Origin of the sequence: Kitasatospora sp. NBC_00374 (assembly GCF_041434935.1) — a bacterium.
In the GTDB taxonomy this organism is placed as follows: domain Bacteria; phylum Actinomycetota; class Actinomycetes; order Streptomycetales; family Streptomycetaceae; genus Kitasatospora.
The window spans coordinates 2,583,632-2,639,380 of sequence record NZ_CP107964.1 but is presented as its reverse complement, the minus strand read 5'-3'; the positions used below and the strand labels follow the sequence as shown (position 1 = coordinate 2,639,380).

54 protein-coding genes and 3 riboswitches (2 of these 57 only partly in view) are annotated in these 55,749 nt (G+C 72.6%); of the genes, 33 read left to right on the top strand and 21 right to left on the bottom strand.

The features are described from left to right. Nucleotides 1-153 carry the end of a carbohydrate kinase family protein gene (locus OG871_RS11800; protein ID WP_371496651.1) on the top strand. Its footprint begins 822 nt before the window's first position, so 153 of the gene's 975 nt are visible here — the last part of the coding sequence; its start codon lies off the left edge, out of view; the stop codon is at nt 151-153. Nucleotides 154-159: 6 nt separating this feature from the next. Here the strand turns inward: OG871_RS11800 and OG871_RS11795 are convergent, their stop codons facing one another. Continuing rightward, nucleotides 160-1,545 (bottom strand): cysteine desulfurase/sulfurtransferase TusA family protein, encoded by a 1,386-nt coding sequence (locus tag OG871_RS11795; RefSeq protein WP_371496649.1) that lies wholly within the window; start codon nt 1,543-1,545, stop codon nt 160-162. Nucleotides 1,546-1,928: 383 nt separating this feature from the next. Here OG871_RS11795 and coxB point away from each other — a divergent pair, with 383 nt between their 5' ends. The 4 genes from coxB to OG871_RS11775 all read left to right on the top strand — a co-directional run bounded on the left by coxB (nt 1,929) and on the right by OG871_RS11775 (nt 6,397). After that, nucleotides 1,929-2,783, top strand: coding sequence for a cytochrome c oxidase subunit II (gene coxB, locus OG871_RS11790; protein ID WP_371496648.1), 855 nt, complete (start codon nt 1,929-1,931; stop codon nt 2,781-2,783). Further along, nucleotides 2,780-4,558 (top strand): cytochrome c oxidase subunit I, encoded by a 1,779-nt coding sequence (gene ctaD / locus OG871_RS11785; RefSeq protein WP_371496646.1) that lies wholly within the window; start codon nt 2,780-2,782, stop codon nt 4,556-4,558. Before coxB ends, ctaD begins: the two co-directional genes overlap by 4 nt. Beyond that, nucleotides 4,558-4,956 (top strand): cytochrome c oxidase subunit 4, encoded by a 399-nt coding sequence (locus tag OG871_RS11780; protein WP_371496645.1) that lies wholly within the window; start codon nt 4,558-4,560, stop codon nt 4,954-4,956. The genes ctaD and OG871_RS11780 overlap by 1 nt, the downstream gene beginning before the upstream one ends. A gap of 292 nt (nt 4,957-5,248) precedes the next feature. Beyond that, nucleotides 5,249-6,397 carry an Ig-like domain-containing protein gene (locus tag OG871_RS11775; RefSeq protein ID WP_371496643.1) on the top strand — a complete coding sequence of 383 codons (1,149 nt, stop codon included), beginning with the start codon at nt 5,249-5,251 and terminating at the stop codon, nt 6,395-6,397. 13 nt (nt 6,398-6,410) lie between these two features. Here the strand turns inward: OG871_RS11775 and OG871_RS11770 are convergent, their stop codons facing one another. The 5 genes from OG871_RS11770 to OG871_RS11750 form a co-directional block, all read right to left on the bottom strand. Continuing rightward, the gene (locus OG871_RS11770; protein ID WP_371496641.1) at nt 6,411-6,797 is read right to left on the bottom strand and encodes a GntR family transcriptional regulator; all 387 of its coding nucleotides are present in this window, start codon (nt 6,795-6,797) and stop codon (nt 6,411-6,413) included. A gap of 123 nt (nt 6,798-6,920) precedes the next feature. After that, nucleotides 6,921-8,582 carry a cytochrome bc complex cytochrome b subunit gene (locus tag OG871_RS11765; protein WP_371496640.1) on the bottom strand — a complete coding sequence of 554 codons (1,662 nt, stop codon included), beginning with the start codon at nt 8,580-8,582 and terminating at the stop codon, nt 6,921-6,923. Next, nucleotides 8,579-9,649, bottom strand: a complete 1,071-nt coding sequence (locus OG871_RS11760; protein WP_371496638.1) for a Rieske 2Fe-2S domain-containing protein — start codon at nt 9,647-9,649, stop codon at nt 8,579-8,581. The genes OG871_RS11765 and OG871_RS11760 overlap by 4 nt, the downstream gene beginning before the upstream one ends. Continuing rightward, nucleotides 9,646-10,455: a c-type cytochrome gene (locus tag OG871_RS11755; protein ID WP_371496636.1), complete on the bottom strand. Its 810-nt coding sequence runs from the start codon at nt 10,453-10,455 to the stop codon at nt 9,646-9,648. The genes OG871_RS11760 and OG871_RS11755 overlap by 4 nt, the downstream gene beginning before the upstream one ends. A gap of 156 nt (nt 10,456-10,611) precedes the next feature. Next, entirely contained in the window at nt 10,612-11,232 is a 621-nt protein-coding gene (locus OG871_RS11750) for a heme-copper oxidase subunit III (protein WP_371496634.1), read from the bottom strand. A 437-nt stretch (nt 11,233-11,669) separates the two neighbouring features. Between OG871_RS11750 and OG871_RS11745 the strand changes: the two genes are divergently transcribed. The 3 genes from OG871_RS11745 to OG871_RS11735 all read left to right on the top strand — a co-directional run bounded on the left by OG871_RS11745 (nt 11,670) and on the right by OG871_RS11735 (nt 14,957). Continuing rightward, a complete protein-coding gene (locus OG871_RS11745; protein ID WP_371496632.1) occupies nt 11,670-12,095 on the top strand; it encodes a hypothetical protein in 426 nt (141 codons plus the stop codon). 142 nt (nt 12,096-12,237) lie between these two features. Next, nucleotides 12,238-13,314: an anthranilate phosphoribosyltransferase gene (gene trpD / locus OG871_RS11740; protein ID WP_371496630.1), complete on the top strand. Its 1,077-nt coding sequence runs from the start codon at nt 12,238-12,240 to the stop codon at nt 13,312-13,314. A gap of 108 nt (nt 13,315-13,422) precedes the next feature. Then, nucleotides 13,423-13,540, top strand: a riboswitch (SAM riboswitch). A gap of 46 nt (nt 13,541-13,586) precedes the next feature. Then, a complete protein-coding gene (locus tag OG871_RS11735) occupies nt 13,587-14,957 on the top strand; it encodes an aminotransferase class V-fold PLP-dependent enzyme (RefSeq protein WP_371496628.1) in 1,371 nt (456 codons plus the stop codon). Nucleotides 14,958-14,990: 33 nt separating this feature from the next. Here the strand turns inward: OG871_RS11735 and OG871_RS11730 are convergent, their stop codons facing one another. After that, nucleotides 14,991-15,269 carry an Lrp/AsnC ligand binding domain-containing protein gene (locus OG871_RS11730; protein WP_371496626.1) on the bottom strand — a complete coding sequence of 93 codons (279 nt, stop codon included), beginning with the start codon at nt 15,267-15,269 and terminating at the stop codon, nt 14,991-14,993. A gap of 43 nt (nt 15,270-15,312) precedes the next feature. Then, nucleotides 15,313-16,095: a rhomboid family intramembrane serine protease gene (locus OG871_RS11725; RefSeq protein WP_371496625.1), complete on the bottom strand. Its 783-nt coding sequence runs from the start codon at nt 16,093-16,095 to the stop codon at nt 15,313-15,315. Between the two features lie 147 nt (nt 16,096-16,242). On the opposite strand from OG871_RS11725, the gene OG871_RS11720 reads away from it, so the two are divergent. The 6 genes from OG871_RS11720 to OG871_RS11695 all read left to right on the top strand — a co-directional run bounded on the left by OG871_RS11720 (nt 16,243) and on the right by OG871_RS11695 (nt 23,694). Continuing rightward, a complete protein-coding gene (locus OG871_RS11720) occupies nt 16,243-16,518 on the top strand; it encodes a hypothetical protein (RefSeq protein WP_371496623.1) in 276 nt (91 codons plus the stop codon). Between the two features lie 319 nt (nt 16,519-16,837). Next, nucleotides 16,838-18,193 (top strand): NYN domain-containing protein, encoded by a 1,356-nt coding sequence (locus OG871_RS11715; RefSeq protein ID WP_371503282.1) that lies wholly within the window; start codon nt 16,838-16,840, stop codon nt 18,191-18,193. 190 nt (nt 18,194-18,383) lie between these two features. After that, the gene (locus tag OG871_RS11710) at nt 18,384-19,412 is read left to right on the top strand and encodes an NlpC/P60 family protein (protein ID WP_371496621.1); all 1,029 of its coding nucleotides are present in this window, start codon (nt 18,384-18,386) and stop codon (nt 19,410-19,412) included. A 388-nt stretch (nt 19,413-19,800) separates the two neighbouring features. After that, a riboswitch (cyclic di-AMP (ydaO/yuaA leader) is annotated at nt 19,801-19,988 on the top strand. Nucleotides 19,989-19,998: 10 nt separating this feature from the next. After that, a complete protein-coding gene (locus OG871_RS11705) occupies nt 19,999-21,084 on the top strand; it encodes an NlpC/P60 family protein (protein ID WP_371496620.1) in 1,086 nt (361 codons plus the stop codon). A 250-nt stretch (nt 21,085-21,334) separates the two neighbouring features. Beyond that, nucleotides 21,335-22,399 (top strand): NlpC/P60 family protein, encoded by a 1,065-nt coding sequence (locus OG871_RS11700; protein ID WP_371496618.1) that lies wholly within the window; start codon nt 21,335-21,337, stop codon nt 22,397-22,399. 20 nt (nt 22,400-22,419) lie between these two features. Next, on the top strand, nt 22,420-23,694 hold the full coding sequence (locus tag OG871_RS11695) for a hypothetical protein (RefSeq protein ID WP_371496617.1): 1,275 nt from the start codon (nt 22,420-22,422) through the stop codon (nt 23,692-23,694). Here OG871_RS11695 and OG871_RS11690 read toward each other — a convergent pair. Together OG871_RS11690 and OG871_RS11685 are read right to left on the bottom strand one after the other, a co-directional pair. Continuing rightward, entirely contained in the window at nt 23,691-24,623 is a 933-nt protein-coding gene (locus OG871_RS11690; RefSeq protein ID WP_371496615.1) for a carbohydrate kinase family protein, read from the bottom strand. The two genes, OG871_RS11695 and OG871_RS11690, sit on opposite strands and share 4 nt — an antisense overlap. 104 nt (nt 24,624-24,727) lie before the next feature. Further along, complete coding sequence (locus OG871_RS11685; RefSeq protein ID WP_371496613.1) at nt 24,728-26,107, bottom strand: glycosyltransferase 87 family protein; 1,380 nt, start codon at nt 26,105-26,107, stop codon at nt 24,728-24,730. A gap of 234 nt (nt 26,108-26,341) precedes the next feature. Between OG871_RS11685 and OG871_RS11680 the strand changes: the two genes are divergently transcribed. Continuing rightward, nucleotides 26,342-27,478 (top strand): glycosyltransferase family 4 protein, encoded by a 1,137-nt coding sequence (locus OG871_RS11680; RefSeq protein ID WP_371496611.1) that lies wholly within the window; start codon nt 26,342-26,344, stop codon nt 27,476-27,478. 62 nt (nt 27,479-27,540) lie between these two features. Here OG871_RS11680 and OG871_RS11675 read toward each other — a convergent pair whose 3' ends face one another. Continuing rightward, nucleotides 27,541-29,334 carry a long-chain fatty acid--CoA ligase gene (locus OG871_RS11675; protein ID WP_371496609.1) on the bottom strand — a complete coding sequence of 598 codons (1,794 nt, stop codon included), beginning with the start codon at nt 29,332-29,334 and terminating at the stop codon, nt 27,541-27,543. Nucleotides 29,335-29,628: 294 nt separating this feature from the next. Here OG871_RS11675 and OG871_RS11670 point away from each other — a divergent pair, with 294 nt between their 5' ends. The 5 genes from OG871_RS11670 to OG871_RS11650 all read left to right on the top strand — a co-directional run bounded on the left by OG871_RS11670 (nt 29,629) and on the right by OG871_RS11650 (nt 33,705). After that, on the top strand, nt 29,629-30,063 hold the full coding sequence (locus OG871_RS11670; protein WP_371496607.1) for an SRPBCC family protein: 435 nt from the start codon (nt 29,629-29,631) through the stop codon (nt 30,061-30,063). Nucleotides 30,064-30,135: 72 nt separating this feature from the next. Further along, nucleotides 30,136-31,314, top strand: coding sequence for an ArsA family ATPase (locus OG871_RS11665; RefSeq protein ID WP_371496605.1), 1,179 nt, complete (start codon nt 30,136-30,138; stop codon nt 31,312-31,314). Nucleotides 31,315-31,411: 97 nt separating this feature from the next. Beyond that, complete coding sequence (locus OG871_RS11660; RefSeq protein ID WP_371496604.1) at nt 31,412-31,717, top strand: DUF5304 family protein; 306 nt, start codon at nt 31,412-31,414, stop codon at nt 31,715-31,717. A gap of 193 nt (nt 31,718-31,910) precedes the next feature. Further along, on the top strand, nt 31,911-32,852 hold the full coding sequence (locus OG871_RS11655; protein WP_371496602.1) for an ROK family glucokinase: 942 nt from the start codon (nt 31,911-31,913) through the stop codon (nt 32,850-32,852). Nucleotides 32,853-32,943: 91 nt separating this feature from the next. Continuing rightward, nucleotides 32,944-33,705 carry an endonuclease/exonuclease/phosphatase family protein gene (locus OG871_RS11650; protein ID WP_371496600.1) on the top strand — a complete coding sequence of 254 codons (762 nt, stop codon included), beginning with the start codon at nt 32,944-32,946 and terminating at the stop codon, nt 33,703-33,705. Here the strand turns inward: OG871_RS11650 and OG871_RS11645 are convergent. Then, nucleotides 33,702-34,655 (bottom strand): DUF4352 domain-containing protein, encoded by a 954-nt coding sequence (locus OG871_RS11645; protein WP_371496598.1) that lies wholly within the window; start codon nt 34,653-34,655, stop codon nt 33,702-33,704. The genes OG871_RS11650 and OG871_RS11645 overlap by 4 nt on opposite strands. A gap of 120 nt (nt 34,656-34,775) precedes the next feature. Here OG871_RS11645 and OG871_RS11640 point away from each other — a divergent pair, with 120 nt between their 5' ends. Then, a complete protein-coding gene (locus OG871_RS11640) occupies nt 34,776-35,942 on the top strand; it encodes a low temperature requirement protein A (protein WP_371496597.1) in 1,167 nt (388 codons plus the stop codon). 7 nt (nt 35,943-35,949) lie between these two features. Here the strand turns inward: OG871_RS11640 and OG871_RS11635 are convergent, their stop codons facing one another. Further along, nucleotides 35,950-36,549 (bottom strand): hypothetical protein, encoded by a 600-nt coding sequence (locus OG871_RS11635; protein WP_371496596.1) that lies wholly within the window; start codon nt 36,547-36,549, stop codon nt 35,950-35,952. A gap of 10 nt (nt 36,550-36,559) precedes the next feature. Beyond that, the gene (locus OG871_RS11630; protein ID WP_371496594.1) at nt 36,560-37,339 is read right to left on the bottom strand and encodes an alpha/beta hydrolase; all 780 of its coding nucleotides are present in this window, start codon (nt 37,337-37,339) and stop codon (nt 36,560-36,562) included. Nucleotides 37,340-37,519: 180 nt separating this feature from the next. Here OG871_RS11630 and OG871_RS11625 point away from each other — a divergent pair, with 180 nt between their 5' ends. From OG871_RS11625 to OG871_RS11615, 3 genes are all read left to right on the top strand, one after another. Then, nucleotides 37,520-38,380 carry a lysophospholipid acyltransferase family protein gene (locus tag OG871_RS11625; RefSeq protein WP_371503281.1) on the top strand — a complete coding sequence of 287 codons (861 nt, stop codon included), beginning with the start codon at nt 37,520-37,522 and terminating at the stop codon, nt 38,378-38,380. Between the two features lie 141 nt (nt 38,381-38,521). Further along, on the top strand, nt 38,522-39,634 hold the full coding sequence (macS, locus tag OG871_RS11620) for a MacS family sensor histidine kinase (RefSeq protein WP_371503280.1): 1,113 nt from the start codon (nt 38,522-38,524) through the stop codon (nt 39,632-39,634). Continuing rightward, the gene (locus tag OG871_RS11615) at nt 39,634-40,299 is read left to right on the top strand and encodes a response regulator (RefSeq protein WP_371496592.1); all 666 of its coding nucleotides are present in this window, start codon (nt 39,634-39,636) and stop codon (nt 40,297-40,299) included. Before macS ends, OG871_RS11615 begins: the two co-directional genes overlap by 1 nt. Before the next feature lie 129 nt (nt 40,300-40,428). Here OG871_RS11615 and OG871_RS11610 read toward each other — a convergent pair whose 3' ends face one another. After that, nucleotides 40,429-42,375, bottom strand: a complete 1,947-nt coding sequence (locus tag OG871_RS11610; protein ID WP_371496590.1) for a chorismate-binding protein — start codon at nt 42,373-42,375, stop codon at nt 40,429-40,431. A 207-nt stretch (nt 42,376-42,582) separates the two neighbouring features. Between OG871_RS11610 and OG871_RS11605 the strand changes: the two genes are divergently transcribed. Then, nucleotides 42,583-44,034 (top strand): class II 3-deoxy-7-phosphoheptulonate synthase, encoded by a 1,452-nt coding sequence (locus tag OG871_RS11605; protein ID WP_371496588.1) that lies wholly within the window; start codon nt 42,583-42,585, stop codon nt 44,032-44,034. A 213-nt stretch (nt 44,035-44,247) separates the two neighbouring features. Beyond that, complete coding sequence (locus OG871_RS11600; protein ID WP_371496586.1) at nt 44,248-44,505, top strand: bacterioferritin-associated ferredoxin; 258 nt, start codon at nt 44,248-44,250, stop codon at nt 44,503-44,505. Nucleotides 44,506-44,551: 46 nt separating this feature from the next. On the opposite strand, the gene bfr is transcribed toward OG871_RS11600, so the two are convergent. Further along, a complete protein-coding gene (bfr, locus tag OG871_RS11595) occupies nt 44,552-45,031 on the bottom strand; it encodes a bacterioferritin (protein WP_371503279.1) in 480 nt (159 codons plus the stop codon). A 190-nt stretch (nt 45,032-45,221) separates the two neighbouring features. On the opposite strand from bfr, the gene OG871_RS11590 reads away from it, so the two are divergent. After that, nucleotides 45,222-45,851 carry a sulfite oxidase-like oxidoreductase gene (locus OG871_RS11590; RefSeq protein WP_371496584.1) on the top strand — a complete coding sequence of 210 codons (630 nt, stop codon included), beginning with the start codon at nt 45,222-45,224 and terminating at the stop codon, nt 45,849-45,851. Between the two features lie 56 nt (nt 45,852-45,907). Here the strand turns inward: OG871_RS11590 and pknB are convergent, their stop codons facing one another. The 4 genes from pknB to thiO all read right to left on the bottom strand — a co-directional run bounded on the left by pknB (nt 45,908) and on the right by thiO (nt 49,923). Beyond that, nucleotides 45,908-47,653 (bottom strand): Stk1 family PASTA domain-containing Ser/Thr kinase, encoded by a 1,746-nt coding sequence (gene pknB, locus OG871_RS11585; RefSeq protein ID WP_371503278.1) that lies wholly within the window; start codon nt 47,651-47,653, stop codon nt 45,908-45,910. An 88-nt stretch (nt 47,654-47,741) separates the two neighbouring features. Next, nucleotides 47,742-48,539 carry a thiazole synthase gene (locus OG871_RS11580; RefSeq protein ID WP_371496582.1) on the bottom strand — a complete coding sequence of 266 codons (798 nt, stop codon included), beginning with the start codon at nt 48,537-48,539 and terminating at the stop codon, nt 47,742-47,744. 5 nt (nt 48,540-48,544) lie between these two features. Beyond that, the gene (gene thiS / locus OG871_RS11575) at nt 48,545-48,754 is read right to left on the bottom strand and encodes a sulfur carrier protein ThiS (RefSeq protein WP_371496580.1); all 210 of its coding nucleotides are present in this window, start codon (nt 48,752-48,754) and stop codon (nt 48,545-48,547) included. Next, nucleotides 48,751-49,923, bottom strand: a complete 1,173-nt coding sequence (thiO, locus tag OG871_RS11570) for a glycine oxidase ThiO (protein ID WP_371496578.1) — start codon at nt 49,921-49,923, stop codon at nt 48,751-48,753. Before thiO ends, thiS begins: the two co-directional genes overlap by 4 nt. Further along, a riboswitch (TPP riboswitch) is annotated at nt 49,892-50,004 on the bottom strand. (Overlaps the previous gene by 32 nt.) Before the next feature lie 123 nt (nt 50,005-50,127). Here thiO and OG871_RS11565 point away from each other — a divergent pair. Genes OG871_RS11565 through thiE form a run of 3 tightly spaced genes read left to right on the top strand, consistent with a single transcriptional unit; the run spans nt 50,128 to nt 52,330 of the window. Further along, a complete protein-coding gene (locus OG871_RS11565; protein ID WP_371503277.1) occupies nt 50,128-51,273 on the top strand; it encodes an NAD(P)/FAD-dependent oxidoreductase in 1,146 nt (381 codons plus the stop codon). 47 nt (nt 51,274-51,320) lie between these two features. Then, complete coding sequence (locus tag OG871_RS11560) at nt 51,321-51,686, top strand: Rv2175c family DNA-binding protein (RefSeq protein ID WP_033824699.1); 366 nt, start codon at nt 51,321-51,323, stop codon at nt 51,684-51,686. Continuing rightward, the gene (gene thiE / locus OG871_RS11555) at nt 51,683-52,330 is read left to right on the top strand and encodes a thiamine phosphate synthase (RefSeq protein ID WP_371496576.1); all 648 of its coding nucleotides are present in this window, start codon (nt 51,683-51,685) and stop codon (nt 52,328-52,330) included. The genes OG871_RS11560 and thiE overlap by 4 nt, the downstream gene beginning before the upstream one ends. Before the next feature lie 47 nt (nt 52,331-52,377). Here thiE and OG871_RS11550 read toward each other — a convergent pair whose 3' ends face one another. Further along, nucleotides 52,378-53,484 (bottom strand): polyprenyl synthetase family protein, encoded by a 1,107-nt coding sequence (locus OG871_RS11550; RefSeq protein WP_371496574.1) that lies wholly within the window; start codon nt 53,482-53,484, stop codon nt 52,378-52,380. A 146-nt stretch (nt 53,485-53,630) separates the two neighbouring features. Here OG871_RS11550 and metF point away from each other — a divergent pair, with 146 nt between their 5' ends. The 3 genes from metF to OG871_RS11535 all read left to right on the top strand — a co-directional run. Then, nucleotides 53,631-54,545: a methylenetetrahydrofolate reductase [NAD(P)H] gene (gene metF, locus OG871_RS11545; protein ID WP_371496572.1), complete on the top strand. Its 915-nt coding sequence runs from the start codon at nt 53,631-53,633 to the stop codon at nt 54,543-54,545. A 134-nt stretch (nt 54,546-54,679) separates the two neighbouring features. Next, a complete protein-coding gene (locus OG871_RS11540; RefSeq protein ID WP_371496570.1) occupies nt 54,680-55,468 on the top strand; it encodes a hypothetical protein in 789 nt (262 codons plus the stop codon). An 85-nt stretch (nt 55,469-55,553) separates the two neighbouring features. Continuing rightward, nucleotides 55,554-55,749: the 5' portion of a hypothetical protein gene (locus OG871_RS11535; RefSeq protein WP_371496568.1), read on the top strand. 158 nt of this gene lie beyond the right edge of the window; 196 of the gene's 354 nt are visible here — the first part of the coding sequence; its start codon is at nt 55,554-55,556; its stop codon lies beyond the right edge, outside the window.

Genomic DNA, 55,749 nt, shown 5'->3' with positions numbered 1-55,749 from the left:
CGCTCGGCCCAGCTCGGCTGCATGCTCGCCACCCTGGTGATCGAGACCGTCGGCACCCAGGAGTACCAGCTGCGCCGCAGCTCCTTCGTCAGCCGCTTCGAGGCCGCGTACGGCGCCGAGGCCGCCGCCGAGGTCCGCGCCAAGCTCGGCTGACGAGGCTCAGCCGACCCTGCGCACCAGGTAGGCCCGGCCCCGGTCGCCGCCGTACTCGGCGGCCGGGGCCTCACCGAGGTACTCCTGCCCGCGCATCTCGCACCAGGCCGGAATGTCCAGCCGGGCCGCCTCGTCGTCCGCCAGCACCACCACCGTGCCGCCGACCGCGACGTCGCCGATCCGCTTGGCCAGCTCGATGACGGGCAGCGGGCACCGCTTGCCGAGCGCGTCCAGCACCACCTCCGCGGCGGCCGGCGCGGGCCGGGCGAGGTCCAGGCCGAGCGGTGCCCGCACCCCCGCGACCAGGTCGGGCAGCACCGCGAGGAACCGCTCGACGTCCGCCTCCGCGACGCCGTACGGGAGCGAGATGCGCACGTTGCCCTCGGTCAGCACACCCATCGCCGCCAGCACATGGCTGGGGGTCAGGGTGGAGGAGGTGCAGGAGGAGCCGGAGGAGACCGCGAAACCGGCCCGGTCCAGCTCGGTCAGCAGCACCTCGCCGTCCACGTAGAGGCAGGAGAAGGTGACCAGGTGCGGCAGCCGGTGCACCGGGTCACCGACCACCTCGACCTCCGGGACGAGCTGCGGGACCCGGGCCCGGATCCGCTCCACCAGGGCGTGCAGCCGGGCGTTCTCCCGCTCGGCCTCGGCCCGTACCGCGCGCAGCGAGGCCGCCGCGGCCACGATCGCCGGGACGTTCACGAAGCCGGGCACCCGGCCGCGCTCACGTTCGTCGGCCGGCAGCGGGGAGGCGTACCGGACGCCCTTGCGGACGGCCAGCACCCCGACGCCCGCGGGGCCGCCCCACTTGTGCGCACTGGCCGTCAGCAGCGACCAGCCGTCCGGCACGGGCAGCCGGCCCGCGCTCTGCGCGGCGTCCACCAGCAGCGGTACCCCGCCGCAGAGTCCGGCCGTCTCGGCGACCGGCTGGAGGGTGCCGACCTCGTGGTTGGCCGACTGCAGGACGGCGAGGGCGGTGTCCTCCCGGAGCGCGGCGGCGAACGCCGCGGGGGCGACCCGGCCGAGCCGGTCCACCGGCACCACGCCGACCTCGCCGCCGGCGGCCTCGTGCTGTTCGGCGGTGTGCAGGACGGCGGAGTGCTCGACCGCGGAGTGCACCAGGTGACCGCCCCGGCGCCGGTTGCCGCGCAGCGCCCCGAGCATCCCCAGCTGCACCGCCTGCGTCCCGCTCGCGGTGAACGAGATCTCGTCGGCGCGCGCGCCCAGCACCTCGGCGACCGTCTCGCGGGCGGCGTCCAGCAGCATCCGGGCCTGGCGCCCGGAGCGGTACAGTCGCGCGGGGTCGGCCCAGCCCTCGTCGAGCGCGGCGGTCAGCGCCTGCCGGGCGACGGGGTGCAGCGGGGCGGTGGAGGCGACATCGAAGTACGACACGGTCCCACGCTATCCCGCCGCCCCGGCCCGGCCCGGCGCACGCTGACGGCGGTTCAGGCGGGGCCCGGCGGCTCGGCGGGAACCGCCCTCTTTGTCGGGTTCATCCCCACCCGACGGTCCGTCACCCGCGTGTCGCAGCACCGTCGCCCGATCGGGTGTGCGACCCTCGGATGCCTACGGTGACCTGCGGCTCCTTCCCTGCCGGGTCTGATCGGGTAGCCGGGCGGCGCGTTACCGGGGGCTGCTCGTGAGTGGCGCATAAGGATGCAGTAGCGTTTGGCCCGCATAAGCATTCAAACCGTGCCCGTGGCCGGGCCGCCGGGGGAGCCAAGGCTCCAGCTCAGGGTGGCGCGATCGCGGGCGAGACTTCGGGAAGGCGCTACGTGAGTCCCAACGGCTCCGACCGCTCGCCGCGGCGCACGATGCGGCGGAAGCTGCCTCAGGCGCTGGCACTGGGCCTCGTCATCGCGTCCGCCACCGGCTGCTCGGCCAACGACCTGCCCAGGCTTGGCCTCCCCACCCCGGTCACCAAGGAAGGACCCCTGGTCCTCCACATGTGGCAGGGCTCGTGGATCGCGGCGTTGGTTGTCGGCGCACTGATGTGGGGTCTGATCCTCTGGAGCGTGATCTTCCACCGGCGCAGCCGCACCAAGGTGGAGATTCCGGCTCAGACCCGGTACAACGTGCCCATCGAGGCGCTGTATACCGCGGTCCCCCTTGTCATCGTCTCGGTGCTCTTCTACTTCGTCGCCCGCGACGAGGCGACCCTGACATCGACCTCCGCCAAGCCCCAGCACGTGGTCAACGTGGTGGGCTTCCAGTGGAGCTGGGCGTTCAACTACGAGAACACCGAGAACCCGGACCCGGCGAACACCAACGCCGCGTACGACGTCGGCACCCCCGCCGAGCCGCCGACCCTGTGGCTGCCCGTCAACGAGTCGGTGACGTTCCGACTGACCTCGCGTGACGTGATCCACGACTTCTGGCCGATCAACTTCCTGATGAAGCAGGACGTCATCCCGGGCGTGGTCAACAAGTTCGAGGTGACCCCGACCGCCGAGGGCACCTATCGGGGCAAGTGCGCCGAGCTGTGTGGCGTCGACCACTCGCGGATGCTCTTCAACGTGAAGGTCGTCTCGCACGACGCGTACGAGCAGCACCTCAAGGAGCTGCGGGCCAAGGGCCAGGCCGGCGCGGTGCCCTCGGGCATCACGACCACGGGAAGTGAAGAAGAGTGACCATCCTCAACGAGCCCGCCGCGGCCGGCGGGGGAGCCGGGGCCGTCACGGCCGGCGGTGCCCAGCGCACCCGCAAGCCGGGTTCCACCATCATCAAGTGGCTCACCACCACTGACCACAAGACGATCGGGACGATGTACCTGGGCACGTCCTTCGCCTTCTTCCTGATCGGCGGCATCCTCGCGCTGGTCATGCGCGCCGAGCTCGCCCGTCCCGGGACGCAGATCCTGTCGAACGAGCAGTTCAACCAGGCGTTCACGATGCACGGCACGATCATGCTGCTGATGTTCGCGACGCCGCTGTTCGCGGGCTTCGCCAACTGGATCATGCCGCTCCAGATCGGTGCCCCCGACGTCGCCTTCCCGCGACTGAACATGTTCGCCTACTGGCTCTACCTGTTCGGCTCGATCATCGCGGTGGCCGGCTTCATCACCCCGCAGGGTGCCGCCGACTTCGGCTGGTTCGCCTACTCCCCGCTGTCCGACGCCGTCCGCTCCCCGGGCATCGGCGCCGACATGTGGATCATGGGTCTGGCGTTCTCCGGTTTCGGCACCATCCTCGGTGCGGTCAACTTCATCACCACCATCATCTGCATGCGCGCGCCCGGCATGACGATGTTCCGGATGTCGATCTTCGTCTGGAACGTCCTGCTGACCGCCGTGCTGGTCCTGCTGGCCTTCCCGGTCCTCGCCGCCGCGCTCTTCGCGCTGGAGGCGGACCGGAAGTTCGGAGCACACGTCTTCGACCCGGCCAACGGTGGTGCGATGCTCTGGCAGCACCTCTTCTGGTTCTTCGGTCACCCCGAGGTGTACATCATCGCGCTGCCGTTCTTCGGCATCGTGTCGGAGATCATCCCGGTCTTCAGCCGCAAGCCGATGTTCGGTTACTCCGGCCTGATCGCGGCCACCATCGCGATCGCCGGTCTGTCCGTGACGGTGTGGGCCCACCACATGTACGTCACCGGCCAGGTGCTGCTGCCGTTCTTCGCCTTCATGACCTTCCTGATCGCGGTCCCGACCGGTGTGAAGTTCTTCAACTGGGTCGGCACCATGTGGAAGGGCTCGCTGAGCTTCGAGACCCCGATGCTCTGGACGATCGGCTTCCTGGTCACCTTCCTCTTCGGTGGTCTGACCGGTGTGCTGCTCGCCTCCCCGCCGATCGACTTCCACGTCTCGGACTCGTACTTCGTCGTCGCCCACTTCCACTACGTGGTCTTCGGCACCGTCGTCTTCGCGATGTTCGCCGGCTTCCACTTCTGGTGGCCGAAGATGACCGGCAAGATGCTGGACGAGCGCCTCGGCAAGATCTGCTTCTGGACGCTGTTCATCGGCTTCCACATGACCTTCCTGGTCCAGCACTGGCTCGGCGCCGAGGGCATGCCCCGCCGCTACGCCGACTACCTGGCCTCGGACGGCTTCACCACGCTGAACACCGTCTCGACCATCGGCTCGTTCCTGCTCGGTCTGTCGATCCTGCCGTTCCTCTACAACGTCTGGAAGACCGCGAAGTACGGCGAGAAGGTCGAGGTCGACGACCCGTGGGGCTACGGCCGCTCGCTGGAGTGGGCGACCTCCTGCCCGCCGCCGCGGCACAACTTCCTGACCCTGCCGCGGATCCGCTCCGAATCGCCGGCCTTCGACCTCCACTACCCGGAGATCGCCGCGCTGGACTACCTGGAGAACCACGGCGAGCCGGCCAAGCACTTCGCCGGTGTGACCCCCGCGCAGTACGACCGCCCCCCGCTGGGCAAGGGCAAGAAGGAGGGTGACGCCTGATGAAGGAGCAGGGCAAGATCTTCATCGGCTTCGCCGTCTTCATCCTGGCGATCGCCATCACGTACGGCCTCTGGGCGAAGGAGCCGGCCGGTACCACCGCGCTGTTCCTGGCCTTCTCGCTGTGCGCCTTCATCGGCTACTACCTGGCCTTCACGGCCAAGCGGGTGGATTCGGGCCCGGGTGACAACCCGGACGCCGAGGTCGCCGACGACGCCGGTGACGTGGGCTTCTTCGCCCCGCACAGCTGGCAGCCGCTGTCGCTGGCGATCGGTGGCGCGCTGGCCTTCCTGGGCGTCATCTTCGGCTGGTGGCTCCTGTACTGGTCGATCCCGATCATCCTGGTCGGCCTGTACGGCTGGGTCTTCGAGTTCTACCGGGGCGAGAACCAGAACCAGTAGGTTCCCTCCCGCTCCTGGCACGGGCCGGGCATCCCTTCGGGGGTGTCCGGCCCGTTGTCGTGCGCCGGGCGGCCCGTCACCCGGGTGGGGCAACGGGCCGGGCGCCGGGGTGCCGTCCGTCCGGGTGCTTCCTACGCTCCGAGTAATCGTCTCGAAGAGCTCGGAGGCAACGATGGGCCGCAGTCGGAGACACACGAACGGACGGACCGCCGCCGCCGCGATACTGCTGCTGGTACCCGTGGCGGCCTGCTCATCGGCGGGTGGGACCAGGGAGGCCAGCACCTTCTCGACGGTGGACGCGGGGCCTCTGGTGCACGCCGCCGCCGACACCGATGTCGATCCCTCGAAGCCGTACACGGTCACCGCGGCGCAGGGCAGCCGGCTGACCGACGTCACGGTGACCGGCCCGGACGGCAAGCAGGTGGCCGGCCGGCTCGCCGACGACCAGGCCAGCTGGCAGACCACCGGCCGGCTGAGGGCCGGGACGCACTACACGGTGCAGATCGCCGCCGACAACGGCAAGGGCGGCCGGGGCGTGACGACCACCGCCTTCACCACCCTGACGGCCCAGAACCTGCTGACCGCAGAGCTCGGCCCGGACTCCTCCGGCAGCGGCATCTACGGTGTCGGCCAGCCGCTCACGGTGAAGCTCTCCGCCCCGGTCAAGGACCCGGCGGGCCGCCAGGAGGTCGAGCGGAGCCTGTCCGTCCGGTCCGAGCCGGCCGCGACCGGGGCCTGGTACTGGGTGGACGACCAGAACCTGCACTTCCGGCCGCAGACCTACTGGCCGGCCAACGCCAAGGTGCAGCTGGTCTTCGACGCGGCCGGCGCACGGATCTCCGACGGCCTCTACGGCGGCGACCGCAGCAGCCTCAGCCTGCGCACCGGCGACCGGGTCGAGGCCGTGGTGGACGCCGGCACCCACCAGCTGACCTTCAAACGCAACGGCGAGCTGGTCAGGACGCTGCCGGTGACCACCGGTAAGCCGGGTTTCGACACCCGCAACGGCGTCAAGGTGGTGCTCGGCCAGGAGCCCCAGGTGCGGATGAGCGGCGAGAGCATAGGCATAGCCGCCGGCAGTTCGGAGTCCTACGACCTGCAGGTCATGTGGGCCACCCGGGTGACCTGGAGCGGCGAGTACGTGCACGCGGCGCCGTGGTCGGTCGGCTCGCAGGGCGTCGCCAACGTCAGCCACGGCTGTACCGGTATGAGTACCGAGAACGCCCACTGGTTCTTCGAGAACACCCGAGTGGGTGACATCGTCCAGGTGGTCAACAGCCTGGGCGACCCGATGGAGCCGTTCGGCAACGGCTTCGGCGACTGGAACGTGTCCTGGGAGGACTGGGTCAAGCACAGCGCCCTGGGCAAGCCGGTGTCCACCTCCGGCACCGCCGACGGCGGCCCGGGCCAGGCCTGGGGCGGGCTGCTGCCCCAGGTGTGACGGCGGAGCGGAGTCAGGCCCCCTGCGGGGCGCGCTCGCCGTAGGCCACGGCGAGCGCGCCCCTGGCCGCCTCCAGTGCCTCCTCCTGGGTGACCCCGAGGCGCAGCGCGTGCCGGGCGTACTCCGCGGCCTTGGCGGCCACCATCCGGTGCGCGGTGTCACCCACCGCGGCGATCAGGGTGCCGCGCCGGCCGTGCGTCTCCACCACCCCGTCCGACTCCAGCTCCCGGTAGGCGCGGGCGACCGTGTTGGCCGCCAGGCCTAGCTCCTCGGCCAGCGCCCGGACGGTGGGCAGCTTCAGCCCGACCGGCAGCTCTCCGCTGTGGGCGAGCTCCGAGATCCGGGCCCGGACCTGCTCGTACGGCGGGACGGGGGAGTCGTGGTCGACGGACAGCTGCACGGGCGCTCCTGACGGTTCGTGGGGCACCATTGTGCCTCCTGGACGGGTACGACGAAGGCCCCTGCGCGGACTGCGCAGGGGCCTTCGTACGGTGGCGATCAGTGCTGATCGGTCAGCACGGGATCAGTGGTGGCCGTGGCCGCTCTCGATCTCGCGGAACTCCTCCGCCGTGGGCTTGACGATCTGGCCGCCCTCGCCGAAGTAGCCCTCGGAGAGCTTGGCGCGGGTCTTGGCCAGGACGCCGGCCTTGCGGGCGACACCGTTCTCGTCGGTCGCCGCGGCGAGCTCGACCGGCTGGTGCTGCTCGTGCGCGGTGAGGGTGTGCAGGTCCTTGGCCGCCAGCGGCGTGTGGACCTCGACGAACTCACCGTGCGGCAGGCGCTTGATGACGCCGCTCTCGCGGCCGTGCAGCACCTTCTCCTTGTCGCGGCGCTGGAGGCCGAGGCACCAGCGCTTGGTGACGAAGAAGACGATGACCGGCACCACGAAGAAGCCGACCCGCACGAAGTACGTGATCGAGTTCAGCGACAGGTGGAAGTGGGTCGCGAACAGGTCGTTGCCACCACCGACCAGCAGGACCAGGTAGAGGCTGATCCAGGCGGCGCCGAGCGCGGTGCGGACCGGGGCGTTGCGCGGGCGGTCCAGGATGTGGTGCTCGCGCTTGTCACCGGTGATCCAGCCCTCGATGAACGGGTACACCGCGATCGCGACCAGGACCAGCGGGAAGATCGCCAGCGGGACCATGACACCCAGGTTGAGGGTGTGGCCGCCCCAGACCGAGATCTCCCAGCCCGGCATGATGCGGATCAGGCCCTCGGAGAAGCCCATGTACCAGTCGGGCTGGGCGTCGGTCGACACCTGGTCCGGACGGTACGGGCCGTACGCCCAGATCGGGTTGATCGTGGCGATCGCCGAGATGGCCGAGATGATGCCGAACACCAGGAAGAAGAAGCCACCGGCCTTGGCCATGTAGACCGGCATCAGCGGCATGCCGACGACGTTCTTCTCGGTCTTGCCCGGGCCCGCCCACTGGGTGTGCTTGTGGTAGAAGACCAGGATCAGGTGCGCCACCAGCAGGCCCAGCATGATGCCCGGGATGAGCAGCACGTGGATGGTGAAGAACCGCGGCACGATGTCGGTGCCGGGGAACTGGCCGCCGAACAGGAACATCTGGATGTACGTGCCGACGATCGGCACCGCCAGGATCGCGCCCTCCATGAACCGGATACCGGTACCCGACAGCAGGTCGTCGGGGAGCGAGTAGCCGAAGAAGCCGTCGAACATGCCGAGCACGAGCAGCAGGAAGCCGAAGACCCAGTTGATCTCACGGGGCTTGCGGAACGCGCCGGTGAAGAAGACGCGCATCATGTGCACGAGCATCGCCGCCACGAAGACCAGCGCGGCCCAGTGGTGGATCTGGCGGATCAGCAGGCCGCCGCGGATCTCGAAGCTGATGTCCATGGTCGAGGCGTAGGCCTCGGACATCCGGATGCCGTCGAGCGGGGTGTACGGGCCGTGGTAGACGACCTCGGCCATGCTCGGCTTGAAGAACAGCGTCAGGTACACACCCGTGAGGATGATGATGATGAAGCTGTAGAGGCAGATCTCGCCGAGCATGAAGGACCAGTGGTCCGGGAAGATCTTGCGCAGGTTGGACTTGGCCAGGGTGTAGATCCCGAGCCGTCCGTCCGCCCAGTCCGCGGCCGCCTCCGCCTTGTTGGCGGGCTTGGCGCGGGTGCTGGCCGGCTTCGAGGCGCTGGAGGTCGCGCCGCTCGTGGTGCTCATCGCTTGCGCTCCCAGAAGCTCGGACCGACGGGCTCGTCGAAGTCGCCGGTGGCGACCAGGAAGCCCTGCTCGTCAGTGGTGATCTTCAGCTGCGGGAGCGGGTGACCGGCCGGGCCGAAGATGACGCGGGCGCCGTCCGCCAGGTCGAAGGTCGACTGGTGGCAGGGGCAGAGTGCGTGGTGGGTCTGCTGCTCGTACAGGCTGATCGGGCAGCCGACGTGGGTGCAGATCTTCGAGTAGGCGAGGATGCCCTCGAAGCCCTTGTCGCGCGACTCGTTGTCCTTGATGTCGTCCGGAGCGATCCGGACCAGCATCAGCGCGTCCTTGGCGATCTGGACCTGGAAGTCCTCCGCCTCCTCCTCCAGGCCCTCGGGCTTGGCGAAGGTCAGCGAGCCGACGATGACGTCCTCGGGCTTCATCGGCTCGTTGGTGTTCACGTTGATCAGCTGGAGCGGCTTCTGGGGGGTCGCCACCTGCCAGCCGGTGTGGTTCAGCTTCTGCTCGGGCATCGGGCCCAGGTCGCGCAGCAGCACGACACCGGACAGCGGCACCAGGGCCATCGAGCCGATCATGGTGTTGCGGATCATCTTGCGGCGGCCGAAGCCGGACTCGGCGGCGCCGGTCCTGAACTGCTCGATGACGTCCGCGCGGACCTCGTCGTCGGCCTCGATCGGGTGACGCTCGGCCGGGATCTCGTGGTCCGACATCAGCGTGCGGGCCCAGTGGACCGCGCCGGCGCCGATGCAGAAGAGCGCCACACCGAGGGTCAGGCCGAGCGCGAAGTTGAGCGCGCTGACGTGACCGAGCGGGAAGATGTAGACGATCTTGTCGATGTCGAAGATCACGTACGAGGCGATGAAGCCGATCGTCGCGAGCATCGAGATCACGAACATCAGCGACACCTGGCGCTCGGCCCGCTTGGCGGCCCGCTCGTCGATGTCGGTGCGTCGCGGCTCGTGGACCGGCAGGCCCGGGTCGGCGAAGGGGTCGTCGTGGACGGCGACCGCGTGGCCGTGGGAGTCGCCGTGCGACTCCGGCAGGTTCTCTTCAGAGATGTCGTGGCTCATGACTTCTTGGCCTTGGTGGTGTGGGCGGCGACCCAGATCGCAACCGCGATGAGCAGACCGAGACCGAAGATCCAGCCGAACAGGCCCTCGGTCACCGGACCGAGGCTGCCCAGGGTCAGGCCACCCGGGTTGGGCTCATCGTTGGTGGTGTGGCGCACGAACGCCACGATCTGCTTCTTCTGCTCCTCCGGCATGGTGGTGTCGGGGAACGAAGGCATGTTCTGCGGGCCGGTCTGCATGGCCTCGTAGATGTGCTTCGCGTCGACGCCCTCCAGCGAGGGCGCGTACTTGCCCTTGGTGAGGGCACCGCCCTGACCGGCGAAGTTGTGGCACTGGGCGCAGTTGGTGCGGAAGAGCTCTCCGCCCTTGGCCACGGCGTCCGCGTCGGTCGCGGTGTACTGCTCCTTGGCCGGCGTCACCGGGCCGGGGCCCAGGGAGGCGACGAAGGCGGCCAGCTGGTCGATCTGGGCCTGGGAGTAGATGTTCTTCTTGGCCGGGACCTGGGCACCGGGCTGCTGCGCGGGCATGCGGCCCGTTCCGACCTGGAAGTCGACCGCGGCGGAACCGACGCCGACCAGGCTCGGACCGTCGGAGCCGCCCTCGCCGTTGAGGCCGTGGCAGGAGGAGCAGCCCAGGGCGAAGAGCTTCTTGCCCTCGTCGATGGCCAGGGACTGCGCGGAGGTGTCGGCCTGGGCCTTCTCGGCCGGCGCGAAAGCGGCGTACAGCCCCCCGGTGGTCGCCAGGGCGAGAAGTAGGACGACCAGCGCCGCCAGTGGGTGGCGCCGTCGTGCGGAGAGCTTTTTCACGGAATAACCCCGGTGTCAGGATCTGGTCGGCTGGTGGCTGCGTCCGGGTGCCTCGGCTGCTCAGGCCGGGCACGGGGACGCGCGGTCGGGTCGGTGCGGCGCGAGCCGAAGGGCAGGCGCAGTCTCCGGCCGGCGGCCAGCGACCTGATCAGCTGGTTACTTGATCAGGTAGATGGTCGCGAACAGGCCGATCCACACGACGTCGACGAAGTGCCAGTAGTACGACACCACGATCGCGGCGGTGGCCTGCTCGTGCGTGAACCGCTTGGCTGCGTACGTCCGTCCCAGGACCAGCAGGAAGGCGATCAGACCACCCGTCACGTGCAGACCGTGGAAGCCGGTGGTCAGGTAGAACACCGTGCCGTACGCGTCGGAGGACAGCGAGAGGCCGTCCTTCTTCACCAGCTCGGTGTACTCGAAGATCTGACCACCGATGAAGATCGCGCCCATCACGAAGGTGATGACGAACCACGACCGGAGCTTCTTCACATCACCGCGCTCGGCGGCGAAGACGCCGAGCTGGCAGGTGAGGGAAGAGAGCACCAGGATCGTGGTGTTCACCGAGGAGAACGGCACGTTGAGCGCGCTCGCCTTCTCGGTCCAGAACTCTGGGCCCTTGACCGAGCGGAGCGTGAAGTACATCGCGAACAGGGCCGCGAAGAACATCAGCTCCGAGCTCAGCCAGACAATGGTTCCGACGCTGACCAGGTTCGGCCTGTTGACCGCTCCGTGCGCGTGTCCGGTTTCTGTTGCTGTTGCTGTCGCCACGACGGACATTATGTCGGTCCCTTATTCCGTCTTCACGTCGGGGGGTCTCCCTCGGAGTGTCCGGTGCGTGCGGTATGCCCCGATGGACTCGGCCCGGCGGCCCCCGGGTGCCGCTCGCTGGGCGTTGTCCGATTTCTGACGGTTGTTCGACGGCCCCGAACCGGGGTCCACCACTCGTCTGCCCGGCGTGTCCCCCGGTGCCCGGCGTTCGTTGGAGGTGTACCGGCAGAGCCGTCCGGGTGGTCCGCGGCGGAGAGGGTGACGCCGTTACGCCCGGGAGGGTGAGTGACGGGCGCGGCGGCTTGAGCGAGATCGCGTCAGGGGCTCACCACGAGGGGTGGGCGGGAGTAGCATCCGAGGTGAACGTGGTCCGGGTCACACCGGGTCGCGCGGAGCCGACACGCACGACACCTATTAATGGGGACGAGCACCCGGGAGCAGGGCCCATGGCGCACACGACCGACGAGACGCTCACCGTTCTCGTCTACAGCGACGACCGCAACACCCGCGAGCAGGTCACCCTGGCGCTGGGCCGCCGGCCCGCCGCCGACCTCCCGGAGATCGAGTACCTGGAGTGCGCGACCACCCCCGCCGTCCTGCGGGCGCTGGAGAAGGGCGGTGTCGACCTCTGCGTGCTGGACGGCGAGGCCGCACCGGCCGGCGGGCTCGGCCTCGGCCGGCAGCTCAAGGACGAGATCTACGGCTGCCCGCCCGTGCTGGTGCTGATCGGGCGCCCGCAGGACTCCTGGCTGGCCGCCTGGAGCCGGGCCGACGCCGCCGTGTCCCACCCGGTCGACCCGGTCGCGCTGGCCGAGTCCGCCGCGACGCTGCTGCGGGCCCGGATCGCCCGGCGGACCCCGGCGCACCGGTAGGCGCGCCGATCCCCACGGCCCCGGTTCGACCGGTCGTCTCAGCAGGAGAGAAGCCGTCCCGAGATTCCGGCGCGCGCCCCGCGCCGCTCGCTAGGCTGACTCCGACCTGATGGTGATGTACCGATGAGAGCTGGAGTCAGCCATGGTGAACGTGCACCCTGCGAACGGCGGCGACGACCCCGCGCAGGTGGTCCGCACCTGGCCGGACGTCCTGACTGCACTGCTGAAGGGGGAGGACCTCGCCCAGGCCGACACCGCCTGGGCGATGGACCGGATCATGACCGGCGAGGCCACCCCGGTGCAGGTGGCCGGCTTCATGGTCGCGCTGCGGGCCAAGGGCGAGACGGTGGCGGAGGTCTCCGGCCTGGTCGACGCGATGTACGCGCACGCCGAGCCATTGCACATCCCCGGCCCGGCGGTGGACATCGTCGGCACCGGCGGCGACCGGGCCAAGACGGTCAACATCTCCACCATGTCGGCGATCGTCGCGGCGGCCGCCGGCGCCAAGGTGGTCAAGCACGGCAACCGGGCCGCCTCCTCGGCCAGCGGCTCCTCCGACGTGCTGGAGCGGCTCGGCATCCGGCTCGACCTGAGCGCGCGCCGGGTCGCCGAGGTGGCCGAGGAGACCGGGCTGACGTTCTGCTTCGCCGCCAAGTTCCACCCCGCCATGCGGCACGCCGCGCAGGCCCGCCGCGACCTCGGGGTGCCGACCGCGTTCAACATCCTCGGCCCGCTGACCAACCCGGCCAAGGTCACCGCGCACGCCATCGGCTGCTTCGACACCCGGCTGGCCGGCCTGATCGCCGGCGTGCTCGCCCGGCGGGGCTCCACCGCCCTGGTCTTCCGCGGTGACGACGGCCTGGACGAGCTGACCATCTCGACCACCTCGCGGATCTGGCTGGTCGACGGGGGCCGCGTCACCGAGAGCTCCTTCGACCCGAGGGAGGTCGGCATCGACCTGGTCGGCCTGGAGGCGCTGCGCGGCGCCGATCCCGAGTACAACGCGGGCGTGGTGCGCCGGCTGCTGGCCGGGGAGCGCGGCCCGGTCCGGGACGCCGTCCTGCTCAACAGCGCCGCCGCGCTGGTCGCCCTCGACCTCACCGACGCCCCGCTCGCCGAGCAGCTCGCGGCCGGCATCGAGCGGACCGCCGCGGCGATCGACTCCGGCGCGGCCGCGGCGACCCTCAAGCACTGGGTCGAGGCCACGGCCCGCGACTGACCGGATCCGACGGGGCCCGCCGGGCAGCCTGCTCGGCGGGCCCCGCCGCGTCCGAATGCCGGAACGGTGTTTGACCACTCTCCGGATGCTGGCCTAGAGTCCGTGCCAGGTCATGAGTGACAGCGACAAGCCCCAGCTTGCTGTCCGGCAACCCTCCGTCCGTGGCGGGGTGCCCTGGGTGAGGACCGGGCCACTCGGCGATCCGTCCGCGTGGCAAGCGCGGACTTCCGGCATCGCACTCCCGGGGTCCTTTCCCAGGAGGAGTGCACCCCGTGACTGTTTCCACCGGTCTCCGCGCCCCGCTCGCCGTCCTCGGCCACGACGTCCAGGTCCCGCTGGTCGGCGGCGAGAAGGTCACCTACGCCGCGCTCGACTACGCCGCCAGCGCCCCCGCCCTGCAGCGGGTCTGGGACGACGTCGCCGCCTACGCCCCCTACTACGGCAGCGTGCACCGCGGGGCCGGCTACCTCTCCCAGCTCTCCACCGACCTGTTCGAGCAGAGCCGCCGTACCGTCGCCGACTTCCTCGACCTGCGCGAGGACGACCAGGTGGTCTTCACCCGGGCCACCACCGACTCGCTCAACCTGCTGGCCGCCGCCGTGCCCGCCGGCACCCGGGTGTTCGCCTTCGAGACCGAGCACCACGCCTCGCTGCTGCCCTGGCGCCGCGAGGGCGTCACCGTCCACTACCTGCGCGCACCCCGCTCGCACGCCGAGGCGGTCGCCGCGCTGGACGCCGCACTGACCGAGCACCCCGACGGGCCGCGGCTGCTGTGCGTCACCGGTGCCTCCAACGTCACCGGCGAGCTGTGGCCGGTCGCCGAGCTCACCGAGACCGCCCACCGGCACGGTGCCCGGATCGTCCTGGACGCCGCGCAGCTGGCCCCGCACCACCGGGTGTCGGTCCGCGAGCTGGACGTCGACTGGATCGCCTTCTCCGGCCACAAGCTCTACGCCCCGTTCGGCGCCGGCGTGCTGGCCGGCCGCAGCGACTGGCTGGACGCGGCCGAGCCGTACCTGGCCGGCGGCGGCGCCAGCCGTACCGTGGCCCGCGAGGCGGACGGCTCGGTGGCCGTCGAGTGGCACCGCGGGCCGTCCCGGCACGAGGCCGGCTCGCCGAACGTGATCGGCGCCTACGCCATCGCCTCCGCCTGCCGGGCGCTCACCGAGGCCGGCTTCGACGCGCTCCAGGCCCGCGAGCAGGAGCTGATCGAGCGGCTGAAGGCCGGACTGGCCGAGATCCCCGAGGTCAGGGTGCTCAGCCTGTTCGGCACCGACGCGGCCCGGGTCGGCGTGCTCTCGTTCGTGGTGCGGGGCTGGAACAGCTCGCACTTCTCGGCCGCGCTCTCCGCCGAGTACGGCATCGGCGTGCGCGACGGCCTGTTCTGCGCCCACCCGCTGGTGCGGACCCTGCTCGGCGGGGAGGAGGCGGCGCCGTCCGAGTGCGGTGCGCCGGAGGCCTCGCTGCCCGGCGAGCGCAGCCTGAACGCGATCCGGGTCAGCTTCGGCGCCGGCACCCCCGACGAGCACCTGGACCGCTTCCTGGGCGCCGTCCGCGAGCTGGTCACCGACGGGGCCCGCTGGAGCTACCGCAACGAGGGCGGCCGCTGCGTGGCGGACGTGCTGTCGCCGGCGCGCGGCTAGCCGCCCGCCGGCCCGCGGACGCTCCGCCCCTGGCTACTCCAGGCCGAGGGCGAAGGCGGCCTCGAGGTCGTGCTGGGAGTAGGTGCGGAACGCGATCTGGGTCTCGGTGTGCTCGACCCCGGGCACCTTGTTGACCTGGCCGGGGATCACCTCGGCCAGGTCCTCGTGCTGCCGCACACGGACCATCGCCACCAGGTCGTAGCTTCCGGTGACCGAGTAGACCTCGCTGACGCCCTCGATCGCGGCGATCGCCTCGGCGATCTCGGGGATCCGGTCGACGCTGGTCTTGATGAGGACGATCGCGGTGATCACGGCTGGGCTCCTGTGTGAGGGGACGGGCCCAGCGTATCCGCCGTCAGGTGGGCCGTCTGCTGCCTCGCGCACTCCCGGCCCAGGCGATCAGCCAACCGGTCGCGAAGCCGATCACGTGCACCAGGTACGCCACCCCGGAGCCGCCGGCCCGGACCGACCACCACTGCAGGGCGAACCACAGGCCCAGCACCAGCCAGGCCGGGAAGCGCAGCGGGAGGAAGAGGAGCACCGGCACCAGGGTGGTGACCCGGGCCCTCGGGAAGAGCCGCAGATACGCACCGAGCACCCCGGCGATCGCCCCCGAGGCGCCCACCAGGGCCCGGACCGCCTCGTCCGAGTGCGCCTCCGCCAGCGCGTAGCCGTAGGTGGCCAGGTAACCGATCGCCAGGTAGCAGAGCAGGAACCTGACCCGTCCCAGACGCTCCTCCACCCCGGGGCCGAAGACGAACAGGAACAGCATGTTGCCGAGCAGGTGCAGCCAGCCCGCGTGGACGAACAGCGAGGTCAGCACCGACAGGACAGGGCTCTTGCCGGGGGTCGGCAGCAGCTCGCAGCCGTCCGTCGCGGGGGACAGCGCGCGCAGCTGACCGGCGGTCAGCGGGTGCCGCTCCAGCAGCTCGACCGGCACCGCGCCCCAGCGCTGCTCGTACCGCTGCTCGGCGCAGACCCGGGCGTCGCCGGTGCCGTAGACCGGGTTCAGGCCGAAGCTGGGGCCGCACAGCAGGACCAGGGCGCTCAGCGCGATCAGGGTGAAGGTGACCACCGGCGGCCGCCCGGGCAGGGCGGCGCGCGGACGGCCGACCCGGGCGAGAACGGGGAGCGCCATTCCCGGAGCATTCCTCCGGGCCGGGCGGGCGACACCGTGGTTACCGCGTACGGGTGAACGGATGTTCGCGGGTGGCCGGTGATCGCGCGCCGAGGCGCAGGCAATAGGCTTGAGGGCCCGGAACAGGGACCATCCGAGAGGACCTCGATGACCATCGCCGCCCCCACCGCCGAGACCCGCTGGCGCTGCACGCTGTGCGGCAACCTCACCCGCTTCGACGTGACCCGGTCGGCCCGTGTGGTCGAGTACCTGCACTTCGACCTGGCCGGCGAGTCAAAGGTGGAGGAGACCGAGGTGCTCAGCGAGACCCTGGAGTCGGTGCGCTGCCGCTGGTGCAACGCCGTCGACCAGGTCGAGCTGGTGGCCCGTCCGGGCGCCGAGGAGAGCACCCCGGAGAGCGCCGGGGAAGAGCCCGGGGCCTGACCCGGCCGGGCCCCGGCAGCCGACCGCCGGGCCGGATCCCCGCGGGGTCCCGGCCCGGCCCGCCCGGCACCGATGTGTGGCGTGCTGTCGGTGGGGCACGGTAGACGGGACAATTGCAGAGAGCGGTGAGTTCCGGGGCGGCGGCAGACGGCCGTACGGACCCCGCCGGACCAGGATCGGAGCCGAGGACGTGGTGGACGCAGCGAGGGGGCCCGCCGAGCCGCAGGGGCAGCAGCCCGCTGCGGAGCCGGTGCTCCCCGGCACGGACGAGACCGTCCCCGCGACCGAGGCCGACGAGGCGGCGCCCGAGGGCGAGGCGGTGCCCGGCGGCGAGGCGGTGGCCGACGACGGCCCCAAGGCCGCGCCCGAGCACCTGGACCGTCCGCTGCCCGAGGGCGTCCGCCGCCGGGTGGTCGGACTGGCGGCCGACGCGCTGGGCGGCATCCCGTCCGCCGACCTGCCCGCCTCGCTGCGCCAGTACGCCAAGTTCACCCCCGCCCGGCGGGCGAAGTACGCGGGTACGGCGCTGGCCGCCGCGCTGGAGGCCGACCCGGTCTTCCGGCTGCGGATAGCCGACCGCCTGCGGCTCGGCCAGCCGGACCTGGTGACCGCCCTGGAGTCGGGCACCGTCCCCGGCGCTGCCGACCCGATGGACGTCGCCGCCGGCGCCTACCTGCTGCGCACGGTTGGCTGGACGCGCGTGGTCGTCGAGGCCGGCGAGGAGGTCGAGCGGGCCGGCGCCGAGGGCGCCGCCGCCGAGGCGGCCCGGCTGGTGGAGAAGCTCCAGGAGGAGCTGGCCGAGGTGCGGGCCACCGCGCGGGCCGACCTGGACCGGCAGCGGGCCGAGGCGGAGGGCGTCCGCAAGGAGGCCGAGTCGCTGCGCAAGCGGGTCCGCAGCCTGGAGAGCGACACCCGGCGGGCCCAGGCCGAGAGCCGCAAGCTGCAGGGCGAGCTGGAGGCGCTGCGGACGGCGGGTGCGACCGAGCGCAGCGCCGCGGAGAGCGAGGCCCGGCGGTTGAAGCACCGGATCACCGAGCTGGAGACGGCGGTCGAGGCCGGCCGCCGTTCGGCGCGCGAGGGCCGCACCGTGGAGGACATGCGGCTGCGGCTGCTGCTGGACACCGTGCTGCACTCGGCGCAGGGGCTGCAGCGGGAGCTGGCGCTGCCGGTCGCCCAGCTGCGTCCGGCGGACCTGGTGGACGCGGTGGCCCCGGTGTCGGCCTCGCCGAACGACGTGGCCAGGCGCGGCCTGGCGGAGGACGACCCGGCGCTGCTGGACCAGCTGCTGGCGATCCCGCAGGTCCATCTGGTGGTGGACGGGTACAACGTGACCAAGTCCGGCTACCCGGCGCTGCCGCTGGAGCAGCAGCGGCTGCGGCTGCTCGGCGGGCTGGCGATGCTGGCGCAGCGGACGCAGGCCGAGGTGACCTGTGTCTTCGACGGGCAGGATCTGGACGTTCCGGTGATGATGGCGCCGCCGCGCGGGGTGCGGGTGCGGTTCAGCCGGACCGGCGAGACGGCGGACGAGCTGATCCGGCGTCTGGTGCGTGCGGAGCCGCAGGGACGTCCGGTGGTGGTGGTGTCCACCGACAAGGAGGTCGCGGACGGTGTCCGCCAGGCCGGTGCCCGTCCGGTGGCCTCGGTTCTGCTGCTCAACCGCCTGGCCCGGGCGTGATTCGGCTGATCTCCCGTCAACCGCCGGTGGCCTGGTTGTGTCCATCGCGTGAAATCCCGTGGCGGGTAGGAAGTTCGTTCCGGTAGGGGAGTGGCGCCGGAGCATGATCTTCACTAGGGTCTGGCGTCAAACCTATATTCCGGACTTTCGCTCATTCGAGTGAGTCCAGCAGGAAGAAGGAGCAACCCCCTTGGCCTCCCACCGCCGTCCGAAGCAGCCGAGCCGCGCACGGGTGACCGTGCTGACCGCTGCAGCAGCGACCGCGGTCGCCCTGTCCGCCCAGGTCAGCGCCCACGCGGCGCCCGCCAAGCCGAACAAGGACGAGGTCAAGGCGCAGGTCGACAAGCTGCTGGAGGAGCAGGAGCAGGCCGCCGAGCGCTACAACGGCGCCAAGGAGCGGTCGGACCAGCTGCGCAAGCAGGCCGACCAGCTGCAGGACCAGGTCGCGCGCGGCCAGGGCCAGATGACCGAGCTGGCCTCCGGGCTGGCCGCGGTGGCCGGCCAGGAGTACCGCTCCGGCGGCATGGACCCGTCGATGCAGCTGATGCTCTCCACCAACCCGGACGGCTACCTGGCGCAGGCGTCCAGCTTCGAGCAGGCCGCCAGCACCCAGGCGGACACCCTGAAGTCGCTGAAGGACCAGCAGCGCCGGCTGGACCAGCAGAAGCAGGAGGCCGCGGCCGTCCTCGCCGAGCTGGACCGCAGCACCCAGGCGCTGAACGACGCCAAGACCGAGGTCCAGTCCAAGCTCAAGGACGCGCAGAAGCTGCTCAGCCAGCTCAGCGCGGCCGACCGGGCCGCCGTGATGGGCGACCGGGCCTCGCGCAGCGACGACCGCTTCGACCTCTCCAACCTTCCCGCACCCGGCGGCTATGCCGCCGTCGCGGTCGATGCCGCGATGAGCAAGCGCGGTTCGGCCTACGTCTGGGGGGCCACCGGCGCCAGCACCTTCGACTGCTCGGGTCTGATGGTCTGGGCCTACGCGAAGGCCGGCGTCTCGCTGCCGCGTACCTCGCAGAGCCAGGCGACCGTCGGCACCAACGTCGGTACCAACGTCGCCAATGCCCAGCCCGGCGACCTGGTGATCTACCACAACGACGCGCACCACGTGGCGATGTACATCGGCAACGGCCTGGTGGTGCACGCCCCGCGCACCGGTGACGTGGTCAAGGTGATGAAGGCCGACGCCATGCCGATCAAGACCATCCGCCGGGTCTGAGGCAGGTATCCGGCGCGGGCCGACGCCCCGTCCACCCCGTCCCATTTCGGACATTTGCCCTGTTCAAGGGCTAACTGACGCTCCATGACACGCCCGGACCGGGTCGAGATCCCGCTGTGATCTCCGACACGTCCGGGCGTTTCATTTTGCGACCATATGCTGAATATTTATCAGCCCTGGGTAGGGGTTCTGTCACTGTCGGTCGTAATCCCAATCGAACATGGCAAGGATTCCGCCTTTTTTCTGACAAGGATTTGAACGGATCACGGATGGGTTACTAGGGTCAGGTCACGGACCGCCGCCCAGTCGTCCACCCAGCCGGGTGGCAACGGTGGTCGCCGCCGAGTCCGAGAAGCAGCTGGGCAGCCTGACTGCCCACGGGGAAGCCCCTGTCGGGGTGCTGCGTATCGGAGCCGGGGAACCACGTTCCTCGGGGTGAATCGGCGCCAGGTCGACCGCCGGAGCGGTGCGCGGACGTGGTCCGCGTGCCTGACGGGCAGTCGGTGAGGCGTTGTAGGGCGTGTCTTCCGGCCCGAACCCGTCAGCTCACCCGGTAGGCGGTGTGAGGAAGAAGGAGTCCGCCTTCGTGGCGTCCCATCGTCGTCCCAAGCCCGCCGGCCGGGCCCGTGTCTCGATTCTGACCGCCGCTGCCGCCACCGCCGTGGCGCTCTCGTCGCAGTCCGGCGCGCACGCCGACCCGGCCCCGACCAAGGACCAGGTCAAGGCTCAGGTCGACGCTCTCAACGAGCAGGCCGAGGTCAAGACCGAGGAGTTCAACGCCGCGGTCGAGAAGGAGCAGAACCTGCAGAAGCAGGTCTCCCAGATCCAGGACCAGGTCGCCCGGCAGCAGGCCCAGGTGAGCACCATTCAGGGCAGCCTGGGTGAGATCGCCGCCGAGCAGTACCGCACCGGCGGGATCCCGCAGACCGTGCAGCTGATGCTCTCGGCCAGCCCGGACTCCTTCCTCAACCAGGCCGGCGCGATGAACCAGGTCGGCAGCTCGCAGGCCGACGTGCTCAAGGCCTTCAAGGACGAGCAGGGCAAGCTCGACCAGCAGAAGCACGAGGCCGAGCAGAAGCTCGCCGAGCTGGACGCCACCACCAAGCGGCTCAAGGCCGACAAGGAGGAGGTCCAGGCCAAGATCGCCAAGGCGACGGCCCTGCTGGAGTCGCTCTCCCAGAAGGAGCGCGACGAGCTCGCCGCCGCCGAGGCCAAGGCCGCCGCGGAGGCCAAGGCCAAGGCCACCGCCGCCGCCCCGAGCACCGAGCGGGCCTCCCGCGACTCGGCCCGCACCGACGTGGCCGTCAACGTGCCGGCCGGTACGCACGCCGCCGCCGCGATCGCGGCCGCCCAGTCCAAGCTCGGCAGCCCGTACTCCTACGGTGCGGCCGGCCCGAGCAGCTTCGACTGCTCCGGCCTCATGAAGTGGGCCTACGCGCAGGCCGGCGTGTCGCTGCCGCGGACCTCGCAGGACCAGCGGGGCGCCGGCACCAACGTCGGTACCAACATCGCCAACGCCCAGCCGGGCGACCTGATCATCTACAAGAGCGACGCCAGCCACGTCGCGCTGTACGTCGGCAACGGGCAGGTCATCCACGCGCCGCACACCGGTGCCGTGGTCCGCTACGAGTCGGCCACCATGGCGTCGATCAACGCGATCGTGCGGCCCTGACCTCGCCTCACCTCCGTCCACCGGCCCGGCCCTCCCCGTGAGGGCCGGGCCGGTGGCGTTGTGGCCGCCGGCCTGCGGCGGGACCGCGCGATGGGGCAGCTGTCCGATTAGTGGTCAAATATTCGCTACTGGAGGGGTTTGGACTAGCTCGCCATGACTCGCTAACGTCTGCCCCCGGACCTCCGCACGGACGGCCGCCCACCCCCGGGCGGCGGCGGTGGCCCGGCCGCAGGAACGGAGTCGCCGAAGCATGACCGTGCACCGCCGTCCCCAACTGCCAGGCGTCCGGCGGCTCGCCCGCGCACTGGCCGTCACGGCCGCGGCCACCACGGCGCTGGGAGTGACGGTCGCGGGCAGCGCCCAGGCCCTTCCCGGCCCGCCGGCCGAGCCGATCGCCAAGAAGGACGTCAAGGCCCAGGTCGACCAGCTCTACGACGAGGCCGAGCAGGCCTCGGAGCGATACAACGCGGCCCAGGAGTGCCAGCGGCGCCTGCAGACCGAGGCCGCCGCGCTGCAGAGCCAGATCGCGGGCGGCCAGGAGGAGCTCAACCGGCTGCGCCAGGACCTCGGCGCACTGGCCGGTGCCCAGTACCGCTCGGGCGTGATGAACCCGGGGGTGCGGCTGATGCTGGACTCCGACCCCGCCGCCTACCTGGCCCGGGCCCGCGCGCTCGACCAGGCCACGGCCCGGCAGAACGACACCCTGCGCCAGGTGCTGGACCGCCAGCGCCGGCTGGACCAGCGCCGCGACGAGGCCACCGCCAAGCTGGCCGAGCTGGAGGAGGTGCGCCGCTCGCTGGCCGAGAGCAAGTCGGAGGTCCGCCAGCGGCTGCTCAAGGCCCAGCGGCTGCTGAGCAGCCTCGGCGCGGTCGAGCGGGCCCGGATGGTGGCCGACGACGCCAGGGCCGCCGAGCAGCGGGCCACCCGCGGCACCGACCGCCTCGACCTCGGCGATCTGCCGCCCTCCTCCGGCCGGGCCGCCGCCGCGCTGGCCGCCGCCGTCAGCAAGATCGGCTCGCCGTACGTCTACGGATCGACCGGCCCCCGCGCGTTCGACTGCTCGGGTCTGATGTACTGGAGCTGGCGGCAGGCCGGAGTGACCCTGCCGCGGACCTCGCAGGCCCAGGCCTACGCGGGGCAGCGGATCAGCCTCGGCGAAGCACGGCCCGGAGACCTGGTGATCTTCTACAAGGACATGCACCACGTCGGCATGTACGCCGGCGGCGGCGTGGTGGTGCACGCGCCGTACCCGGGTGCCCAGGTCCGCTACGAGAGCGTCAACGCGATGCCCGTCGCCGGGGTGGTACGGGTCTGAGCAGCGAGCCGGAACAGCTGGTGACGAACCTGCCCCCCGAGCCCGGGGCGGGGCGTCCGGTGCTGTCCCGGCGCGCCGCGCTGCTGCTGGCCGGGGCCGGGGTGGCCCAGCTCTCGCTCCCGTTGCTGCGTCCGCCGCGCCCGACCGCCGCTGCCGGGCCGCCCGCCGCCGCCCTGCTGCGGCCGGTGGTCGAGGAACTGCTCGCGGCCAGGGCCGCTGCCCTGGTCGGGCGGGACGGCGCGGCGCTGGCGGCGGGCACCGCCCCGGCGGCCCGCCCGGTCCAGCAGGAGCTGCTGGACCGGATGGCGCAGGTGCCGCTCGCCGCGCTCTCCTACCGGCTGACCTCGTTCACGGAACCGCCGGCCGGCGCCGACCGGATCTCCGTCGCGGCCGAGCTCGGCCACCGGCTGACCGACCTCGACCAGTACCCGGCGGTGCTGAACCGGCGCCTGGAGCTGGTCCGGCTGGCCGAGGGCTGGCGGCTGGTCTCGGACGAGCCGGTCGGCGCCCCGGCCCTGTGGGACCTGGGCCGGGTGAAGGCCGTGCGCGGCAGCCGCTGCCTGGTGCTCGGGCTGGGGGCGGACCAGGACCTGGCGGGGCTGGCCGGCCGGGCGGACCAGGCGGTGCCGGCCGTCGAGGCGGTCTGGGGGGACGCCTGGCCCGGCCGGCTGCTGCTCCAGCTCCCCGCCACCGAACTGGAGTTCGCCGCCCTGCTGGACGTCCGGCCGGAGCCCTACCAGGGCATCGCCGCCGTGACGGTCGCCGCCGGCGGCGCCCCGGAGCACACCCCGGCGGACCGGATCGTGGTCAACCCGGAGGCGTACCGGGGCCTCAGCGAGCTGGGCCGGCGGGTCGTCATCACCCACGAGGCCACTCATGTCGCGACCCGGGCCGACACCCGCGGCTGGACCCCGATGTGGCTCTCCGAGGGCGTCGCCGACCACACCGCCTACCTCGGCTCCGGGCGCACCGCCCGGCAGATCGCCCCGGCGCTGGCCCAGGAGGTGACCGCCGGCCGGATGCCCGCGGTGCTGCCCTCCGACGCCGACTTCACGGCCGGCGCCGACCGGATCGGCCAGGCGTACGAGCTCTCCTGGCTGGCCTGCGACCTGATCGCCCGAGACTTCGGGGAGCGGACCCTGGTGGGGCTCTACCGGGACGTCGGCGCGGCGGGCCGGCCCGCCGCGGGGGAGAGCGCCGACGCGGTGCTGGACCGGCTGCTGCGCGGGCGGCTCGGGATCGGCGCGGCGGAGTTCACCGCGCGCTGGACTGCGGAGGCGGCCCGGCTCGGCTAGGGGTGCTCGGTCAGGGCGCGGTCGGGCTGCTCCGCCGCCAGGGCGGCCGCGAGCGGCTCCGGGCCGATCAGCGCGGTGTGGGTGCCCGCGCGGGTGCAGGCGTACGCGCCGGCCACCGCGCCGGCCCGCATGCAGGCCTCCGGCGGGTGCCCGGCCAGCCGGCCGGCGAGGAAGCCGGTGACGAAGGCGTCGCCCGCGCCGTTGCTGTCCACGATCGGCAGCCCCGGGTCGGCCGGCGGGAAGTGCCGGACCTCGTCCTGTTCCCGGGTGAGCAGGTAGCTGCCGTGCTCGCCCGCGGTGGCGACCACCAGCTCGGCCCGGCCCTCGGCCAGCACCGTGCGCATGACCTCCTCGTGCCGCCCCCGGCAGCCGGCCGTGGAGAGGAAGACCAGGTCGGAGTTGAGGGCGTAGAAGCGGTGGTGGTCGTTGGCGCCGTCCCAGGCGTGCAGGTCGGTGGAGCAGCTGAGGCCCAGGCGGCGGATGTCGGGGTAGAGGTCGCGGTTGACGCCGGTGATCGACAGGTGCACATGGCCGGCCCGCTCCAGGAACGGGAGCCAGAACTCCCGGGGCAGTCGGAGCCCGGCGGGGTGGCGGCCGTCGTAGAAGGACAGCCGCCGGCCGGCGGCGTCGACCAGGTTGACCCCGCGCGGGGTGCCGGCGGGGGAGACCAGGTGGCTGAAGTCCAGGCCGTGCCGGCGGTAGGCCGCCAGCACCAGGGCGCCCTGCGGGTCGTCACCCAGGAAGTCGATGAACTTGGTCCGCAGGCCCAGGGTGTGGCAGCCCAGCGCCACGCCGTTGCCGGTGTGGCCGACGTAGTCGTGGACCGGGGGGACGTGCACCGAGTCGCTGTCCGGCAGCTCCATCCGGTCGACCCGGACGATGGTGTCCACACCGACTCCACCGACGACCAGGACCTCGTACTCGGACATGTGGCATCCCCCAGGGCTGGACGGCGGGCCGGACGGCTCCCGATGGTGTCAGGGGAAACCCGCCGCTGCAAGACTTTGCAGCAAGTTTCAGTTCGAAGCCCGGATCAGGAGGCCGTGCCACGCCCGACCGGCTGGTCGAGCCCGTCCAGCAGGGCCTGCTCGTACGCGATGCCGGGCCGGACCGGGTAGCCCACGGGGGTGGGCTCGGCGGTCGGCAGCACCACCGTGGTGGCCGGCTCGACCCGCCGGGTGGACCGCCACAGGCGGCGGCAGGAGATCAGGGTGGCCGCCAGCAGCGTCAGGTTCCGCGCGCTGATCACGGCGACGCCGAGGGCCTGGCTCCGCTGCACCTGGCCGAAGAGCAGCGGGAACTCCAGCGTGGTGAGCACGGCGGCGACCAGGATCAGCACGGCCACCGGCTTCTGGCTGGTGCCCCGGACGGTCAGGCAGACCGCGGCCAGGCCGATCAGCCAGATCATGTACTGCGGGCTGATCACCCGGCTGGTCACGGTGAACACCAGCAGCGCGGCCAGGGCCGCGTCGAACGGGGTCGCGGCCTGCCAGCGGGTGGCCCGCAGCCGCCAGACCAGCAGCCAGCCGAAGCCGATCGCGGTGCCCGCCAGTGACAGTTTGGCGATCACCGGCACCCAGGGGCCGAGCATCTCCTGGGCGCCGTAGTTCATCGTCACCTGGCCGTCCCAGCTGCCGAACAGCCGGGCGAAGTGCAGCGGAAGGGCGCCCAGGGACTCGATCTCGATCCCGCGCTCCTTCTGGAACTTCAGGAAGTCGAACGCGCCGTTCATCCCGGCGGTGAGCAGGAAGCCGAGCGCCGCGGCGGTGGCGACGGTGGCCGTCCAGGAACGTCTCGTCCGGCGCCCGCGCGGGGTGCCGGTCAGGGCCAGCACCGGCCAGACCTTGATCAGGGCGCCCAGGCCGAGCAGCAGGCCGCCGAGCGCCGGCCTGCGCATCACGGCCAGCAGCCCGACGACCGTGATCGCGGTCACGATGATGTCGTACCGGCAGTAGACCGTCGGGCCGAGCAGCGGCACGCCGACCACCCACATCCAGGCGCCGGTGAAGCTGCGGCCCCTGCGGGCGCCGACCCGCATCAGCAGGCCCATGGTCAGCAGGTCGAACAGCCCGCACAGGACGAAGAAGGAGACCAGGTACGACCAGGGCAGCACGCCGGGAAGCATGATCACCAGGGCCGCGCCGGGCGGGTACTGCCAGGTCACGTCGTCGAGCGGGAAGGTGCCGGTGCGCAGGACCTCGAACCAGCCGTGGTAGATCACCGAGACGTCGGTGCTGACGTCGGCGTTGGAGATCCTGAGGATGCCCAGGACCATCAGCACGATCAGCACCCGGGTGGCGATCCAGCCGGCGCCCAGGCCCCACAGGGCCCCGCCGGCCGGGGTCGGAGTCGAAGGGGGCAGCGCGGTGCTGCCGGCGCTGCGCTCGGCTCTGCCGACCGGGGCCAACTCCACGACTCTCCTTCGTTCGTCACACACGTCACAGGCGGACACCACGGGACGGACGCCCGGAAGGGCTCCGCACCGCGGTGCGCACTGCCTGCTTCCCCCGGGCCCACCTGCTAGGACCGACCCCGAGCGAAAACGGTTGCGCGGGCATGCTTCGTTCCCGACGCGCCGGGGTGTTGACCTATGGTACGGATCAGTGAGCGGTACACCGAGCACCCCCCGACCGAGCGAGCCGTGGCAATGCACAAGACCCTGATCGTCACCAACGACTTCCCGCCCCGGCCCGGCGGCATCCAGGCCTTCGTCCACAATATGGCCGTCCGCCAGCCGGCGGGCAGCATTGTGGTCTACGCCTCGACCTGGCGGGACGGCAGCGAGGTGGCGAAGTTCGACGCGGAGCAACCCTTCCCGGTGATCCGCGACCGGACGAAGATGATGGTCCCCACCCCGCGGGTGACCCGGCGGGCCGCCGAGATCCTCAAGGCCGAGGGCTGCAGCTCGGTGTGGTTCGGCGCGGCCGCGCCGCTCGGGCTGATGGCCCCGGCGCTGCGCCGGGCCGGGGCGGACCGGCTGCTCGGGATGACCCACGGGCACGAGGCCGCCTGGGCCCAGCTGCCCGGCTCCCGGCAGCTGCTGCGCCGGATCGGGGCGGGCACCGACACCCTCACCTACCTCGGTGAGTACACCCGCTCCCGGATCGCCGCCGCGGTCGGCCCGCAGGTGGCCGATCGGATGGTGCAGCTGCCGCCCGGCGTCGACGAGCAGACCTTCCGCCCGGACTCCGGCGGGGCCGCGATCCGCGAGCGGCTCGGCCTCACCGACCGTCCGGTGGTCGTCTGCGTCTCGCGGCTGGTGCCGCGCAAGGGGCAGGACACCCTGATCGCGGCGATGCCGCAGATCCTGGCGGAGGTCCCGGACGCGGTGCTGCTGATCGTCGGCGGCGGCCCGTACCGGGGGGAGCTGGAGAAGCTGGCGGACGCCACCGGGGTGCGGGCGTCTGTGCGCTTCACCGGCGCGGTGCCCTGGGAGGAGCTGCCGGCCCACTACGGCGCGGGCGACGTCTTCGCGATGCCCTGCCGGACCAGGCGCGGCGGTCTGGACGTGGAGGGCCTCGGCATCGTCTACCTGGAGGCCTCGGCGACCGGGCTGCCGGTGGTCGCCGGCGACTCGGGCGGCGCGCCGGACGCGGTGCTGGAGGGCGAGAGCGGGTACGTCGTCCCGGGCCGCTCCGCCGAGGTGACGGCCGAGCGGATCGTCCGGCTGCTGCAGGACGAGGCGCTGCGGCGCCGGATGGGCGAGGCCGGGCGCCGCTGGGTCGAGCGCTCCTGGCGCTGGGACCTGCTCGCCGGGCGGCTCACCTCGCTGCTGGCCGGCTGAGCCCGGACAGGGGACGGCCCGTCCGCTCCGGGTGGAGCGGACGGGCCGTCGGCGTGCTCGCCTCAGCGCTGGTAGAGCGCCTCGACCTCGCCCGCGAAGTCCTTGAGGACGACGTTGCGCTTGAGCTTGAGCGAGGGAGTGAGGTGGCCGCTCTCCTCGGAGAAGACGGTGTCCAGCAGACGGAACTTCTTGACCGCCTCGGCGGCCGAGACGGCCAGGTTGCCCTCGTCGACCGCGGCCTGCAGGGCGGCCAGCAGATCGGCGTCCTCGCGCAGGTCGGTCAGGGTGGCCTCGGCGGGCTTGCCGCTGAGCTCCTTCCACTTGGGGAAGAACTCGGGGTCGACGGTGAGCAGGCAGGCGATGAAGGGCCTGCGGTCGCCGACCACCATCACCTCGCCGACCAGGGCGTGGGCCCGGATCCGGTCCTCGATCACGGCGGGGGCGACGTTCTTGCCGCCCGCGGTGACGATGATCTCCTTCTTCCGGCCGGTGATGGTCAGGTAGCCCTCGTCGTCCAGGGTGCCGATGTCGCCGCTGGCGAACCAGCCGTCGCGCAGCACCTCGGCGGTGGCCGCCGGGTTGTTCCAGTAACCGGTGAAGACCTGCGGGCCCTTGAGCAGGACCTCGCCGTCCTCGGCGATCTTCACGGCGGAGCCGGGCATCGGCTGGCCGACCGTGCCGATCTTCGGCTTGTCGTGCGGGTTGAAGGCGATCGCCGCGCAGGTCTCGGTCAGGCCGTAGCCCTCCAGCACGGTGAAGCCGATGCCGCGGTAGAAGTGGCCGAGGCGCTCGCCGAGCGGGGCGCCGCCGGAGATCGCATGGGTGCAGCGGCCGCCCAGCGCCGCGCGCAGCTTGCTGTAGACCAGCCGGTCGAAGACCGTGTGCTTGATCCGCAGCAGCAGCGGGATCCGCCCGGCGTCCAGGGCCCGGCTGTAGGCGATCGCGGTCTCGGTGGCCTTGTCGAAGATCGCGCCCTTGCCGTCCGCCTGGGCCTTGGCCCGTGCGGTGTTGAAGACCTTCTCGAAGACTCTCGGGACGCCCAGGATCAGGGTCGGCCGGAACGAGCCGAGCTCGGCGGTGACGTTCTTGATGTCGGAGACGTGGCCGAGCTTGATGGGGGCGATCGCGGCCGCGATCTCGGCGATCCGGCCGAGCACGTGGGCCAGCGGCAGGAAGAGCAGGGTCGAGCCCTCGCCGGTGCGGAACAGCGGCTCCAGACGGGTGGTCACGTTGCCCAGCTCGGAGATGAAGTTCCCGTGCGTCAGCTGACAGCCCTTCGGGCGGCCGGTGGTGCCCGAGGTGTACACGATGGTGGCGAGCGAGTCCTCGGTCGCCACCGAGCGGCGCTCGGTCACCGTGGCGTCGGTGACCTTGGCGCCGGCCTCGGCCAGCGCGGCCAGCGCGCCGGCCTCGATCTGCCAGGTGTGCTCCAGCTCCGGCAGCTCCTCGCGAAGCCCGGCCACCAGCGCGGCGTGCGCGTCGGTCTCGGTGACCACGGCCACGGCGCCGGAGTCGCCCAGGATCCAGCGCACCTGCTCGGCGGAGGAGGTCTCGTACACCGGGACGGTGATCGCGCCGGCGGACCAGATCGCGAAGTCCAGCAGCGTCCACTCGTACCGGGTCCGGGAGAGCACGCCGACCCGGTCGCCGGGCCCGATGCCGGTGGCGATCAGGCCCTTCGCCGCCGCGTGGACCTCGGCCAGGAACTGCACGGCGGTGACGTCCTGCCACCGGCCGTCCACCTTGCGCCCGAGGACGGCCACGTCCGGGTGCAGCTCGGCGTTCTGGTGGACGAGGTCGGAGAGGTTACCGCCGCTCGGTACCTGGTAGCGGGCCGGAAGGCTGAACTCGAGCAAGACTGCTCCTCGTCTGCGACGCTGCGGGACGGCAGGACGTTACTGCCCGGTAGGTCGTTTGGGCCAGGGGGTTGCCTTCGGTGTTCCGATAGTCACACCCGTCACCTCTGACGGACCAGGTCAGCGCCGGTCCCACCGGCACCTTACGGCAGGCCCCGGGTGACCCACGGGTAGCGGGTGCACCGACCATCTCCGTCGGCCGCCGGCCGGCGCCGCAGGGGCGGCGGGCCGCCCGCCCGCCGTATCGCGATAGCCTGCCCTGGGCGCACAGCTGAAGAGACGCGGAGGGCCGTCATGGCGGAGCACACCAGGTCGAGCATCATCATCGACGCCACCCCGGCCGAGGTCATGGCCGTGATCGCGGACTTCGCCGCGTACCCGGCCTGGACCGGGGAGGTCAAGGAGATCGAGGTGCTGGCCACCGTCGACGGCGGCCGTGCGGCCGAGGTGCGACTGCTGCTGGACGCCGGGGCGATCCGCGACGAGCACGTGCTCGCCTACACCTGGGACGACGACCGCGAGGTCTCCTGGACGCTGGTCAAGAGCCAGATGCTCCGCGCCCTGGACGGCTCCTACGCGCTCGCCCCGCTCAAGAACGGCAGCACCGAGGTCACCTACCAGCTGGCCGTCGACGTGAAGATCCCGATGCTCGGGATGATCAAGCGCAAGGCGGAGAAGGTCATCATCGACCGGGCGCTCGCCGGCCTGAAGAAGCGCGTGGAAGGCTGACCGGCCCCACCACCGAAGCCGGGCCCGCCGGCCGAGCCGGGCCCACCCCCGAAGGCTGAGCGGAGAGATCCCGTGGCACCCCGCACGATCCTGGTCAGCGGCGCCGAGAGCGCGGCGGCCACCGTCGCCGCCGCCACCGCTCTGCACGCCGCCGCCGCCGGCCGCCGCACCCTGCTGCTCGCCGCCGACGACCCGCACCGCGCCCTGGACGTCCTGCTCGGCACCCGCCTGACGGCCGAGCCCGCCCGGTACGCCGAGCGGCTCGACGTCGCCCGGATCGACGAGCAGAGCACCTTCCGCGACGCCCTCGGGGCACTGAGCGGCCGGCTCGCCCCCGCGCTCGCCCTGATCGGCGCCGAACCGCTCGACCCGGAGGAGCTCACCCCGCTCCCCGGCACCCGGCCGCTCGCCCTGCTGCGGGAACTGCGCTCCGCCGACGCCGACGTCGTGGTGGTCGCCGCCCCCGCCCCCGCCGAGCTGATCGCCACCCTCGCCCTGCCCGAGCAACTGGACCGCTACCTGTCGCGGCTGCTGCCCGAGCAGCGCCAGGCCGCCCGGGCGCTGCGCCCGCTCCTGGCCGCCGTCGCCGGCGTCCCGATGCCCGCGGACTGGCTGTTCGAGGCGCGCGCCACCGCTCAGGCCGCGCTCGCCGAAGCCCGCGCGGTGGTCGACGCCCCCGGCACCACCGTCCGGCTGGCCGTCGACGCCGAGACCCACCGCCCCGAGGAACTGCGCCGGATCCGGGCCGGCCTGGCCCTGTACGGGCACCGGCTGGACGCCGTGGTCGCCCACCGCGCCCTGCCCGCGGACGCCGTCGCCTCCCCGGACCCGTGGCTGGCCGGCCTGGCCGCCCGCGAACGCGACCGGCTGGCCGAACTGGCCGCCGAACTGGACGTCCCGCTGCTGACCTGCCGCCGGCCGGAGGTGGCCCTGGAGGACATCGCCGCCCAGCTCTACGCCGCCGGCCGGCCGCCGGCCGCCCCGGCGCCGCAGCCCAGGATCGAGGACCGGCTGGCCGAGGACGGGCTGCTGCTCTGGCACCTGCCGCTGCCCGGTGCCGACCGGGACGAGCTGGAGCTGGTCCGCCGCGGCGACGAACTGGTGCTCGGGGTGGGTGCCTACCGGCGGATCCTGCTGCTGCCGTCCGCGCTGCGCCGCTGCACCGTCAGTGGGGCGGGCCTCGCGGACGGGGTGCTCACGCTGCGCTTCGCGCCCGACCCGGCGCTCTGGCCCCGCGGCCTGGCGCAGTAGCCGGGGCCCTCGGCGCCCGGCCCGGGGCGTGATCGCGACCGCCCGTCGGCCCGGTCCGGTACCGTCGGTGGCTCGACCGCGGCGAGAGGGACCACTGATGGCGGACCAGAAGACCGACCGTTCCGAGCAGCCGGACGGCTCCGGCGAGCCGTTCGGCCCGGAGCTCGGCCCGCTGGTGGACGAGGTGCGGCGGTTCGCCGAGGCGCTCGGCGGCAAGGCCCAGGAGTACGGCACCCGCGTCCGGGAGAGCAACCCCGAGGTGTTCGGACATCTCGCCGCCGCGGGCGGTGAGCTGCTGGCCGCGTACCGGGCCGCGGTGGCCGGACACGAGCGCCGCTGGTCGGCGCCCGGACACGCCGAGCCGGTCCACATCGACCTCGACGAACCGTCCGACAACTTCTGAAGCTGCTGGTCAGGGATGGTGACCGAAAGCTCTGTCAATGTCACTCAGAGGGGCGAACATTACGACTTTTGAAGGCGTCTCGGGCAAATTCTCGAAAATTGTCTTCGATTCATGTAGGTCGGAGTGTGTACGGGAGCACTGCCCAGCGGGTAGCGTTCCGCTCAGCGGGAACGAGTGAATAGCTGAGGGACACATGGCTCTGACCATCGGCGTCGATGTCGGCGGGACGAAGATCGCGGCAGGCGTGGTCGACGAGACCGGCGAGATCCTGGCGAGGACCCGGGTGCCCACCCCGGCCGACCCCCAGTGGGCGGTCGACGCCATCGCGCAGGCCGTCCGCGAGTTGAAGGAACAGCACCCGGACGTGGGCGGCGTGGGCGTGGGCGCCCCCGGTTTCGTCGACCGGGACCGCTCCACGGTGATCTTCGCGCCCAACATCGCCTGGGAGAACGAGCCCCTCAAGACCCGGATCGAGGAGCTCACCGGGCTCCCCACGGTGGTCGAGAACGATGCCAACTGCGCGGCCTGGGCCGAGTTCCGGTTCGGCGCGGCCGCCGCGCACGAGGACATGGTGCTGATCACCGTCGGCACCGGCATCGGCGGTGGCATCGTGCTCGACGGCCGGCTGCACCGCGGCCGCTTCGGCGTGGCCGGCGAGATCGGCCACCTCAACATGGTCCCCGACGGGCTGCTCTGCGGCTGCGGCGGCCACGGCTGCTGGGAGCAGTACGGCTCCGGCCGGGCGCTGCGTCGCTACGGCCGGGAGAAGGCCGCCGCCGACCCCATCGCGGGCAAGCGGATGCTGGAGCTCAACGACGGCGTCGCCGAGACCATCCGCGGCATCCACATCACCGAGGCGGCCGAGGACGGCGACCCGCTGGCGCTGGAGTGCTACGCGGAGCTGGCCGACTGGCTGGGCCGCGGCATGGCCGACCTCGCCGCGCTGTTCGACCCGGGCGTGTTCGTGCTCGGCGGCGGCGTCTCGGACTCCGGCCGGCTGCTGCTCGACCCGGTCGCCGCCGCCTTCCGGAAGTACCTCACCGGCGGCGTCCACCGGCCGCGGGCCGAGGTCGTGCTCGCCTCCATGGGCTCCGCCGCCGGCATCTCCGGCGCGGCCGACCTCGCCCGGATCTGACCTCGCGGCGGGACGGGCGCGCAGCCGTCCCGCCGCCCTTTTCGCGTGCTGATCCACCGTCAGGTGCCGGACAGGCCCTAGCATCGGCTCCGTGACGTCAGTGACCGAGCTGCCCGCCTCCGGGGCCGAGCCCGACGGCGCCCAACGCGTCCGCGTGCTCAGCTACAACATCCGCTCGCTGCGCGACGACCGGGACGCCCTGGTCCGGGTGATCAAGGCCTGCGAGCCCGACCTGATCTGCGTCCAGGAGTCCCCGCGCTACTGGAAGCCCGAGAAGCAGGCCGCCTGGCTCGCCCACCGCACCGGCACCGTCATCCTCTCCGGCGGCGGCCGGGTCGCCGCGGGCCCGCTGCTGCTCGGCCGGCTGCGGGTCGACGTCCTGGCGACCAGGGACCGCCTGCTCCCCAAGACCCGGGGCCTGCACGCCCGTGGCTTCGCCACCGCCCTGGTCAGGATCGGCGGATCCGTCCCGTTCTCCGTGACCAGCTGCCACCTCAGCCTCGACGCCGAGGAACGGCAGCGCCAGTTCGCCCTGCTGCCGGGCCAGTTCGACCCGGGGGAGCCCGGCCTGATCGCCGGGGACTTCAACGAGCACCCCGACGGCCCGGGCTGGCGGAAGCTGGCCGCGGACTTCCAGGACGCCCACCCGGCGGCGCCCTGGGGCGGCACCTTCACCTCCGTACCGGACAACCCGCACCAGCGGATCGACGCGGTCTTCGCCACCCGCGACCTGGAGGTCCTGGCCTGCGGAGTCCCGCACGGGCTGCCCGGCCTCGACCCGGCCGACCTGCTCGCCGCCACCGACCACCTGCCGGTGCTGGCCGTCGTGCGGGTCCCGGCCGCCAGTTCCTAGCGGATCGCCGCGCCGGTGATCACGCCGTTGACCACGGTGTAGGTGCCGGAGTAGAAGCGGTGGCTGCCGTCGTTCTGGAGGGCGTCGAGCACCACGCCGACGGTGTTGCCTCGCACGCTCGTGATGGTGACGGTGTCGTGGGCGGTGTCGGCGAAGCCCGCCACGAAGCTCTGGTAGCTGCCGCCGAGGTTGCGTCCGCCGAGCGCCCAGGCGCGGGCGTAGTCATGGGAGTTGATGGCCGCGACGTAGTCCAGCACCACCTGGGCGGGAGCTGCGGTGGAGACGGTCGGGGTGGCGGTCGGGGTGGCCGGCGTTCCGGGCGTGCGCGCGGAGCCGGGGGTGGTCGGTGCCCCGGGTGTCCGGGGCGAGCCAGGTGCGCCGGTGACCGTCCACTGGCCGGTCTGGGCGGCGAAGCCCGACTCCAGGGTGAACTGCACCTTCGCGACCGCAGATCGGGCCGGGATGTCGAAGGTGATAAAGCCGAGCGCGCTCTCGCCGGGTGCGACCCGGACCCCGGCCGGGAACGCGGGCCCGGCGGTGCTGGTACCGGCGATGACGGCGTTGAAGCCCTGTCCGGTGGAGTCGATCACCTGGGCGCCGTTGGAAGGGGAGTCCGAGTACGGCGCCGTCCCGGTGTTGCTGAGCCGGAACTGCACCGCCACCAGGCGGTCGCCCGGGCTGGGCGAGTCGAACCCGGTCGACGGGAAGGCCGGGTCGACCACCTGGGTCACCGTCACGGCCATCCGCTCTCCGGCCTGTGAACCGGCCAGTTCCAGGGTGTCGCCGACCCCTGCCCGCGGCGTCGCGGCCGTGGCGGCGGAGGCCGACCCGGTGGACGACACCGGGGAGATCGGTGCCGTGGTGATCTCCGGCGAGCCGCAACCGGCCGCCGCCGTCAGGCCGATGGCCGCGCTCAGTAAGCCGATGCAGGCGGAGCGAGCGGCGTGCATGGCGCACCGCCTCCAGGGTCCGGCGGGGTGTTCCACCGTCCAGCCTAGGAGCCTTCCGATCCGGCTGCTCCCCGGCGAGCCGGGCCGCGGGCGGGGTGCGGGGCCGCGCACAGTGGGGGCGTGAGCGAGACGACGGCGGCAGTGGCTTCGGAGGAGCACCGGGCGGGCTGGTTCGAGCTGTTCTTCGACCTGGTGTTCGTGGTCACGGTCAGCGTGCTGGCGCGCGACCTGCACGGGGATCCGGACGCGGGGGACTTCGGGACCTTCCTCGTGCTGTTCTTCCCGGCCTGGTGGGCGTGGGTCAACCTGATGGTGACGGTCAACGTGTTCGGCTCGGCCCGGCCGGGGGTGCAGGCGATGCTGCTCGCGGCGATGCCGGCGCTCGGGCTGATGGCGGCGGCCGCGCCGGACGGGCTCGGCGACCGGGCCTGGGCGTACGCGCTGGGCGCGGCCTGGGTGCGGCTGATGTTCTTCCTGATCTGGTTCGACCGGGCCCGGCGCAGCGACGACCCGCTGCCACGGTGGCGGCCGCTGGGCTACGCCCTGGTGCCGGCCGTGCTGTGGGCGGTGTCGGCCGCGGTGCCGAACCCGGGGCGGTTCGTGCTCTGGGGGGTGGCGATCGCGCTGGAGGTGGTGCTGCTGGCGGTGCGGACGGGGCTCACCGAGGAGTTCTACAGCCGGCTCTCCACCGAGCACCTGGTCGAGCGGATCGGCCTGTTCGTGGTGATCGTGCTCGGCGAGAGCGTGTTCACGGTGGTGGCCACCCTGGCCGACCACTTCACCGCCGCCTCCGCCGGCGCCGCGCTGGCCGGTTTCGTGGTGGTCGCCGAACTGGCGATGATCTTCTTCCTCTGGGGCACCGCCCATGCCGCCCAGGGGCTGGACCGGGCCCAGGCGGGCGGCGCCACCCGCGCGATCCGCGACACCGTGATGTACCTGCCGTTCGTGCTGGTCTCCGGCATCACGGTGATCGCCGCCGCGCTCGGCACCGCCGTCGCGGAGCCGGACCACCACCTGCCGTCCGGCTCCTGCTGGGCGCTGTGCGGCGGAGTCCTCGCCTTCTACACCGCCAACGCCGCCATCGCCCTGCGCTACGGCGACGGCGTCCGGACGGTGCTGCGCTGGTACGGGCCCTGCGTGGTGCTCACCCTGGGCGCGCTGCTGCCGGCCGCCCTGCTGCTGCCGGCCTGGGCGGCGGTGACCTGTGCGGCGGCCGTCGTGTTCGCCCTGGCCAAGATCTCCGGGTACCGCCGACCCGGGCTCCGTACCGTCCTGCCCGGCGCCTGAGCCCGCCTCAGACGACCGCGCCGCCGTTCGGGTCTTCCGGCTCGTCGTCGTCGCCGGCCTTCATCCGGGCCACCAGGGTGGCGAAGCCGCCCAGGAAGGCGGAGACCCCCACCCAGGCCGGCCAGCCGGAGACCTCGCGCCAGACCAGCGCGTCGAACAGCAGCAGGGCCGGCCCGCCGAGGACGGCGAGCCAGGCGAACCTGGCCGTGGTGTCGGCCGGAGGCAGCGGCGGCGGCTCCGGGGGGACGAAGTGGCCCTCGTCCTGGTCCTCCGCGGCCACGTAGTCGCGCGGGCCCGGCCCGCCGCCGCGGGGGCGCGGCCGCGGCGCGAGGTCGGCCAGGGCCGGGTCGCCGCCGGGCGCCGCACTCTCCTTGGTGGCCCGCAGGTTCTCGATCTCGGGCCACTGGGGGTCGGTGAGGTCCACCGGGTCGTCGAACTGGGCGACCAGGGCGGCGAAGATCGCGTCCTGCTCGGCCTGGCTGCCGCCGGCCGGACGGCGCGCGGGCGCGTCGGTGGCCTCGGCCGTGTCGGCCTGGTCGGCGGGCTCGCTCGCGGAGCCGCCCTGGGGCAGCTCCTCGTCGCCGCCCGCCTTGTTGGTCTCGTGCACTGCCGGCCCTTCAGCCCGAGTGGTTGTCGGCATCGACGGTCGTCACCGGCGCCAGGCGCCGGACGAAGTCGAGGCTCGCCTCGAAGATCAGCCCGGCGTCGTGGTCCAATGTCGCCACGTGGTAGCTGCGTTCAAGAAGCAGCTCGGTCACATCGGTCGAGGATATCCGGGCGAGTACCAGTTCCGAGTTGGCCGGCGAGACCACGTGGTCCTGCGGGCTGTGCAGCAACAGCACCGGCTGATCTATTTCCGGCAGCACCGCCTGCACGTCCTTCCACAGCCGCGACAGCGACCAGGCGGCATGCAGCGGGGTCCGGTCGTAGCCGAGCTCGGTCGAACCCTCCAGGGCGATGTCGTTGGCCACCCCCGGCAGGCTCGGAACGAGGTGGCGCAGTACCGGCAACAGCACACTCGCGGGGTTGTCCGACCGGACGGACGGGTTGACGAGCACCAGTCCGGAGACCGCCCCGCGGTGCCGGGAGGCCAGCCGAAGGGCCAACGAGCCGCCCATCGACAGCGCGAAGACGAAGACCTGCTCGCACTGTTCGAGCAGGGTGCGCAGCTCCCGGTCGACCTCCGCGTACCAGTCCTCCCAGCGGGTGAGCTGCATGTCCTGCCAGCGGGTGCCGTGGCCCGGCAGCAGCGGGAGGGACACGGTCAGACCGGCTGCGGCCAGGTGGTCGGCCCAGGGGCGCAGCGACTGCGGCGAGCCGGTGAAGCCGTGGACGAGCAGGACGCCGACCGGTCCGCCCTGGTGGCGGAAGGGTTCGGCACCGGGCAGTGGCGGCATCGGAAGGCTCCTCCGTGGGCAGTGGGACGGGGTCGGCCGCATCGTCCCACGCCCGGCGCGGCCCCGTACAGGGCGTGCCGCCCGCGGGCCGGGACGGCCCCGCCGGTACGGAGCCGAGGGTCGTGGGCATTAGGATCGACCGGTCCGCATAACAGGAGGCCCGGGTTGTTCTACCGACTGATGAAGATGATCGTCGCACCGCTGCTGCGGATCTTCTTCCGGCCCTGGATGGAGGGCGAGGAGAACATCCCCGACGAGGGGCCCGCGATCCTCGCGAGCAACCACCTGTCCTTCTCCGACTCGTTCTTCCTGCCCGCGCTGCTCAAACGCCGGGTCACCTTCATCGCGAAGGCCGAGTACTTCACCACCCCGGGGCTCAAGGGCCGGCTGACCGCCGCCTTCTTCAAGGGCGTCGGCCAGCTCCCGGTGGACCGCTCCGGCGCCCGCGGCGCCGGTGAGGCCGCGATCCGCAGCGGTATCGCCGTGATCGAGCGCGGTGAGGTCTTCGGGGTCTACCCGGAGGGCACCCGCTCGCCCGACGGCAAGCTGTACCGCGGCAAGGTCGGCGGCCTGGCACGGGTCGCGCTGGCCACCGGCGCCCCGGTGATCCCGGTCGCGATGATCAACACCGAGAAGGTGCAGCCGCCCGGCCAGGTGGTGCCCAACTTCGGCATCCGCCCCGGCATCAGGATCGGCCGTCCACTGGACTTCTCCCGCTACCAGGGCATGGAGAACGACCGCTTCATCCTCCGCTCGGTGACGGACGAGGTGATGTACGAGATCATGCGGCTGTCCGGCCAGGAGTACGTCGACATCTACGCGACGGCGGCCAAGCGGCAGATCACCGAGGACAAGAAGCGCGCGGACGCCGAGCGCAAGGCCGTCCAGAAGGCCGAGGCCGCCGAGCAGAAGGCGGCCCAGAAGGCCGAGAAGGAAGCCCAGCAGGAGGCCGAGAAGGCCGCCGCCGAGGCTGCCGCTGCCGAGTCCGCTGCCGAGTCCGCCGCCGCGACCGAGAAGCAGGACGACTCCGGGGAGAAGTAGCCCGGAGCAGCCGAGGGGGAGCTGATGACGGAGCACGGCTCCACCGACCTGGCCCACGCCCGGACCACTGCCGGCGCGGGCCCGGTCGACGTCGCCCGCGCCCTGACCGCGCCGCTGCGCGGCAGCCTCGGGGCCGGCGGGATGTCGGTGGAGCTGCCGCTGTGGCGGGCGATCTCCTACTTCCGGATGCTGGCCCTGGGGTACGCGATCGTCCGCTACTCCAACGCCTACCTCGGCTTCCTGCACCCGGTCTCCGGCTGGATCTACCTCGGCGCGCTCACCCTGTGGACGCTCGCCACCACCCGGGCCTTCGCCAACCCGCTGCGCTGCACCTGGGCGGTGCTCGGGACGGACCTGGCGATGACCGTCACCGGTGTGGTGATGAGCGGCATCATCGACAGCCCGGAGCGGATCCGGGCCGGCGCGCTCACCCTGCCGACGATCTGGGCCTGCGGCACCGTGCTCGGCTTCGCCTGCAAGGGCGGCTGGAAGGCCGCCGCGTTCGCCGCCACCCTGATCGGGATCGCCAACATCGGCGGCCACGGCGGCATCACGCCGGACAACCTGCACAACATCGTGCTGCTGCTGATGGCCGGCTGCGCCATCGGCTACGTGATCGAACTCGCCCGCGCCAGCGAGGCGGTGCTGACCCGGGCCCTCCAGGTCGAGGCGGCCACCCGGGAGCGCGAGCGGCTCTCCCGGGACATCCACGACGGGGTGCTCCAGGTGCTGGCCATGGTCCAGCGCCGCGGCGGCGAGGACCTCGCGGACCTGGGCCGGCTGGCCGGGGAGCAGGAGCGCGCCCTGCGCGCCCTGATGACCGGCGGCCCGCTGCCCGCCCGGGCCACCGGCGCCAACGCCCGCCAGGACCTGCGCCCCCTGCTCACGGTCCACGCCGACGAGCGGATCACGGTCTCGGCGCCCGGGACGGAGGTGCTGCTGCCCGGCCAGGTCGCCGGGGAGCTCGCCGCCGCGGTCGGCGCCGCCGTCGACAACGTGCGCAAGCACGCCGGCCCGCAGGCGCGGGCCTGGATCCTGGTCGAGGACGAGCCCGAGGCGGTCACCGTCTCGATCCGCGACGACGGGCCGGGCTTCCCGGCCGGGCGGCTCGGCGAGGCGGAGCGGGCCGGCCGGCTCGGCGTCTCGCAGTCGATCCGCGGCCGGCTGGTCGACCTGGGCGGCAGCGCGGAGCTGTACGCGGTACCGGGGGAGGGCGTCGAGGTGGAACTCCGGGTGCCCAGGAAGGGGAACTGATGTCGGATCAGGTGCGGGTGATGGTCGTCGACGACCACCCGATGTGGCGGGAGGCGGTCTCCCGGGATCTCGCCGAGGCGGGCTTCGACGTGGTGGCCACCGCCGGCGACGGCGACGAGGCCGTCCGGCGGGCGCGGGCCGCGATGCCGCAGGTCGTCGTCCTCGACCTCAACCTGCCCAGCCTGCCGGGGGTCGAGGTGTGCCGGGAGGTCGTCCGGCACGACCCGACCGTGCGGGTGCTGGTGCTCTCCGCCAGCGGCGAGCACGCCGACGTGCTGGAGGCGGTGAAGTCCGGCGCCACCGGGTACCTGGTGAAGTCGGCCGGCCGGGAGGAGCTGATCGACGCCGTCCGCCGCACGGCCGCCGGTGACCCGGTCTTCACCCCGGGCCTGGCCGGCCTGGTGCTCGGCGAGTTCCGCCGCCTGGCCACCGAGCCGGCCGCCCCGGCCTCGCCCGCCGCCCCGCAGCTGACCGCCCGGGAGACCGAGGTGCTCCGGCTGGTGGCCAAGGGATTGTCGTACCGCCAGATCGCCGAGCGCCTCGTGCTCTCGCACCGCACGGTCCAGAACCACGTCCAGAACACCCTGGGCAAGCTCCAGCTGCACAACCGGGTCGAACTGGTCCGCTACGCCATCGAGCAGGGCCTGGACGACGACCTGCGCTGAGCCGCCGTTCGCCGTGGCGAGCCCCGGGCAGGCCTGCGCCGACCGCCCTGTCGCCGGTGGACCTGCCAGGGGTGTGCCGGGCCGGGTGCGATCCGCAGGGGCCGCCCCCGGCACGGGTGTGACCGGCCGTCAGCCGGCCACCGGGCTGGCCGTCCGCAGCAGGCCCGCGACGATGTCGACGCCCTCGCGGGTGAGCACCGACTCGGGGTGGAACTGCAGCGTCGCGAAGCCCGGTCCGCGCAGGGCGTGCACGTCGCCGGTGACCGGGTCGCGGGAGACCTCGACGCCGTCGGCGGCCAGGCGGGCGCTGTCGGCGTCGGTGCAGCGGGCGGTGAAGGCGTTGTAGAAGCCGACGGTCCGGCGGGTGCCGAACAGGTCGACGGTCTCCTGGGCGCCCTGGTACGGGACGTGCTTGCGCGCCAGCGGCAGGCCGAGCCGGTGGGCGACCAGCTGGTGGCTGAGGCAGACGGCGAGCAGCGGAGCGGACCGGGCGCCGGTGCGGGCCGCGGTGAGGGCGTCGGCGGCGATCGGGCGCAGCAGTGCCATCTTGGCGTCGTGCGGGTCGCCCGGGTCGCCGGGGCCGGGGCCGAGGACCAGCGGGCCGGTGTGGGCCGCCGCGAGGTCGCGCAGGCCGGGGGTGTCGTACCGGAGCACGGTGACCCGGTGGCCGAGCGAGCCGAGCAGGTGGGCCAGCATCGAGGTGAAGGTGTCCTCGCCGTCCACCACCAGGGTGTCCGGGCCCGCCGCCGGCCGGGCCGGCTGCTGCATCCGCAGCCAGAACGGGGCGAGGCCGGCCCGGCGCGCGTCGAGCGCGGCCTGCACCCGGTGGTCGTCGGCGAGCCGGGGGCCGCCGCCCTCGCCGGGACGGCGGGCGGGCGCCGGGCGGGCGCCGATCGCTGCCAGGACTCCGGCGGCCTTGGCGTGCGTCTCGGCGACCTCGGAGTACGGGTCGGAATGGCGTACCAGGGTGGCGCCGACCCGGACGACCAGTTCGCCGGTGGCGGGGTCGATGTCGGCCGTCCGGATGCAGATCGGCGAGTCCAGCTGCTGGCCGCCGCTGGCGCCGCGGCCGATCAGGGCCAGCGCGCCGGAGTAGTAGCCGCGGCCGCTGCGCTCGTAGCGCTTGATCACCCGGGTCGCGTTCTGCACCGGGCTGCCCGTGACGGTGGCGGCGAACATGGTCTCCCTGAGCACCTCCCGCACGTCCAGCGAGGTGCGCCCGCGCAGCTCGTACTCGGTGTGGGCGAGGTGGGCCATCTCCTTGAGCCGGGGGCCGAGGACCTGGCCGCCGAGGTCGCCGACGGTGCACATCATCTTGAGCTCCTCGTCGACCACCATGGTGAGCTCCTCCAGCTCCTTGGGGTCGTGCAGGAAGGCGAGCAGCGAGTCGATGTCGGAGCCGGCGGCCGGGTAGCGGTAGGTCCCGGAGATCGGGTTCATCACCACGGTGCCGCCGGACTGCCGGACGTGGACCTCGGGGGAGGCGCCGACCAGGACCCGGTCGCCGGTGTGCACCAGGAACGTCCAGTAGGCGCCCTGCTCCTGCTCCAGCAGCCGCCGGAACAGGCCGAGCGCGGTGGCGGTGGTGAAGCCGTCCAGGGTGCCGCGGAAGTCGCGGCGGATGACGAAGTTGGCGCCCTCGCCGTTGCCGATCTCGTCCTCGATCACCCGGCGGACGATCCCGGCGTACTCGTCGTCGTCGATGTCGAAGCCGCCGTCGCGCACCTCGGCCGCCTCCCGCGGCAGCGCCGCCAGCAGGGCGTCCAGCCCGAGGGCGTACTGCTCCTCGACGGCGAGGGCCTGCAGCGGCGTGTCGTCGTCGTGGGCCTCGAAGCCGCGCTCGCGGATCTGCCGGTAGGGGACGAGGGCCAGCAGGTCGTGCCGGGGGCCGGCGGCGGGCAGTCCCGTGCGGACCGGGAGCTCGGCCAGCGTGTCGTACGAGCCGACGGTGCCCAGCAGCACCTCGACGGTGCCGGGGGCCAGGCGCGGGGTGCGGCGGTGGAGCAGGGCGAAGGCCGGTGCGCCCGGTGCGGTGAGACGGGCGAGCAGGGCTGCGGCGGCGGGACTGGTGGTCACGAGTGCGGCTTCCTTCCGGGAAGGTGGGCGGGGAGCTGTGCTCCGGTCCGCTGTCCGGGAGGGCCGTCCGACTCTCGATGTGCCGACGGCCGCCCCGAGGGGCGGCCGTCGTTCGTCTCTAGGGACGCGCGATTCGTGGACCACCCGACGGGTCGGTCCACCACCAGCAGAGGGTGTGCGGCGCGTTCATGGGGATGAGCGTAACCGATGGTCCGGGGGTGTGAACCGGATCACCGAAATGTCCAGCGGGTGTCTCATCCAGCGGGCAGTCGTCACAAATCGGTTGGCGCACCCCGTAGCCTTGATCCTGTGACCGTGACGACTGAGACATCGAGGACTGGCCACTCCTGGCAGTCCCTGCCCGCGGCGCAGCAGCCTGAATGGCCGGACCAAGAGGCGCTGCGCAAGACCCTTGCGGACCTCGCCTCGTATCCGCCGCTCGTCTTCGCCGGCGAGTGCGACCAGCTGCGTGCCCGGCTCGGTGCCGTCGCGCGCGGTGAGGCCTTCCTGCTGCAGGGCGGTGACTGCGCCGAGGCGTTCGACGGAGTCTCGGCCGAGCAGATCCGCAACAAGCTGAAGACACTGCTGCAGATGGCCGCCGTGCTCACGTACGCGGCCTCGGTGCCGGTCGTGAAGGTCGGCCGGATCGCCGGGCAGTACTCCAAGCCCCGCTCGAAGGCGACCGAGACCCGCGACGGTGTGACCCTGCCGGTCTACCGCGGCGACTCGGTGAACGGCTTCGAGTTCACCCCCGAGTCCCGGATCCCGGACCCGGAGCGTCTGAAGCGGATGTACAACGCGTCCGCCGCCACGCTCAACCTGGTGCGCGCCTTCACCACCGGTGGCTACGCCGACCTGCGCCAGGTGCACGCCTGGAACCAGGACTTCGTGCGCAACTCGCCGGCCGGCCAGCGCTACGAGAAGCTGGCCCGCGAGATCGACAACGCGCTGGCCTTCATGAACGCCTGTGGGGTGGCCCCCGAGGAGTTCAAGACGGTCGAGTTCTTCTCCTCGCACGAGGCGCTGATCCTGGACTACGAGACCGCGCTGACCCGCACGGACTCGCGGACCGGCCACCTGTACGACGTCTCCGGCCACATGGTCTGGATCGGCGAGCGGACCAGGCAGCTGGACCACGCGCACATCGAGTTCGCCTCGAAGATCCGCAACCCGATCGGGGTGAAGCTCGGCCCGACCACCTCGGTCGACGAGGCGCTCACCCTGATCGACCGGCTGGACCCGGACCGCGAGCCCGGCCGGCTCACCTTCATCACCCGGATGGGCGCGGGCAAGGTCCGCGAGCACCTGCCCTCCCTGGTGGAGAAGGTCACCGCGTCCGGTGCCCAGGTCGTGTGGATCTGCGACCCGATGCACGGCAACACCTACGAGGCCGAGACCGGCCACAAGACCCGTCGCTTCGACGACGTGCTCGACGAGGTCAAGGGCTTCTTCGAGGTGCACCGCGCGCTCGGTACCCACCCGGGCGGCATCCACGTCGAGCTGACCGGTGACGACGTCACCGAGTGCGTCGGCGGCGGCGACGAGGTGTTCGAGGACGACCTGCACCAGCGCTACGAGACGGCCTGCGACCCGCGGCTCAACCGCAGCCAGTCGCTGGACCTGGCCTTCCTGGTGGCGGAGATGTACCGCGGCCACTGAGGCCGCCGGCTGCTCCGGTGTGACGAAAGCCCCTCCCTGCTCGGGTGATCCGAGCGGGGAGGGGCTTTGTCGTGCGCCGATCGCCGGGTAAGGTAAGGCTTAGCGAGGTAAGGCAAGGCTTTACTGATCTTGGTCCGCCAGGGCCGCTCCGCAGTACCAGTTCGGCAGTACCCGTTCGGCCGTACCGCCCAGCACCACCCGGGAGAGACCGCGATGTATGTCTGCATGTGCCATGCGGTCACCGAGGCCCAGGTCAAGGACGCCATCGACGCGGGTGCCGCCACTCCGCGGCAGATAGCCAAGGGCTGCAAGGCCGGCACCGACTGCGGTTCCTGCGTGCGGCGGATCCAGGCGCTGCTGGGGGAGCACGGTGCGCGCCCGTGCCCGACAGCCAGGCTGGCGGCCCGGCTCGGCCTCGCCGAGCCGGAGAGCGAGACGTCGCAGCTCCGGCCGTCGCCGCTCGCGGCCTAGCCGTCGACCCGTCCCCGGATCCGCCCCGGGCCTCGGCCGGCGGGGCTCAGGACTCCGGCTGTTCGATCAGCTGGGCGAGGTAGAGCGGCTCGCCGAGCTTCTCCAGCAGTTCGAGCTGGGTGTCCAGGTAGTCGATGTGGTGCTCCTCGTCGGCGAGGATGTCCTCGAAGATGTTGGCCGAGGTGACGTCGTTCTTGGCCCGCATCACCACGATCCCGCGGCGCAGCCGGTCGATGGCCTCGACCTCGACCTGGCGGTCGGCCTCGAACATCTCCTTGACGGTCTGGCCGATCCGGACGTGGAACAGCCGCTGGTAGTTGGGCAGGCCGTCCAGGAAGAGGATCCGGTCGGTGAGGACCTCGGCGTGCTTCATCTCGTCGAAGGACTCGTGCCGGGTGTACTTGGCGAGCTTGGTCCACCCGTTGTTCTCCTGCATCTTCGCGTGCAGGAAGTACTGGTTGATCGCGGTCAGCTCGGCGGTGAGCTGCTCGTTGAGGAATTCGATGACCTCGGGGTCGCCCTTCATGGCGTTGCCTTCCTGTCCCATGCGTCGCTCGCGCTACCGCGGTTGAGGGCATCGTGGCACCGTTGCGGGCGGTAATTCCAGTAAGTTCACACTCACTAGGACATGTGTCGGATTGTCCGATATGCGCGCTGTGGGGGCGTGCGCGAGGGGCGCGCGCGGCAGGGCGCCCGCCGTCTGTCACCATGGAGGTATGGGTCAGCACGAACCGGAACAGCCTCAGCCGTCTGACCCGCGGATCCCGCCGGGCCAGCGGCCGCAACGCGGCTGGCCGGTGCTGCACTACGGTCCGGTGCCCCGTTTCAAGCCGCAGAGCTGGGACTTCCAGGTGTTCGGCGCCACCGCCACGGCCGAGAAGCAGAGCTGGGACTTCGCCGCCTTCCACGCGCTTCCCCGGGTCACCGTCCGCGGCGACTTCCACTGCGTCACCCGGTTCTCGATGCTCGGCAACGAGTGGGGCGGCGTCGCGGCCAAGACCGTGCTCGACCTGGTGCCCCCGGCCCCCGACGTCACCCATGTGATGGTCTGGGCCGAGTACGGCTACAGCGCCAACCTGCGGCTGGCCGACTTCGCCGACCCGGGCACGGTCTTCGCCACCCACCACAACGCCGAGCCGCTCACCCTGGAGCACGGCTTCCCGGTCCGCCTGGTGGTGCCGCACCTGTACGCCTGGAAAGGCCCCAAGTGGGTCCGCGCGGTCGAGTACATGCGGGCCGACCGGCGCGGCTTCTGGGAGGAACGCGGTTACCACAACCGGGCCGACCCGTGGGCCGAGCAGCGCTACTCCTACCAGGAGGAGCCCGGCGACGGGCCGCTGCGGTAGGGCCTGTCCGACAGTCCCCGGGCCCGTCCCGGACGAGCCCACCGCCGCGCCGGTGGCTAGAACAGCGAGAAGTTGATCGTCACGACGGTGTTCTGCGGACGGGGCTGGCCGGCCGGCGGGCTCTGCGAGGCGACCTTGCCGGTGCCGAACAGGTTGAGGCCGGAGGTCTGCACCTTGAACCCGGCGTCGGCGAGCGCCTTGGCCGCCGCGTCCTTGTCCAGCCCGACCACGTTCGGCACCGGGACCATGCCCTTGCTGACCACCAGCGCGATCGGGGAACCGACCGCCAGCTGCTCGCCCGCGCCGGGCGACACGCTGACCACCGCGCCCTTGGGCACCGTGTCGTTGAAGGACTCCGTCACCGTGCCGGGCGTCAGCCGGGCGTCGGTGAGCGCCTTGCGGGCCGCCTCCAGCGGCTTGCCGGCCAGCTCGGGCACGGGGATCCGCTCGGGGCCCTTGGAGAGCCTGACCTTCACCGAGTCGCTCTTGCGCAGCTTCTGCCCCACCCCCGGATCGGTCGAGATCACCTGGCCGGCCTTGACCGACTCGCTGAACTCCTCGGTGTAGGTGCCGTGCAGCCCGGACTTGTCCAGCGCCGCCTGGGCCTGCGCCTGGCTCTGCCCGAGCACGCTCGGCACGGTCGCGTAGACCGCGCTGGACAGCGCCCACGTGGTGCCGCCGACCAGCACGAGCAGTGCCGCGACCACGGCCGCCCAGATGAACGGCTTGCGCGAGCGCGGCGCGCGCTCCGGCCGGACCGCGCGCAGCTGCATCGTCCCGTGCCCGGGCGCCTCGTCGACCGGCGGCCGCGGCGGCAGCAGGTCCGGCGGGACCTCCAGCACGCTGGTCCGCTCGACCGGCGGGCTGATCACCGAGGTGACCTCGCCGGTCGAGTACTGCGGGGTGAGCCGGGAGGAGGCCGGCGGCTCGGCGTCCAGCTGGGTCTGGCTCAGGCCACGGCGGACCCGCTGCAGGGTGGCGAGCAGCTCCACCGCGTCCCAGGGCCGGGCCTGCGGGTCGCGGGCGGTGGCGGCGGCGACTATCGCGTCCAGCTCGGGGCCGACCGCCGGCGCGGACAGCGACGGCGCCGGGACGCTCTCGTGCAGGTGCATGTACATCACCTGGGCCGGGTTGTCGCCGGTGTGCGGCTTGGCGCCGGTCAGCAGCTCGTACAGCAGGATGCCGGCCGCGTAGACGTCCACCCGCTGGTCGGTCGGGTCCTGGCGGATCTGCTCCGGTGCCAGATAGGACACCGTGCCGAGCACGGTGCCGGCCTCGGTGGTGCTGGTGACGGCGCCGTCGGTGCCGGAGAGCAGCCGGACCAGGCCGAAGTCGGCGACCTTGACCATGCCGCCCTCGGTGATCAGGACGTTCTCCGGCTTGATGTCCCGGTGCACCAGCCCCGCGCGGTGGGCAGCGCCGAGGGCGGCCAGGATCGGTTCCATGACGTCCAGCGCGGCCCGCACCGACAGGGCGCCGCGGTCGCGCAGCACGTCCCGCAGGTTGCTGCCGGGCACGTACTCCATCGCCAGGAACACCGCCTGGCCGTCGGCGCCCTGGTCGAAGACGTTCACCACGTTCGGGTGCGCGAGCCGGGCGATCGCCTTGGCCTCGCGGATGAAGCGGTCGGTGAAGTCGTTGTCGCCGACCAGCGACTCGTGCATCACCTTGAGGGCGACCACCCGGTCCAGCCGGGTGTCCAGGCCGCGGTAGACCGTCGCCATACCGCCCGCGGCGATCCGCTGCTCGACCCGGTACCGGCCGTCGAGCAGGGCTCCGATGAGGGGATCGCGCAGCGTCATGTCCACCAGAGGAGTGTAGGGGCGATGGCCCCGGCGGTGGCCGGTGGCCTGCCCGTCGCGAGCAGTCTGTGCCGAAGTTGAGACCGGGTCAGAACGCCGGGTGCTCCCGGGTGTCCAGTTCGGCCCGCCCGGCCATGGCCGAGGAGGCCTCGGCGTGGAACCGGCGCGGGATCCGTCCGGCCCGGTGGGCGAGGCGTCCGGCCTCGACCCCGCGGCGCATCGCGTCGGCCATCAGCACCGGATCCTGGGCCCGGGTCACGGCCGAGGCCAGCATCACCGCGGCGCAGCCCAGCTCCATCGCCAGGGCCACGTCGGAGGCGGTGCCCGCACCCGCGTCCAGCACCACCGGGACGCCCGCGCTCTCCACGATCAACTGGAAGTTGTGCGGGTTGCGGATGCCCAGGCCGGAGCCGATCGGCGAGCCCAGCGGCATGATCGCCGCGCAGCCGACGTCCTCCAGCTTGCGTGCCAGCACCGGGTCGTCGTTGGTGTAGGGCAGCACCGTGAAGCCGTCGTCGACCAGGGTCTCGGCGGCGTCCAGCAGCTCGATCGGGTCGGGCAGCAGGGTGCGCTCGTCGGCGATCACCTCCAGCTTCACCCAGTCGGTGCCGAGTGCCTCGCGGGCGAGCCGGGCGGTCAGCACGGCCTCCCCGGCGGTGAAGCAGCCGGCCGTGTTGGGCAGCACCCGGATGCCGTTGCGGGTGAGCACGTCGAGCACCGAGCCCCGGGTACCGGGGTCGACCCGGCGCATCGCGACGGTGGTCAGCTCCGTGCCGGAGACCAGCAGGGCCTGCTCCAGCACCTCCAGGCTCGGGGCGCCGCCGGTGCCCATGATCAGCCGGGACGAGAAGGTCGTCCCGGCGATGGTCAGCAGGTCGTCGGCCATCGCGCTCAGCCCCCCTGGACCGCGGTGAGGATCTCCACCCGGTCGCCGGCGCTCAGCACCGTCTCGCCCCACGAACCGCGTGGCACCACGGCCTCGTTGAGTGCCGCCGCCACGCCCGAGGGCGCCCTGCTCAGCTGCGCCACCACCTCGGCCAGCGTGGTCGCGGCGGGCAGCTCGCGGGGTTCGCCGTTGACGGTGAGCGGGATCTGGTTCATGACGTGACCTCTGCGGTGAAGCGGCTGGGGGAGAAGGGGGCGGCGAGCTCGGGCACGGCCCCGGTCGCCAGGTGGTCGGCGATCAGGTCGGCGGTGACCGGGGTGAGCAGGACGCCGTTGCGGTAGTGGCCGGTCGCCGCGGTGAGGCCGGGCAGCGTGGTCGGGCCGAGCAGCGGGGCGTTGTCCGGGGAGCCGGGCCGCAGCCCGGCACCGGTCTCCACCAGCGGCAGCTCGGTGATGCCGGGGATCAGCTCGTGCGCGTCGCGCAGCAGCTCGTACACCCCGCCCGCGGTCACGGTGGTGTCGTAGCCCAGCTCCTCGCTGGTCGCCCCGATCACCAGCTCGCCGTCGGCCCGCGGCACCAGGTAGATGTGCTGCCCGCGCACCACCGCCCGCACGTTGCGGGACAGGAACGGCGCGTACGGCGCGGGGATCCGCAGCCGCAGCACCTGGCCCTTGACCGGGCGGACGGCCGGCAGCACGCCCGGCGGCAGGCCGGGCAGCAGGTGGCTGCGGCAGCCGGCGGCGAGCACCAGCTGCCCGGCGGTCAGCTCGGTGCCGTCGGCCAGCCGGACGCCGGTGGCCCGGCCGTCCGTGACCACCAGTTCGGCGGCCTCGGCACGGTGCAGGACGACACCCTCGCGCGCGCAGGCGGCGAGCAGGGCCTTCGACAGCCGCCGCCCGTCCACCTGGTGATCGCCCGTCACCTGCAGGCCGCCGCGCACCCCGGGGGCGAGCATCGGTTCGAGCCGGCGGCACTCCCGGCCGGTCAGCCAGTGCGACTCAAGGCCGAGCCGCTGGTGGAAGGCGAGCAGCTCGCGCAGTTCCGCGCGGTCGTCGGAGTCCAGCGCCACGGCCAGCGTGCCGGTCTGCCGGTAGCCGGTGTCCAGGCCGGTGGCCGCGGTGAGTTCGGCCGCGAACGCGGCGTACCGCTCGTTGGAGGCCATGCCCAGGCGCAGCAGCGGCTCCTCGCCGTACTGCAGCTCCGTGACGGGGGCCAGCATCCCGGCCGCGACCTGGGCCGCGCCGCCGCCCGGGGCCGGGTCGAGCACGGTGACCGCGAGCCCGCGCTGCGCCGTGCGCCAGGCCACGCCGAGGCCGATGATGCCGCCGCCGACGACCAGGACGTCAGGTGTCCGTGCCAAAGTCGATACTCCCTTCGCCGGCATGACCCGGATCAGGTTCGGACGGTCGCAGGCCGCCGCAGCCCGCCTCTCAGCCCGGTGCGCCGGGCTCCCGTGTGGTGTCCGTCCACCATAACGCCGGGCGCGTCCCAGCCCGAAGGTGCGTACATGGCGTGGACACCCGCTCGCTAGGCTGGCCCGGTGGTCGAACTGAAGCGAACCGGACGGGTGGTCGTGGTCGGGGCCGGCATGGCGGGCGCGCAGGCCGCGCTGGGTCTGCGCCGCGGGGGCTGGGAGGGCCGGATCTCGCTGCTCGGCGACGAGCCGCACCGCCCGTACGACCGGCCGCCGCTGTCCAAGAACGTGCTGCTCGGAAAGGCCGACGCCACCACCTTCGAGATCGACTGGGAGCACCTCGGCGTCGAGCTGCTGACCGGTCGCCGGGCGCTCGCCCTGGCACCCGGGGTGCTGCACACCGACGGCGGTGAGCTGCCGTACGAGGGCCTGGTGATCGCCACCGGTGCCGAACCCCGCCCGCTGCCCGGGGCTCCCGGCGCGCGCCTGCTGCGTACCGTGGACGACGCCCTGGCGCTGCGCGAACGGCTCCGCCCCGGCGTGCGGCTGGTGCTGGCCGGGGCCGGCTGGATCGGCGCGGAGACCGCGACGGTGGCCCGGCAGCTGGGCTGCGAGGTGACCGTGGTCGAGGCCGGGCCGGCGCCGCTCACCGGTGCGCTGCCCGAACCGCTCGGCGCGGTGATGGCCGGCTGGTACGCGGCAGCCGGGGTCGGGCTGCGCTGCGGGGCCGGGGTGCTGGCCGCCGAGCCCGGTGCCGTGGTGCTCACCGACGGCACCCGGCTGCCCGCCGACGAGGTGCTGGTCGGGATCGGCGCCCGGCCCGCCACCGGATGGCTGTCCGGCTCCGGCGTGGAGCTGGACGCGGCCGGGGCGATCCTGGTGGACGAGCGGCTGCGCACCGGCGCCCCGGGTGTGTGGGCGGCCGGTGACTGCGTCTCCTACCCCTCGGCCCGCTCCGGCGTCCGGCTGGCCGTCCAGCACTGGGACCACGCACTGCAGTCCGGCACGGCGGCGGCGGCCTCGATGCTCGGCGCGGACGCCCCGTACGACCCGGTGCCGTACTTCTGGTCCGAGCAGTTCGGACGGATGGTGCAGTACGCGGGCCGGCACGCCGAGGCGGACGAGCTGATCCACCGGGGCTCGCCCGAGGAGCCGTCCTGGACGGTGCTGTGGTTGCGGCAGGGCGCCCTGGTCGCGGCCCTGTCGGTGGACCGGCCGCGCGACCTCAACCAGGCGCGGCGGCTGATCGACCGGGGTGCGGTGCTCGACCGGGCGCTCGCCGCCGATCCGGCCGTCCAGCTCAAGGCGGCGGCGGCCTGACCGGGCGGTAGGTGCGCGGGGGTCGCCGGAGGTGGCAGTCTGGGGGCGTGAGCAAGATTGATCCCAAGATTGAAGCCCTTGTCCCCGCGTGGCTCTACCTGCCCGACATCTCGGAGCTGTGGGGGGTGCAGATCACCGAGGTCCGGGACCAGGTGAGGAACCGGACCCTGCTGGCCGTCCGCCGCGGCGAGAACAACTCGCTGCAGGTGCCCGCCGACTTCATCGAGCCCACCGGACCGGTCAAGCACCTGGTGGGCACCCTCACGGTGCTGCGCGACTGCGGGCTCAACGACGAGGAGATCCTCGAGTGGATGTTCACCGAGGACCCGTCGCTTCCCGGCAGCCCGATCCAGGCGCTGCGGGAGAACCGGGGCACCGAGGTGAAGCGCCGCGCCCAGGCCATGCTGCTGTGACGGCGGACGCCCGCGCCGCGCTGGCGGACGCCCGCCTCTACCTGTGCACCGACGCCCGCCGGGAGCAGGGCGACCTGCCCGAGTTCCTGGACGCGGTGCTGGCCGGTGGCGTGGACATCGTCCAGCTGCGGGACAAGGGGCTGGAGGCGAAGCAGGAGCTGGAGTACCTGGAGGTCTTCGCGGACGCCGCCCGGCGGCACGGCAGGCTCTTCTCCGTCAACGACCGGGCCGACGTGGCCCATGCCGCGGGTCCCCAGGTGCTGCACCTGGGTCAGGACGACCTGCCCGTCCCGGCCGCCCGGGCGATCCTCGGCCAGGACGTGCTGATCGGCCGCTCCTGCCACGCCGAGTCGGAGGTGGACACCGCGCTGGTCGAGCCGGGCGTGGACTACTTCTGCACCGGGCCGGTCTGGCCCACCCCGACCAAGCCCGGCCGGCACGCGCCCGGCCTCGGCCTGGTCTCGTACGCGGCCGGGCAGCCGACGGACCGACCGTGGTTCGCGATCGGCGGCATCGACCTGGGCAACCTGGACCAGGTCCTGGCGGCGGGCGCCCGCCGGGTGGTCGTGGTCCGGGCCATCACGGCGGCCGACGACCCGGGTGCGGCGGCGGCCGAGCTGGCCCGCAGGCTCCGCGAGGTCTGACCGCTGCTGCCCGCGCCCGGGTGCCCCGCCCGGGGCGCCCGGGCGCTTCAGTAGGTGCGGACGGTGGCGGCCTCGGCCAGGGCCCGCAGGACCTCGCGGGCCGGGCCGCCGCGGAGCGGGGCGGCCTCCAGCGCGGCCAGCGAGTCCCGCATCAGCGCGTCGATCCGCTTCTCCACCAGGTCGGCGGCGCCGCTCCGCTCGACCAGTGCGCGCAGGGCCGGGATCTCGTCGGCGGTCAGGTCGGGTGCGCCGAGCCGCTCGTCCAGGTGCCGGGCGTCGGCGGGCGACAGGCCGCGCATGGCGTGCGCCACCAGCAGGGTCCGCTTGCCCTCGCGCAGATCGTCGCCGGCCGGCTTGCCGGTGACCGACGGATCGCCGAACACACCGAGCAGGTCGTCCCGCAGCTGGAAGGCCTCGCCCAGCGGGAGGCCGAAGGCCGCGTAGGCCGAGACCAGGTCGGGTCCGGCCCCGGCCAGCACGGCCCCCACCTGGAGCGGGCGCTCGATGGTGTACTTCGCGGACTTGTAGTGCAGGACGGTCCGGGCGCGCTCCAGCGCCTGCGGGTCGGCGGAGTCCCCGGCGACCGGCTCCAGCACGTCCAGGTACTGGCCGAGCATGACCTCGGTGCGCATCAGGTCGAAGGACGGCTTGGCCGCCCGGACGGCCGCGGGGTCGAGACCGCAGTCGTTGAACAGCTCGTCGCACCAGATCAGCAGCAGGTCGCCGAGCAGGACGGCGGCGGAGGCCCCGTACTGCTCGCGGTCGCCGCGCCAGCCGCTGCTGCGGTGCAGCGCCTCGAAACGGCGGTGGACGGAGGGCAGTCCGCGGCGGGTGTCGCTGCGGTCCATCAGGTCGTCGTGCACCAGGGCACTCGCCTGGAGCAGTTCGAGTGCGGCCGCCGCCCGGGTGATCCCCGTCTCGTCGGCGCCGCCGCCTGCCCCGCGCCAGCCCCAGTAGCAGAACGCGGGGCGCAGCCGCTTGCCGCCGTCGAGCAGGAAGTCGCGCAGGGCGTCGGAGACCGGCCCGAGCTGGGGGGAGATGCCGGCGAGCAGGGCCGTGCGGCCGTCCATGAACTCGGCGAGGGCCGCGTTGACGCGTTCGCGCACGGCTTCCGCGTCGATGGGGTGGGTGGGCAGACCGGTGGGCGAACGCACGGGAGACTCCGGATCGATTGGCTGACAATCAGACTATCGGGGTGTTCGGGAGGCTTCTCACCGCCACGGATCGGACGTCTCGGCAGGTGTCTCAGTTGGTGGACCACGTTTGGTCGCGCTCTCCGCATCCCGGCTAACCTGCGAGCATGGCACTCGGGATTCCCTCCACCAGAACCGACCGTGCGCAGACCGTGCGCGATCTGCTGGCGGCAGGTGACCGCTCGTTCTCCTTCGAGTTCATGCCGCCGCGCAGCGAGGCTGCCGAGCGCCGCCTCTGGGACGCGATCCGCCGGGTCGAGTCGCTGGACCCCAACTTCGTCTGCATGACCTACGGCGCCGGCGGCTCCTCGCGCGGCCGCACGGTCAACCTGGTCGGCCGGATCGCCACCGAGACGACCCTGACCCCGGTCGCCCACCTCACCGCCGTCGACCACTCGATCGCCGAGCTGCGCAACATCATCGGCCAGTACGCCGACCAGGGCGTGCGCAACGTCCTCGCGGTGCGCGGCGACCCGCCCGGCGACCCGATGGGCGAGTGGGTCCGCCACCCGGACGGCGTCACCTACGCCTACGAGCTGGTCGAGCTGATCCGGAGCATCGGCGACTTCTGCGTCGGCGTGGCCGCCTTCCCGCAGATGCACCCGCGGTCCGCCGACTGGGACGCGGACATCAAGCACTTCGTCGCCAAGTGCCGGGCCGGCGCCGACTACGCGATCACCCAGATGTTCTTCGAGGTCGACGACTACCTGTGGCTGCGCGACCGGGTCGCCGCGGCCGGCTGCGCGACGCCGATCATCCCGGAGATCATGCCGGTCACCAACATCAAGCAGCTGGAGCGTTTCCCGCAGCTGTCCGGCTCGGCCTTCCCGGTCGAGCTGGAGCGCCGCTTCCGTGCCGCGGCCGAGGACCCGGAGGCCGTGCGGGCGATCGGCATCGAGCACGCCACCGCGATGTCCGAGCGGCTGCTCGCCGAGGGCGCGCCCGGGCTGCACTTCATCACCCTGAACCACTCCACGTCGACCCTGGAGATCTACCAGAACCTCGGTCTGCACCAGCGCTGACCGACGGCCGGCGGCCACCCCGCCCCGGCGGCCCCGCCCGGGCCCGGCGCAGGTCCGTCCGGGATGTGGGTCCCGGCGCCGGGAACCGGTACAGTCGCCCGCAACCGCGCGGTACGCGACTGGAGGTAGCGGGGATGGGCATCGGGTACCTGCTGCTGTACGTCGCGTTGACGGTGGTGGCGCTCTGGCTGGTGGCCGAGCTGCTGCTGCAGAACCGTGCCCCGCTGCACTGGCGGGCGCTCGCGCTGGTCGGCTTCCTGTGCGTGGTCGCGGGGATGCGGCTCCAGTCGGTGCTGGTCATAGGAGCCGGCGCGGCCACCTTCGCCGTCGGCCAGACCTTCGTCACGCTGGCCGTCAAGCGCGGCCGGCCGGCCGGCTGGTCGCTGCGGCGCCCGGACGGCTCGCTGCCCGGTCCGCTGGCCAGGGTCCCCCTGCTCGCCGCCGCCACCGGCGGTGCGGCCGCGGTGGCCGCGGCCGAGACGGTGGCAGCGGTCGGCGAGGTCGGCCCGGTCGAGGTCGAGGAGACCACGGCACCCTTCGCCTACGAGCAGTTCCAGGAGCTCGGCCCGGACGAGGGCGTCTACACCGAGGAGCCGGTGGCGTACCAGCAGGCCCAGCCCGAGCAGCAGTACTACCAGGACGGGTACCAGCAGACCGGCTACGGCGACCAGCAGTGGCAGCAGCAGCCCGCCTTCGCGTACGACCAGTCCTACGGTCAGTCCTACGACCAGTCGTACGCCCAGCAGCCGTACCAGCAGCAGTACCAGGACCCGTACGCCCAGCCCCAGTACCAGGACCCGTACGCGGCGCAGCAGCAGCCCGCCCAGTCCTGGGAGTACCAGCAGCAGCCGTATCCGGGCATCCCCCCGCAGCCGGCCGCCGAGTACCAGCCGCAGCCCTGGGACTACCAGCAGCAGGGCTGAGCGTGCACGAGCTGCGGGCGAGGGGGCCGGCCGGCTTCCGGTAGTCCCGCCGGGAGAGCCCCGGCGGCGCTGCCGAGGAGGCCCATTGGCCCGCACCGCCCATCACATCGCCACCGACCTCGCCGACGCGTTCCACCGGCGGGGCGCACCGCTGCGCCTGGTCACCCTGACGGACCTGCGCTACGGCTCCGCGCTGCTCCGGGCGGCGCGGCAGGAGGGCCGCCGCCCCCGGCCGCAGGCCGTCCGCCGCTCGGTGCGGGTCCACCACTGGGCCCGGTTCG

Bases quoted from the DNA above. Each gene is read 5' to 3' on its own strand.
- OG871_RS11540 (WP_371496570.1), top strand. From the start codon at position 54,680: ATGGGCATCGGGTACCTGCTGCTGTACGTCGCGTTGACGGTGGTGGCG.
- thiO (WP_371496578.1), bottom strand. From the start codon at position 49,923: ATGCCGGCGAAGGGAGTATCGACTTTGGCACGGACACCTGACGTCCTG.
- OG871_RS11590 (WP_371496584.1), top strand. From the start codon at position 45,222: ATGGGTCAGCACGAACCGGAACAGCCTCAGCCGTCTGACCCGCGGATC.
- OG871_RS11600 (WP_371496586.1), top strand. From the start codon at position 44,248: ATGTATGTCTGCATGTGCCATGCGGTCACCGAGGCCCAGGTCAAGGAC.
- OG871_RS11625 (WP_371503281.1), top strand. From the start codon at position 37,520: ATGAAGATGATCGTCGCACCGCTGCTGCGGATCTTCTTCCGGCCCTGG.
- OG871_RS11605 (WP_371496588.1), top strand. From the start codon at position 42,583: ATGGTCCGGGGGTGTGAACCGGATCACCGAAATGTCCAGCGGGTGTCT.
- OG871_RS11580 (WP_371496582.1), bottom strand. From the start codon at position 48,539: ATGGCCGACGACCTGCTGACCATCGCCGGGACGACCTTCTCGTCCCGG.
- OG871_RS11725 (WP_371496625.1), bottom strand. From the start codon at position 16,095: ATGGCGCTCCCCGTTCTCGCCCGGGTCGGCCGTCCGCGCGCCGCCCTG.
- trpD (WP_371496630.1), top strand. From the start codon at position 12,238: ATGGTGAACGTGCACCCTGCGAACGGCGGCGACGACCCCGCGCAGGTG.
- OG871_RS11765 (WP_371496640.1), bottom strand. From the start codon at position 8,582: ATGAGCACCACGAGCGGCGCGACCTCCAGCGCCTCGAAGCCGGCCAGC.
- OG871_RS11615 (WP_371496592.1), top strand. From the start codon at position 39,634: ATGTCGGATCAGGTGCGGGTGATGGTCGTCGACGACCACCCGATGTGG.
- thiS (WP_371496580.1), bottom strand. From the start codon at position 48,754: ATGAACCAGATCCCGCTCACCGTCAACGGCGAACCCCGCGAGCTGCCC.
- OG871_RS11670 (WP_371496607.1), top strand. From the start codon at position 29,629: ATGGCGGAGCACACCAGGTCGAGCATCATCATCGACGCCACCCCGGCC.
- OG871_RS11750 (WP_371496634.1), bottom strand. From the start codon at position 11,232: ATGTCCGTCGTGGCGACAGCAACAGCAACAGAAACCGGACACGCGCAC.
- OG871_RS11745 (WP_371496632.1), top strand. From the start codon at position 11,670: ATGGCGCACACGACCGACGAGACGCTCACCGTTCTCGTCTACAGCGAC.
- OG871_RS11630 (WP_371496594.1), bottom strand. From the start codon at position 37,339: ATGCCGCCACTGCCCGGTGCCGAACCCTTCCGCCACCAGGGCGGACCG.
- OG871_RS11565 (WP_371503277.1), top strand. From the start codon at position 50,128: ATGGCGGGCGCGCAGGCCGCGCTGGGTCTGCGCCGCGGGGGCTGGGAG.
- OG871_RS11720 (WP_371496623.1), top strand. From the start codon at position 16,243: ATGACCATCGCCGCCCCCACCGCCGAGACCCGCTGGCGCTGCACGCTG.
- OG871_RS11655 (WP_371496602.1), top strand. From the start codon at position 31,911: ATGGCTCTGACCATCGGCGTCGATGTCGGCGGGACGAAGATCGCGGCA.
- OG871_RS11700 (WP_371496618.1), top strand. From the start codon at position 21,335: ATGACCGTGCACCGCCGTCCCCAACTGCCAGGCGTCCGGCGGCTCGCC.
- bfr (WP_371503279.1), bottom strand. From the start codon at position 45,031: ATGAAGGGCGACCCCGAGGTCATCGAATTCCTCAACGAGCAGCTCACC.
- OG871_RS11690 (WP_371496615.1), bottom strand. From the start codon at position 24,623: ATGTCCGAGTACGAGGTCCTGGTCGTCGGTGGAGTCGGTGTGGACACC.
- macS (WP_371503280.1), top strand. From the start codon at position 38,522: ATGTCGGTGGAGCTGCCGCTGTGGCGGGCGATCTCCTACTTCCGGATG.
- pknB (WP_371503278.1), bottom strand. From the start codon at position 47,653: ATGACGCTGCGCGATCCCCTCATCGGAGCCCTGCTCGACGGCCGGTAC.
- OG871_RS11760 (WP_371496638.1), bottom strand. From the start codon at position 9,649: ATGAGCCACGACATCTCTGAAGAGAACCTGCCGGAGTCGCACGGCGAC.
- metF (WP_371496572.1), top strand. From the start codon at position 53,631: ATGGCACTCGGGATTCCCTCCACCAGAACCGACCGTGCGCAGACCGTG.
- OG871_RS11780 (WP_371496645.1), top strand. From the start codon at position 4,558: ATGAAGGAGCAGGGCAAGATCTTCATCGGCTTCGCCGTCTTCATCCTG.
- OG871_RS11645 (WP_371496598.1), bottom strand. From the start codon at position 34,655: ATGCACGCCGCTCGCTCCGCCTGCATCGGCTTACTGAGCGCGGCCATC.
- OG871_RS11660 (WP_371496604.1), top strand. From the start codon at position 31,412: ATGGCGGACCAGAAGACCGACCGTTCCGAGCAGCCGGACGGCTCCGGC.
- OG871_RS11680 (WP_371496611.1), top strand. From the start codon at position 26,342: ATGCACAAGACCCTGATCGTCACCAACGACTTCCCGCCCCGGCCCGGC.